The sequence below is a fragment of the Pedobacter sp. 01N310 genome (genome assembly GCF_056399805.1).
The window spans coordinates 230,687-288,357 of sequence record NZ_JBFTSB010000003.1; the positions used below are offsets into that span (position 1 = coordinate 230,687).

General features: G+C 39.7%; 39 protein-coding genes (2 of these 39 running past the window's edge). 13 read left to right on the forward strand and 26 right to left on the reverse strand.

All coding sequences use genetic code 11. The features are described from left to right. From AC1DNH_RS09100 to AC1DNH_RS09120, 5 genes are all read left to right on the forward strand, one after another. On the forward strand, nt 1-145 hold the end of the coding sequence (locus AC1DNH_RS09100) for a hypothetical protein (RefSeq protein ID WP_477607430.1). 383 nt of this gene lie to the left of the window's left edge; only the last 145 of its 528 coding nucleotides appear in the window; its start codon lies off the left edge, out of view; the stop codon is at nt 143-145. Nucleotides 146-182: 37 nt separating this feature from the next. Then, complete coding sequence (locus AC1DNH_RS09105) at nt 183-749, forward strand: hypothetical protein (RefSeq protein ID WP_477607428.1); 567 nt, start codon at nt 183-185, stop codon at nt 747-749. Nucleotides 750-768: 19 nt separating this feature from the next. Beyond that, nucleotides 769-1,068, forward strand: coding sequence for a hypothetical protein (locus AC1DNH_RS09110; protein WP_477607426.1), 300 nt, complete (start codon nt 769-771; stop codon nt 1,066-1,068). Nucleotides 1,069-1,226: 158 nt separating this feature from the next. Continuing rightward, on the forward strand, nt 1,227-2,216 hold the full coding sequence (locus AC1DNH_RS09115) for a hypothetical protein (RefSeq protein ID WP_477581606.1): 990 nt from the start codon (nt 1,227-1,229) through the stop codon (nt 2,214-2,216). A gap of 80 nt (nt 2,217-2,296) precedes the next feature. Beyond that, nucleotides 2,297-3,097 carry a hypothetical protein gene (locus AC1DNH_RS09120; protein ID WP_477581605.1) on the forward strand — a complete coding sequence of 267 codons (801 nt, stop codon included), beginning with the start codon at nt 2,297-2,299 and terminating at the stop codon, nt 3,095-3,097. Nucleotides 3,098-3,280: 183 nt separating this feature from the next. Here AC1DNH_RS09120 and AC1DNH_RS09125 read toward each other — a convergent pair whose 3' ends face one another. Both AC1DNH_RS09125 and AC1DNH_RS09130 read right to left on the reverse strand, forming a co-directional pair. Next, nucleotides 3,281-4,786, reverse strand: coding sequence for a S41 family peptidase (locus tag AC1DNH_RS09125; protein WP_477607424.1), 1,506 nt, complete (start codon nt 4,784-4,786; stop codon nt 3,281-3,283). Between the two features lie 280 nt (nt 4,787-5,066). Beyond that, on the reverse strand, nt 5,067-5,750 hold the full coding sequence (locus tag AC1DNH_RS09130) for an arylesterase (protein WP_477581601.1): 684 nt from the start codon (nt 5,748-5,750) through the stop codon (nt 5,067-5,069). 104 nt (nt 5,751-5,854) lie between these two features. On the opposite strand from AC1DNH_RS09130, the gene AC1DNH_RS09135 reads away from it, so the two are divergent. The 4 genes from AC1DNH_RS09135 to AC1DNH_RS09150 all read left to right on the forward strand — a co-directional run bounded on the left by AC1DNH_RS09135 (nt 5,855) and on the right by AC1DNH_RS09150 (nt 11,171). Next, nucleotides 5,855-6,544 carry an ABC transporter ATP-binding protein gene (locus AC1DNH_RS09135; protein WP_477581599.1) on the forward strand — a complete coding sequence of 230 codons (690 nt, stop codon included), beginning with the start codon at nt 5,855-5,857 and terminating at the stop codon, nt 6,542-6,544. After that, nucleotides 6,537-9,071: an ABC transporter permease gene (locus AC1DNH_RS09140; protein WP_477581598.1), complete on the forward strand. Its 2,535-nt coding sequence runs from the start codon at nt 6,537-6,539 to the stop codon at nt 9,069-9,071. Before AC1DNH_RS09135 ends, AC1DNH_RS09140 begins: the two co-directional genes overlap by 8 nt. 414 nt (nt 9,072-9,485) lie before the next feature. Next, nucleotides 9,486-9,761, forward strand: a complete 276-nt coding sequence (locus AC1DNH_RS09145) for a hypothetical protein (protein ID WP_477581597.1) — start codon at nt 9,486-9,488, stop codon at nt 9,759-9,761. Between the two features lie 117 nt (nt 9,762-9,878). Further along, entirely contained in the window at nt 9,879-11,171 is a 1,293-nt protein-coding gene (locus AC1DNH_RS09150; RefSeq protein WP_477607422.1) for a gluconate:H+ symporter, read from the forward strand. Nucleotides 11,172-11,176: 5 nt separating this feature from the next. Here AC1DNH_RS09150 and AC1DNH_RS09155 read toward each other — a convergent pair whose 3' ends face one another. The 6 genes from AC1DNH_RS09155 to AC1DNH_RS09180 form a co-directional block, all read right to left on the reverse strand. Next, a complete protein-coding gene (locus tag AC1DNH_RS09155; RefSeq protein ID WP_477607421.1) occupies nt 11,177-12,565 on the reverse strand; it encodes a sulfatase in 1,389 nt (462 codons plus the stop codon). 390 nt (nt 12,566-12,955) lie between these two features. Beyond that, nucleotides 12,956-15,403 carry an outer membrane beta-barrel protein gene (locus AC1DNH_RS09160; protein WP_477583110.1) on the reverse strand — a complete coding sequence of 816 codons (2,448 nt, stop codon included), beginning with the start codon at nt 15,401-15,403 and terminating at the stop codon, nt 12,956-12,958. A 29-nt stretch (nt 15,404-15,432) separates the two neighbouring features. Further along, nucleotides 15,433-17,367, reverse strand: a complete 1,935-nt coding sequence (locus AC1DNH_RS09165) for a M56 family metallopeptidase (protein WP_477625328.1) — start codon at nt 17,365-17,367, stop codon at nt 15,433-15,435. A 32-nt stretch (nt 17,368-17,399) separates the two neighbouring features. Then, on the reverse strand, nt 17,400-17,789 hold the full coding sequence (locus AC1DNH_RS09170) for a BlaI/MecI/CopY family transcriptional regulator (RefSeq protein ID WP_029275844.1): 390 nt from the start codon (nt 17,787-17,789) through the stop codon (nt 17,400-17,402). 509 nt (nt 17,790-18,298) lie between these two features. Continuing rightward, nucleotides 18,299-20,542 carry a hypothetical protein gene (locus tag AC1DNH_RS09175; RefSeq protein WP_477607418.1) on the reverse strand — a complete coding sequence of 748 codons (2,244 nt, stop codon included), beginning with the start codon at nt 20,540-20,542 and terminating at the stop codon, nt 18,299-18,301. A 209-nt stretch (nt 20,543-20,751) separates the two neighbouring features. Continuing rightward, entirely contained in the window at nt 20,752-21,624 is an 873-nt protein-coding gene (locus AC1DNH_RS09180) for an NAD(P)-dependent oxidoreductase (protein WP_477584125.1), read from the reverse strand. Between the two features lie 173 nt (nt 21,625-21,797). Here AC1DNH_RS09180 and AC1DNH_RS09185 point away from each other — a divergent pair, with 173 nt between their 5' ends. Further along, nucleotides 21,798-22,901 carry a DNA alkylation repair protein gene (locus AC1DNH_RS09185; RefSeq protein WP_477607414.1) on the forward strand — a complete coding sequence of 368 codons (1,104 nt, stop codon included), beginning with the start codon at nt 21,798-21,800 and terminating at the stop codon, nt 22,899-22,901. Here AC1DNH_RS09185 and AC1DNH_RS09190 read toward each other — a convergent pair. Then, nucleotides 22,890-23,348, reverse strand: coding sequence for an NUDIX hydrolase (locus tag AC1DNH_RS09190; RefSeq protein WP_477584999.1), 459 nt, complete (start codon nt 23,346-23,348; stop codon nt 22,890-22,892). The two genes, AC1DNH_RS09185 and AC1DNH_RS09190, sit on opposite strands and share 12 nt — an antisense overlap. A gap of 111 nt (nt 23,349-23,459) precedes the next feature. Between AC1DNH_RS09190 and AC1DNH_RS09195 the strand changes: the two genes are divergently transcribed. Further along, nucleotides 23,460-24,119: a transposase gene (locus AC1DNH_RS09195; protein ID WP_477585000.1), complete on the forward strand. Its 660-nt coding sequence runs from the start codon at nt 23,460-23,462 to the stop codon at nt 24,117-24,119. A 140-nt stretch (nt 24,120-24,259) separates the two neighbouring features. On the opposite strand, the gene AC1DNH_RS09200 is transcribed toward AC1DNH_RS09195, so the two are convergent. The 6 genes from AC1DNH_RS09200 to AC1DNH_RS09225 form a co-directional block, all read right to left on the reverse strand. Next, nucleotides 24,260-24,451, reverse strand: coding sequence for a hypothetical protein (locus AC1DNH_RS09200; protein WP_477585001.1), 192 nt, complete (start codon nt 24,449-24,451; stop codon nt 24,260-24,262). A 71-nt stretch (nt 24,452-24,522) separates the two neighbouring features. Then, nucleotides 24,523-26,607 (reverse strand): glycoside hydrolase domain-containing protein, encoded by a 2,085-nt coding sequence (locus AC1DNH_RS09205; protein ID WP_477625329.1) that lies wholly within the window; start codon nt 26,605-26,607, stop codon nt 24,523-24,525. 688 nt (nt 26,608-27,295) lie between these two features. Further along, nucleotides 27,296-27,814, reverse strand: a complete 519-nt coding sequence (locus AC1DNH_RS09210) for a DUF2911 domain-containing protein (RefSeq protein ID WP_086544840.1) — start codon at nt 27,812-27,814, stop codon at nt 27,296-27,298. A 145-nt stretch (nt 27,815-27,959) separates the two neighbouring features. Further along, a complete protein-coding gene (locus AC1DNH_RS09215) occupies nt 27,960-28,583 on the reverse strand; it encodes a class I SAM-dependent methyltransferase (protein WP_477610708.1) in 624 nt (207 codons plus the stop codon). Between the two features lie 91 nt (nt 28,584-28,674). Continuing rightward, entirely contained in the window at nt 28,675-30,369 is a 1,695-nt protein-coding gene (locus AC1DNH_RS09220; protein ID WP_477582007.1) for a sodium:solute symporter family protein, read from the reverse strand. A 100-nt stretch (nt 30,370-30,469) separates the two neighbouring features. Next, the gene (locus AC1DNH_RS09225) at nt 30,470-32,938 is read right to left on the reverse strand and encodes a PIG-L family deacetylase (RefSeq protein WP_477625330.1); all 2,469 of its coding nucleotides are present in this window, start codon (nt 32,936-32,938) and stop codon (nt 30,470-30,472) included. Between the two features lie 415 nt (nt 32,939-33,353). On the opposite strand from AC1DNH_RS09225, the gene AC1DNH_RS09230 reads away from it, so the two are divergent. Next, entirely contained in the window at nt 33,354-34,691 is a 1,338-nt protein-coding gene (locus AC1DNH_RS09230) for a sigma-54-dependent transcriptional regulator (protein WP_477582010.1), read from the forward strand. 259 nt (nt 34,692-34,950) lie between these two features. Here AC1DNH_RS09230 and AC1DNH_RS09235 read toward each other — a convergent pair whose 3' ends face one another. Then, entirely contained in the window at nt 34,951-35,403 is a 453-nt protein-coding gene (locus AC1DNH_RS09235; RefSeq protein ID WP_029275832.1) for a substrate-binding domain-containing protein, read from the reverse strand. Between the two features lie 46 nt (nt 35,404-35,449). Between AC1DNH_RS09235 and AC1DNH_RS09240 the strand changes: the two genes are divergently transcribed. After that, a complete protein-coding gene (locus tag AC1DNH_RS09240) occupies nt 35,450-37,084 on the forward strand; it encodes an ABC transporter substrate-binding protein (protein WP_477625331.1) in 1,635 nt (544 codons plus the stop codon). Between the two features lie 42 nt (nt 37,085-37,126). On the opposite strand, the gene AC1DNH_RS09245 is transcribed toward AC1DNH_RS09240, so the two are convergent. From AC1DNH_RS09245 to AC1DNH_RS09290, 10 genes are all read right to left on the reverse strand, one after another. Then, nucleotides 37,127-39,211, reverse strand: a complete 2,085-nt coding sequence (locus AC1DNH_RS09245; RefSeq protein WP_477582715.1) for a S9 family peptidase — start codon at nt 39,209-39,211, stop codon at nt 37,127-37,129. Between the two features lie 85 nt (nt 39,212-39,296). Then, nucleotides 39,297-40,733 (reverse strand): SusD/RagB family nutrient-binding outer membrane lipoprotein, encoded by a 1,437-nt coding sequence (locus AC1DNH_RS09250; protein WP_477582713.1) that lies wholly within the window; start codon nt 40,731-40,733, stop codon nt 39,297-39,299. Between the two features lie 11 nt (nt 40,734-40,744). Then, complete coding sequence (locus AC1DNH_RS09255; protein WP_477625332.1) at nt 40,745-43,879, reverse strand: SusC/RagA family TonB-linked outer membrane protein; 3,135 nt, start codon at nt 43,877-43,879, stop codon at nt 40,745-40,747. 320 nt (nt 43,880-44,199) lie between these two features. Next, complete coding sequence (locus AC1DNH_RS09260) at nt 44,200-46,632, reverse strand: TonB-dependent receptor (RefSeq protein ID WP_477625333.1); 2,433 nt, start codon at nt 46,630-46,632, stop codon at nt 44,200-44,202. A 385-nt stretch (nt 46,633-47,017) separates the two neighbouring features. Beyond that, entirely contained in the window at nt 47,018-47,746 is a 729-nt protein-coding gene (locus AC1DNH_RS09265; RefSeq protein ID WP_215131673.1) for an acyl-CoA desaturase, read from the reverse strand. 140 nt (nt 47,747-47,886) lie between these two features. Next, complete coding sequence (locus tag AC1DNH_RS09270) at nt 47,887-48,384, reverse strand: cupin domain-containing protein (protein ID WP_025142534.1); 498 nt, start codon at nt 48,382-48,384, stop codon at nt 47,887-47,889. Nucleotides 48,385-48,759: 375 nt separating this feature from the next. After that, nucleotides 48,760-50,316 carry a RagB/SusD family nutrient uptake outer membrane protein gene (locus AC1DNH_RS09275; RefSeq protein ID WP_477582705.1) on the reverse strand — a complete coding sequence of 519 codons (1,557 nt, stop codon included), beginning with the start codon at nt 50,314-50,316 and terminating at the stop codon, nt 48,760-48,762. A gap of 25 nt (nt 50,317-50,341) precedes the next feature. Continuing rightward, nucleotides 50,342-53,542, reverse strand: coding sequence for a SusC/RagA family TonB-linked outer membrane protein (locus tag AC1DNH_RS09280; protein ID WP_477608896.1), 3,201 nt, complete (start codon nt 53,540-53,542; stop codon nt 50,342-50,344). 861 nt (nt 53,543-54,403) lie between these two features. Continuing rightward, nucleotides 54,404-56,674: a catalase/peroxidase HPI gene (gene katG / locus AC1DNH_RS09285; protein WP_477584737.1), complete on the reverse strand. Its 2,271-nt coding sequence runs from the start codon at nt 56,672-56,674 to the stop codon at nt 54,404-54,406. Nucleotides 56,675-56,930: 256 nt separating this feature from the next. Then, a protein-coding gene (locus AC1DNH_RS09290; protein ID WP_477584312.1) for a serine/threonine protein kinase crosses the window boundary here: on the reverse strand, nt 56,931-57,671 show its 3' portion. 648 nt of this gene lie beyond the right edge of the window; only the last 741 of its 1,389 coding nucleotides appear in the window; its start codon lies off the right edge, out of view; it ends in the stop codon at nt 56,931-56,933.

Consider the following 57,671-nt stretch of genomic DNA (forward strand, 5'->3'; position numbering starts at 1 on the left):
GCCCGAGGAAAACATCAACAAGGCCTTAACTGAACTCGATACCAAACCCTATGACTCATTTATTGAGAAATACAATAAGCTATGGAAACTTGCAGATGCATATGCTAAGGACAATAACATTGCAGTAGAAAAGATGCCTCTTTAGCAATTCATCCATTCTGTGACTTAATCATTTAAATACAATGCTAAACATAATAGAATTTAAAGAAAATTTAGGCCTAGCCGAGGTCCCGAGCGAGTTGGAAAAACTGATTTATTTCCAAAATAATATCTCTTCCTTCGAAAATTATGCTCAAGGCTTTGGTGTTTTAATCGATGATAAATCGGGCTTAAAAAGCTGGAGTGAAGATGAAAATTTTTTAAACCAGTTACTGCCCTTTGCACAGGCAAACGGTTCGGGTTCGTTTTATGCGATTTGGAACGATGGAACTAATAAAGGTTTAAACCAAATGCCTGTTGTGGTTTTTGGAGACGAAGGAGGAGTTCATATTGTTGCAGAAAATATTCAACAGTTTTTACATTTACTCACCTATGATACCGAAATCTGGGTTGATTCTGAGGAAACCTATTTCTATAAAGATGAGAAAAGCTATGAAGAAAGTGAAGATCTGGGTGAATATTTAAAGTGGATGAAAGGCGATTACAACCTGGATCGGATTGAGGCGCCCAATGAGTTGATTAACACCGCCCAGCAAAAACACAAAGAAAACTTTGATCAATGGTTTGGAGGGTATTTTAAGGAAGAATAAATTACGCAATAAAGTAACAATGTGGAGCGATAAATACAACTATTATAACATTAAAAGCGATCGGGAGCATGCTGTAAAAATAGAAGCCGATAGCGTAATGAATGTGCTGTTACAAACGGGGAATTTCGTTCGAAAAAATCATCAAACCTTAAGCAATGCAGATCATTTTCCTTGGGTCGACATTATTTTGGCAGAAGCAAAAGATGGAAATTTTGCTTCTTCAATAAAGAAAACAGGCTTTATTAATTTGATTGCCATTGTTTGTGCCAAAGGAAAGACCCTTGATCAGGAGCTATACATTAAAACATTTTTAAATTAGCCGAAAAATTAAACTGGAGGCTATATCTGGAAGCAGATGATCAGGGAAATGAAAATATAGAAATTGGCCACATTCTTTAATTTCCGTTACAATAAAAACAAAATACAGCGCAATTAAGGAAAAATCATCATTTTGTAATCCATCTAACCTAAACAATTATGGGAAAAGGACTTTCGATATTCTGGATACTTTACATGTTGTTTTTTGCCATTCCCTTCCCGATGTTGTTATATTACAACATTAAGAGCGACAACATGCCGAACTTGATGGAACGCGACCCATGGCTATCGTTAAGTTTGGTAGCGGTTGCTGTGTTATTATGGATTATTCTTTTAATAGGCTATTACCGTAAATGGGTAATCCGTACTTTTTCGATAAAGCACAATATAGAAAAACTCAAAAATACCGGTGAGCCACGTGAAGCCAAAATTATAGAGGCTGTAAAAGTGTCAAAACCTAAAGTGGCTTATGATGCCTATGAACTCACACTCCAGTTTAAAAATCTGGCGGGTAGTGAAATCAGGCAAAAAACCACAATAAACGATTCAAAACCTTACGAACGCCGCTATGAGGTTGGTAAAACCGTGGGCATACTGTTGGATAAGGAAGCAAACAAAGTCCCTTATCTCATTATCGCCAGTACAGAAGTGAGCATAAACAAAACCATAGTAGCGCTGGTTAACTTGGGTTGGCTCACTTTTACCTGTATCGTTGCTGGCTATTTTGTTTATTCCTATTCCTCAGAAAGCGAAGGCATGGGCTGGCGTTTTATGAGCATAGGTCATCCGTTATTGGTTTGCCCCGCAGTACTTCTTTTTTACCGGTTTTTAGGTACTATTATCCAAAGCAAATTTTGGGGTAAGCCAAATGAATTGTTCCCAATCAAATTTAAAGGTATCCGGACAACTGCCAGGTTGATTAAGGCCAGCCAGACCGGAACCTTTATTAACGAACAGCCAATGATTAACTTTGAACTGGAATTTACCGATCAACATAACCAAAAATATAAGGCAAACCTAAAAAAGATTGTTGACCTGCTCGATCTGGATATAACCAAACAGGAACATGTATCCATTTTTTACCTCAAAGAAAATCCACAGAAAATTGCCCTTGAAAAAGACCTGAACGAAATTAAAGGAGAATTCTGATGAAAAACTTAAACAACATCTCCAGCCTGATCATATTGTCTTGCCTCCTGTGTTTGAGCTGCAAACAGGTCACAAAAAGTGTGGACGAAACCTTTCATCCAAACGATTCTTTGGCTAAAAAATACAATAAAGAAAACCGTATCGGATCAGAAGGCGAATATACCAGAACCACTAAAACGACAACTTCTACACATCATCATCAGGAGAAATTTGTGGTGATAAACGGTGATACGGTTAAAACGCCAGAACTTCAGGACAAGGCAAAAGAACTTTTTCATGATCTGGAACTATTAAAACAAAAGCAAACACCAGCAGATAGCAAGGAAATCCAAAAAAGGGTAAATGAATTTTTAAAGGATATGAACCTGCCTCAGCCAGGGGCAAAAAACAGCAATACAGAAAAACCAACAGCAAAAGTCAGGAAAGGAATGTTAAGTGCTTCACAATTAGCACAGGCTGAAGAGAAACTAAGGCGGCTGCCACAATACCGTGATAGAGAAATTGTGATATATGAATCTGTACACTTTTATGAGGATGGCTCCATTAAACTGGCCTTACAGCATCCGGAAAACCCTAAATATGTAGATGCATACCAATACAAAGATGGTTATTGGTCTGATCCAAAACCTGTACAGGCCAGGAATATCGAGCGCAGGACATTTCCTTTAAGTAAAATAAATTTTGCAGATGCACACAAGGTAATGCAAATTTATAATGATAAAGCCGCTCAGGTTGAAGGTGCAAAACCCACCACTACGGCCTACATTTCAATTTGGGATGATGGTATGCGTTGGTTTCCTTCCACAATAAATGGCAGCCGCGAGCGCTACGACCTGCAATTCAATAACGATGGTACCCTAAAGCGTTTTAGGCAGGAGTGAAAAATAAGAATGGGAAAAGCTTATTCCTTTTGTACAACAGAAAATTGATGCTCAAGTTTTCCCGATTTTCAGGTTCAGATCTGCCGTCGTTACCATAAAGTTGCTGACCACGTAGTAGCTACAAGACAATTGAAAATACTACTTCTACTTGTAAAACAAGTTCAGCAGGACAAAATCTCGAATCTATTTAACCAAACTCAATGCTTTTCTTAAATCTACATCGTTATTGCGCACCACATCTTCGGGTTTGTAGTTTACAACATAATCGGGAACAATACCTCTCCCTTTAACTGGATTTTTAGCCATCGAAACTACCCTCATCCAAGGAAAATCGACTGCAATTTTGGTATTGGGCAAGGTTAGTTTCTGAAGGGTTACCCCATTACAGCCCTCTTCAGTGCCTGCGGTTTCCCTTCCTATAAATTTAACATTCTTCCGTTGTGCTTTTAAAGCAGCCGTAAGCAATGCGCCCGACGAAAAGGTAGCACCATCAATTAAAACAATTAGGTTCCCGTTAAAATGATCCTTTTCTGCCAGTTGAAAAGGCCCATAAATCCGGCCAAATGCAGGGGTTGCATTAATATGATACCAATTACCTTCTTTACCGCCAGTTTTAAAGCCCAGCACAAATCCTTGCGTTACGGTTGTATCAAAATATTTTGAAAAACGGTTCTGTGCCAGATCGGCAACTCTTGATTTCACATCCTTAACAATGTTAAAAGAGGAATCGGCGAGGTAAGATAACAATTGTGTAGCTACCCTGATGTCACCACCTGTATTGTGCCTTAAATCTAACACCAGGTTTTTGATTCCTTTTTCTCGGATCGATGCAAAAGCATTTTTATACACAACAGTATCTGCGTATGCAAAAGGAGGTGCCGAAAACCATGCGGTGGCTGTTTTTTTTAAAAACCTCAGCCGACGATCAGGAATATCCTTGACAACAACCCAGTTTGCAAAATTATCGACTGGTTTTAACTTCGGATCTTCTGCTATTGCCCCATCTTCTGCCGCTTTCACATTTATGTTTTTTATTGCACCATTAGCGGTACGAAGTTTAATCTGATATGGGCCTGGCCAATGGTAACATTTATTACAGGCATCTTCAAAACCGTCATATTCGCTCAGAAATAGTTCTTTAAATGTTTCAGCATAACCATCTCCGCAATACAAACCATATCCATGTTCAATTATTGCCGAAACCGCTATTCCGTTAATATCGATAATTTCATCTCCTGTGTTCACCTCGGTTGTTTGATGCATCGTTATCCATACACGGTGGTTCCTTACCAGTACTTTAAAAGGGAGGTGGGGAACCTTTTCATTGGCCGATGGCTTAAATAATGCTGAATGTTTTAACTGCGTATGCCCGCACCTCAACCCGCAAATAAAAGGATAAATCTGATCGATAAACTGGCTTTCGGTAAGTGGCGATTTTATTGAGGTATAAGTTTTATCATAGGCCTTTTGCAGATCTGCAGGTGAGGTATAAAACCCATAGCCAGGATGCAATTCTTTAACTACCGACCACAAAACAGATAGATCATCATGCATGCTTTTTACGTTAAGCATATTTTTACCAAGTGTTTCAGTAACTACGCTCCTTCTTTTATTTGAAGTATTGCCTCCACAACCGAAGGCAATGACCATTAGAAAGAAAACAAAGATTTTCACAAGATGCGTTTTCATTGCAGGATGATTATTTACATGCAATATACTGGAAGTTAAATGGGAACTAAAATTTCAATCATCCACTGCTAGATTATTAACCAACATTTGTGATTTTATTTTTATTTCAAAATAATAGCAGATCTTAAACCCCAAGGCAATAAGATTCCCCACTGCATGGGAATGACGATCGACTTCGACCTCATAACAACTCTGTACCCTCTGCGCCTTTCTCTTTGTGGCCTCTGCGGTTAAAAAATGGAATTAATTCTGAAGATTAACTGCGGTTAAAACTGTTTAACTACAACAAATCCTTCAACACTACCCATACGTTTTCGGCAAGAATCTTATCTCCTTCAGCAGTTGGGTGTATACCATCGGCCTGGTTTAATGTCGGAACACCACCCACCTTATCCAATAAAAAGGGGATCAGTGCCATTTGGTTTTTCTTTGCCAGATCAGGAAACATGTTTTTAAAGTCGGCAGCATATTTGGCACCCATATTAGGCGGAACCTGCATACCGGCCAACACCATTTTAGCATCAGGGTATTTAGCTTTTACACGATCAATAATCGCTTGAAGGTTTTTAACCGTTTGTGATACAGGCAACCCGCGCAATCCATCATTTGCGCCAAGTTCGAGCACGAAAATATCCACTCGCTGCTTAAGTAACCAATCTATCCGCCCTTTTCCGCCAGCAGAAGTTTCGCCACTTAAACCACCATTAATTACTTTGTAAGGCATTTGTAAAGAATCGATCCGATTTTGGATCAACGCCGGGTAAGCTTCCGTTGGATCGAGTCCATAACCTGCAGTCAAGCTGGTCCCAAAAAAGAGGATATTCTTCTGCTCAGTAGCCACGGAAGCCGTTTTTTGGTCAGTCGAATCTAAAGTTTTATCGGCATTGCTTTTATTTTCGCGGTTTCCGCAGCTCAGCAGTACAAGGCTCAAAACAAATAGCCCCATTAATCGTTTTCGTAACATATCTAATTAATCTATATCTAATTATTGTTTAAACCATTACCTTAACAGGCAGTGCCTCGTTATGTTTGGCCACAATCTATACGCAAACCCTAAAAATTCAGCTATTGGAAAGCATATTGAACATCCGAAATGTAAGCAAAATTTACCAAAGTGCCGGACGGAAACTGACCGTTTTGGATAACATTAATTTTTCGATAGCAGCTGGCTCAACTGTGGCCATAACGGGTCCTTCGGGAAGCGGAAAAACAACCTTACTTGGTTTATGTGCCGGATTAGATAGGGCCAGCAGCGGAACGGTTGAACTGAATGGTATTGCCTTAGAGAAACTGAATGAGGATGAAAGGGCGGCAATCAGAAATCAATATGTAGGTTTCATTTTTCAGAACTTTCAACTGTTGCCCACTTTAACGGCACTCGAAAATGTAATGGTACCTTTAGAATTAAGGGGGGCAAAAAACATCCGCTCACATGCATTGGAACTGCTGGATAAAGTTGGCCTTGCCGACCGTTCGCATCACTATCCCGTACAGCTATCAGGTGGTGAGCAACAGCGTGTTTCGCTGGCAAGGGCATTTTCGAATCAACCGGCTATTCTTTTTGCAGATGAACCTACCGGAAACCTTGATGCGGAAACCAGTGAAAAAGTGATCAAATTGCTTTTTGATTTAAATAAAGATGCGGGAACCACATTAATTATCGTAACACACGATCTTGAACTGGCTGCCAGAACGGCAAGGAGCATTAAAATTAAAGGCGGCGTAATCATTTCAGACGAAAACCCTACTTATGCCTAATAGCCTCCCAAAACAATCTATTAAGTTTTCGTGGCTATTTAAAATGGCCTGGCGCGATAGCAGGAAAAACCGTGCACGTTTATTACTCTTTATCTCCTCTATTGTTTTGGGCATTGCAGCCCTCGTTGCGGTTTATTCGTTTAAAGATAACCTGCAAAAGGATATTGATGCACAGGCAAAAGAACTTACAGGAGCCGATCTGGTTTTAGATAGCCGGAAGGGCGTAAGCAAAGCGATGCAAAAAATGCTCGATACACTTGGTGATGAACGATCGCAGGAGAAAACATTTGCTTCGATGATCTATTTCCAGAAAGGCGGAGGCAGCCGCTTGGTACAGATGAAAGCCCTGGAGGGGAATTACCCTTATTATGGCACAATAGAAACCATTCCCCTAGCCGCTGCAAAACATTTTCAATCGGGAAGAAATGCATTGGTAGATCAAACGCTAATGCTGCAGTTTAATGCAAAAGTTGGCGATTCGGTAAAAATAGGCGATCTCAATTTCAATATACTGGGCACTTTAACCAAAGCTCCGGGCCAAACCGGTATTGGTGCAAGTATTGCGCCTACCGTTTATATTCCATTACAAATCCTCGATAAAACCAATCTGATTAAAACCGGAAGCCGGATCAACAATAAATTTTATTTCAGGTATAACGATCCATCCAAAATAGATGAATGGGTTAAAAAGCAGGACAGCAAATTAGAAAAAGAAGGTTTCGATGCCGATACGGTTGAATCGAGGAAAGAACAGACCGGAAGATCGTTTAAAGATGTAAACCGTTTTCTGGCTTTATCTGGTTTTATCGCTTTGCTGCTGGGTTGTGTTGGTGTAGGTAGCGCTATCCATGTGTACATTCAGGAAAAACTAAGTGCAATTGCCACACTGAGGTGCTTAGGATTAAAATCACGTCATGCATTTTTAATCTACCTTATCCAGGTCTTTTTCATTGGCTTAATTGCCTCTGTTTTAGGGGCAGCTTTAGGCACAGGGATACAGTTTTTGCTTCCACTGGTATTAAAAGATTTTCTACCGATCGAGATTACCATGCAGGTTTCCTGGCTGGCAGTTGGTCAGGGTATTTTATTGGGGCTGATCATCTCGATCCTCTTTGCACTTCCCTCACTCCTATCCGTAAGAAGGATTTCGCCATTAAATGCCATCCGGATTTCTTTCGAAAAAGCAACTGGAAAAAGAGATCCGCTAACCTGGTTGGTATACCTGTTTATGGCGGTCTTTATTACGGCCTTTACGCACTTGCAGATGAAAACATGGATACAAACGCTGGCTTTTACCGCAAGTATTGCCATCGCTTTTGTGCTGTTGATTATCCTGTCTAAAATATTGATGTTTCTGGTGAGAAAACTCTTACCCAATTCATCCAGTTATTTATGGCGACAGGGCTTTGCCAACCTTTACCGGCCGAATAACCAAACCTTGATGCTTACCGTTTCTATAGGTTTATCAACCGCATTTATCTGCACCCTATTTTTTGTTCAGGGGATCTTAATGAGTCGCGTTACACTTTCATCAGGTGCTAACCAACCTAACATGGTGATGTTCGACATCCAGAATACGCAAAAAGAAGGATTGGACAGTTTAACCAAAGCTTTCAAATTGCCGCTAATGAACCAGGTGCCTGTAATTACCATGCGCATTGAAGAAATTAACGGAAAGAAAGCCAGTGCAGATACCAATAACAGAAGGGCTTATCGCAACGAAATCAGGGCTACCTACCAGGATACTTTAACCGCAGCAGAGAAAATTACATCAGGCAAATGGACTGGAAAAATAAAATCTAATGAAACGGTTTATATTTCACTGGATCAGCGTTATGCCCAGCAGATTCATGTTGAGCTGAATGATAAAATTCTTTTTAATGTGCAGGGTATGATGATACCAACAGTTGTTGGAAGTTTGAGGGAAGTGAACTGGAGCAGGATGCAGACCAATTTTAGGGTTGTTTTTCCAGCAGGGGTATTAGAAGAAGCACCACAATTTCATGTGTTGATGACCAGGGTACCATCGGGCGAAGTTTCAGCCCGTTTTCAGGGAGAAGTGGTGCAAAAATTTCCAAACGTTTCAGTCATCGATTTAGATCTGGTATTAAAACTCTTAGATGAGCTGTTAAGCAAAATCGGTTTTGTAATTCAGTTTATGGCTGGCTTTAGCATGGTTACCGGTTGGATTGTTTTAATCTCTTCGGTATTAACCAGTAAAAACCAGCGGATAAAAGAAAGTATTTTGTTGCGGACAATGGGTGCCAGTAGAAAGCAGATTTTAGCAATAAATGCGATTGAATATTTCTTTTTAGGTGCTTTTGCCGCAGGCGCCGGATTAATTTTAGCCATCAGTGGAAGCTGGGCATTAGCTAAATTCACTTTCGATGCAGCCTTTGTGCCTCCATTGGTACCAACCTTATTGTTGTTTGGCTCAATTGTATCGCTCGTGGTAATTACTGGTATTTTAAGTACAAGAAGCATCCTAAACCAACCGCCGTTAAAGATTTTAAGGACGGAGAGTTAAGCGGTGAGCGAGAGGTATTAACCACCGAGCAAACAGAGAAAACAGAGCAGGATATTGATTCTGATTCAATGGTTCGTGTCCTCACGAACCATCACGTTGCATCATTACCAGCTTCTCTTTGATGATCGCCGCTCCGTGTCAGTCTGAGCGTAGTCGAAGACCTTTTTTAATAAACGTCCATAATAAACCGTATAAGGCTTACATATCCCTTTGATCCGTGGTTCGTGTCCCCACAAACAAAGATAATCGTAATGCCATAAGCTTTAAGATTAGCTTCGCTGAGCACTTCGTGGTTCCCGCCTGCGCGGGAATGACGACCGTTCTTTGGAATCGAACCACTACTTTGCATCATTACCAGCCTTCTCTTTGATGATTGTAGCCACAAAACAGGCTAATCTTTAAACGTGACACCAAATGTTAGGTTTACTTTATTCCATTGCTGTTCAAGCTCAACAACGGATTAAAACAATCCTACAAGTTTTACTAATAATTGATACTTTTACGATTATGATCAGATTAAACAATGATACGCCCAACGATATTCTCCAAGATGTAAAAATCGGCGATATGGTAACCGATACTTTTAGCAAAACCGGCCTCGTAGAAAACATAGAGATTAGCGATGATGGCCTGTACCGCGTTTACGAGTTTCATCTCGTTACCGGCAGAACCATTACTGTTAAAAAGTAAAAAGCGTTAAAAAAAATGAAATAAAAGGATAGACACAGATAATATTAAAATCAGTGTTTATCTGTGTGCATCCGTGTTAAAAGCTACATTTAATCACATTACCTAAGCCCTAACCAAATGTCATTACTTATCCTACTCTTCGGCATCCTGTTGCTTTTCGTGCTGATCTTGAAAAAGATCAACCCAATGATTGCCCTAATTGCTGTGGCAATTATTACTGGTCTTTTATTGGGAATGCCTGCCACAAAGGTAATGAGCTCTATCAGCAATGGTATAGGCAGCACGCTGGGCAGCATGGTAATGGTTTTGGCGCTTGGAGCGATGATGGGTAAATTGATTGAAGACAGCGGATCGGCAAAAAAGATCGTTTTCATATTGATCGGGGCCTTTGGCAAAAAGAACATTCAATGGGCTGTGCTGTTAACCGGTTTATTGGTGGGGATTCCTTTGTTTTATAATGCAGGTTTTGTGGTGTTAATCCCTTTGGTTTTTGCCATTTCTGCCACAACAGGACTATCAAAATTATACATCGGCATACCAATGGCCACAGCCCTTTCGGTAACACATGGTTTTTTACCGCCCCACCCTGGCCCGATAGCTTTAGCTGGTATTTTCCATGCCGATATTGGTAAAACATTGATTTACGGTTTAACTTTAAGCGTACCAATTGCAGTTATTGCCGGAATTTATTTTCCGCGATTGATTCTCAAACGCGATCAATCGGTAACTGTTCAGCGTTTCAGTATCAATGAAGAAGAAAACCTTCCTTCCGCTTCAAGGAGTTTCATTACCGCATTATTGCCAGTATTTTTAATTATTGCGGGAACGATAGGGAGTAGTTTTAAATTCGATTATATCAGTAAACCGCTGTTTATATTTTTAGCCGATCCTACCGCTGCCTTATTAATTTCGGTTATTATTGCTTTAGCGATTCAAAAAACTTCCATTACAAAAGCAATGGAATCGTGCGCTGAAGGTGTTAAAAGTATTGCCATGATTATCTTAATTATTGCAGCAGGCGGTGCCTTTAAACAGATTTTGATTGATAGTGGTATGGGTGAAACAGTAAAACAACTTACCGGTGGGCTGAATTTATCGCCATTATTACTCGCATGGTTAATTACCGCATCACTTAGGGTAACCCTGGGTTCGGCAACAGTGGCCGCACTAACCGCATCGGGTATGGTACTCCCTTTAATTGGCCCCGGAACACCTCCAGAGTTAATGGTTTTATCGGTTGGTGCGGGGAGTCTGATGTTCTCACACGTAAATGATACTGGTTTCTGGATGTTTAAAGAATACTTTAACCTAAGCCTGAAAGAAACTTTCAGCACCTGGACCATGATGGAAAGCCTGGTTTCTGTTTTAGGTCTTATTGGGGTGCTCCTGCTTAATCAATTTGTCAATTAAAATGGCTACTGCTTAACCGGAGCAATATAATCCTTGTTTAATTCAGCTACTTTTGGTGCTTTAACATCTATGTTCCACTTTTGTAACAAGCCAAGAAGTTCTTCTGCTTTTTTAGGGTTTTTATCTGCCAGATTATTTTTCTCACCTATATCATCTTTTAAGTTATAGAGCTGAGTTGAACCATCTTCGAAATAATAGTGCAGTTTCCAATCGCCTTTACGGATAGTTTGTCCGGGCCTTGTCCTAAAAATCGGATCGTTGGTCTCTTTATTTCCGCCTTCTAAATAAATCGGAAAATACCAATATAATGGCCGTTCTGCGAGGTTCTTATTATCTTTTTGAGTGAGCAGATAGTTATAAATGCTATTGCCATCGAGTGGTGGGTATTTCTTTATCCCTGCCAGTTCCATCAGCGTCGGATAAAAGTCTAAATTGCTTACCGGCAAATCAGATTTTGATGCGGGTTTTATCTTTCCTTTCCAGATAAAAGCCAAGGGCACACGGGTACCACCTTCAAAATAACTACCTTTGCCAGCTCTTAAAGGATGCTGAAAGGTAACTTGATTAAACCCGCCATTATCCGAAGTAAAAATGATAAAGGTATTATCAAGAACGCCTTGATCTTTTAACGCTTTTAATAAGATTCCGATATTTCGATCTTCGTTATTCACCATTGTAGCATAGGCTTTATTGGTCTGTTCATCATCGCTCTTATTGGCAAATTTGTACAACAAACTGTCAACCTTCTGGATCGGGCTATGTACAGCATACGTGGCATAGTACAAAAAGAAAGGTTTGGTCCGATCTAATTTTTTAAGGTAATCAACAGTCTTATCTACAATTAAATCGGTTAGGTATTTATCATTTGGGCCATCAAGTTCTATATTTTTGTAAGGTGGATAATAACTTGCTGGCGCACCCACATGTGAGCCACCAATATTGTAATCGAAGCCATAAGGTAATGGATTATCGCTCATGTGCCATTTACCCGCAATGCAAGTGCTATAGCCGTTTTCTTTTAATACTTGGGGAAGAATTTTAAACCTGGGATCAAGGGTCTCTTTGTTTTTAACGGGAATTAACTTCCTGTCTTTACTTTGACCGCGTTCTGATGTGCCAACTGTATAAATACCATGTCGGCTTTGCCATAAACCAGTTAACATGCTTGCCCGGCTTGGTGCACAGTTAGATGCCGAAGCATAACCATTGGTAAATATTAATCCTTCTTTTACTAATGCATCTATTACCGGCGTTTGATAAAATTTAGACCCCATAAATCCGGTATCTTTCCAGCCCATGTCATCAATATTGATAATCAGTATATTGGGTTTTTGCTGGGCAATTGAATAAAAGGAGAAAATTGATAATGCCAGGAGTAAAAGACCTTTTTTCATTAATTATGATTTTGAACATTAAAAATCAAATCTATATTTTTAGTAGGGTATTATCAAAGAAATACTCAAATAATGAGAACCAGCTATAAAAGCATTTAAATAAACAAATTGTAGATAGTTAAACCTATTATTTTATAAAGCAACTGCTACAGCTTCTAAGTAATAGCAACGGGATCTCATTTCGAAACCTYAATTCCTGCTTTTATCCAGGGTAAATTAAACCCGACCAATAGCGTTATCCCTCCCGGTTTTACATCGGGATTCAAAGGAATTAAGCAAAGGGCGGCACTAGTGGAACCGAAGCACTACAGGCACTGCTTTTCAAAAAATGATCAATTCTATAGATCCCTCCATTTCGCTGTGCACCAGTCGGGATGACGAATTGTTCCATTAATTCTTCACCCTGTTCTTTTCTGCATCGGCACCAGAAGACTCGTGTTTAGCTGGCGAAGAAAAAGCTTTACCAAAACGGTAACTATAACTCACCAGAACCGACCTCGAATCCTGACGGTTAACCCAGTTTGCTTCTGTGTTTGCCAGATTATTGATTATACCATTATAAATACGGGTTCTGAAAATGTCGTTAGCGGTTAATTTCAACGTACTTTTTGCTGAAAGTTTTTTCTGCACCGCTGCACCGAACTCATGTACTTCACCCAATAAAAACTGTACATTAGATAGTTTACTTTGGTAACGCATATTTACCTCTGCATTCCAGGTCGGACTGATTTTGAACAGCAAATTCGGATTTGCTCTTAAATAACTTCCATTGGTAACCAAAAAACCTGTGTAGAAATCTGTTTTTGAAACTATTTTTGCATACTCAACATAAGCATTCAGCTTAACCCATTTGGTGAGGTCGATCTCTGCATTTACCGAAACATTGGCCACTCTTGTTTTGCCCACATTTGCTGGTCTGCTGTAATAGGTGCCATTTAAAATTTCTATGGTTTCGTTAACCTCGTCCCGCACCCAGCTGTAACCAAAAGTTGTGGTAATCTTACTTTTATATGTATGCGACAGTTCGATACTTTGCGTAAAAGAAGGCTTTAAAAAAGGATTACCAACATAATAGGTAAACTTATCCAGAGGAGAAAAGAATGGATTAAGGTCCTGATAATAGGGACGATCGATCCTTCTTCCATAATTCAGTCCCAGTTGATTGTTTCCTGCAGTATCGAGTTTATAGGAGAAATAAAGCGTTGGAAATAAACTGTTATAGGTTCTTTTAAAACTCGAATCGGGTTTGATCAGATTGCCCAATTGATGTCCGTTAGAAACCGTGTTTTCATACCTCAAGCCAGCCTGAAGCGAAAACCGCTTTCCTTCCCGGCTCATGTTCAGGTAAACCGCATTGATGTTTTCTTCATATAAAAAGTGATTGCTCTTTTCATAATCGGCATTGGTTTTCCCGTTTGCCGTATTAAAGTAATCCGCAATATTATCGGTTTTGGTATAAGCGGTTTTAACACCCGCATCAAGCTTCCATTTATTTTCCAGTGGATGTGAATAATCAGCTTTAGCGGTATAGATATCAATATTTGAAGGCAGGTTACCTGTTAAAATATCCTGGTATTTTAAGGCTCCACTGGGCAGATAACTGAAGTTGTAGTAAGTTTGATCGGTTTGATTCCGGTAAAGCAGATAATCAGCATCAAAAGTCAATTCTCGTCCTGCCTGCTTAAATTTGTGCCTGTAATTTAAATTTACACCCGCATTCTGGTATTTGATCTGATCGATATTTTCAGCCCTGATGACCGAATCCAATTGCATAGAAGCATTGGATAAATTACTCGTATTGTTGTTTACCTGTTTCGAAATCCGGTTCATTCCGGTAAGTACCACGCCCCAGGTTGTGCGGTCTGATGCATAATAATCAAGTCCTGTTTTCAAATTAAAGGTATTGCCATGCCTGCGGAAATAAGAATTTTGATTGAAGTAGGATTTGGCACTACCATCATCATTTTTATATTTCCTGTTCAGATCAAGATCGGTAAAACTGTTATTTAAATTATAACTCAGGTTACCAAAAACGTTGATCTTATCCTTACGGTAATTAAAGTTGAAACTGTTGTTCGAGCGACTTAATTCGCCTTGATTTAAGCTCAGGTTAATCCCTCCATTAAACCCAGCGATTTTGGTTTTCTTGGTTTTGATATTAATTACACCTCCATTGCCAGCAGCATCGTACTTGGCAGGTGGATTGGTCATCAGCTCAATCTGATCAAGCGAAGAGGAAGGCAGCGAACGCAGGTAATTATCCAGATCGGCACCCGATAAATAGGTTGGTTTATCATCAATAAAAATAGCCACCCCACTCTTGCCTTTGAGCGAGATTACCCCATTCTGATCTACATTTACCCCTGGCGATTTGCTTAGCACATCCAGTGCGGTTGTGCCTGCATTGGAGATCAAAGCATCAACATTGACAACAGTACGATCTATTTTCCGCTCTACAAAAGCTTTCTGAACCGAAATATTCACCTCTTTTAAATTGGTTGCTCCAGCTCTGATCTTGATGTCGGCCAAATTGATCACAGCGCGATTGGCAGTTAAAATCAAGGTATCGGTTTGATAAATAGGTGAACCTACAACCGATACCTTGATGAGGTATTTTCCATAGCTAAGTTTATCAAAGCTAAACAGTCCATCCTTTTCAGTGAAGGTTGTTTTAACCAACACCGAATCTTTAAGCAGTGCAGCTGTGGCAAATTCTATATTTTTCCCATCGGCATCCAATACACGACCGTAAATTCTGGATTGAAGAGTTTGGGCTTGAGCAAAGGTAAGGGCAATATTCATCCATACGGCTAAAAAAGCCATGAGCTTAAATTTCATGATGTGAATTGGGTTAGCGCTTTTAGAACTTAGTTTTTATTGTTTTCGATCAGGAAATTATACATCAGCGAATGATTTTCATTTTTCAAAAATCTTTGCTTGTATTTTTTCTGCACATCAGCATTTTGTTTTACGCCATTTACAATTAAATCGTCTTTATTGAGTTTGTACGACAATTTATTGGTACTGGTAATAATGCCGTCTTTCATCAATTGCTGATTGATTTCGTTGGTATAATCGTGACCATCTCCGTTGGCTACAGTTTTCGAAGTAACCGTTCGCTGTACGCCTGTTCTCGTACTTGTTTTTGGGTTATATACAGGGGGCGTTGGAGGCGTAGGTGGAACTGGTGGATTGGTTGGAGCTGACGGAACCGAAGGCAACGGTGGTGCCGGCGGTACAGCATACGCAGCGCGGGGTGCCCTTGGTGCTCTAGGTGGGCGTGGTGGACGTGGCGATCTTGGTGCACGGTTTCCTCTACTCTCTTTATCATCCTGGGTCCATTTAGCGTCTTCCTTTGCCCATTTATCAACCTCTTTTGTCCAATTGGCATCTTCTTTTGCCCATTTGGCGTCTTCCTTGGCTAATTTAGCATCTTCTTTTGCAAGTTTCTCGTCTGCGATACGGAGTTTTTCATCGGCTATTCTTGCTTTAGCATCTTCATTCCGCATTCGCTCATCCGCTATTGCCTTTCCAGCATCGTCTTTTCTGGCTTGCTGATCGGCAATTCTTGCCTTTACATCTTCATCCGTTTCGCTGTTTTTGCGTTTTTCGTTTAACTGTTTCAATTGACGATCCATTTTCGAATTGATTTCCTTTTCTAATTGATCGGCAGATTTCCCTTCAACAGGTTTAGATTTTTTCGCTGTATCCTGTAAAACCTGTATTGAAGTGGATATTTTTTTTCTGGTAACTGTTTTTGCATTGCCCACGCTCTTGAACGCAGCACTGCAAATCACAACCGATACCAGGGCGATGGTTAATATTGTCTTTTCCATTTTGTTTAAAGTTGAATTGGTGTTGAATAACATCCTGCTTGCTCTATGCAGCAGGCTACCTTTCTTACCCGTTATCGCCATGGCATAAGCAGGTGCACGCTGCTTAAACTCCTGGCAGAATATGAGGGCCTGAACGTAGTTTTTGCGATCGCTTACACAGGCAATGGCCAAATCATCACAGCAATGTTCGCGTTCTGTTTTTATTAATTGTGATACCCAAAGTACCGCTGGGTTAAAGAAGAAAACAATTTCGATAAAACTTTGCAATAGGTTTACCAGGTAATCTTTACGTTTAATGTGGGCCAGTTCGTGAGAAAGAATAGCCTCAACTTCTGCATTTGACAGGCCGGTAAGCAAACCTAATGGGATCAGAATTAAGGGTTTAAAATGCCCCACAACCATTGGCGCCTGCGCAATACCTGATTGCATGATTTTAACCGGTTGACTTAAACCTAATTTTTCGGCCAACATAGCTAACTTTTCATCCCACTGTTTACCTGCAGCATAGGTTTTATGTTTACGCAAATGATATACACCATTTAAACCTACCACTAACTGAACACTTTTTCCGCATATAATTAAAAACCAGATCAGTACAATCTGATATGCATAGGCGTTCCATAGAGAAAGAATTTTGTTCAGTCCCGAATACATATCATGCTGAACGTTTGCAATTACAGGTTGATCGGTAGCCCCACTTGGGAGATTAATCGCCACCTGGCTGGCTATAGAACCTATAGGCTTTTGCAGTTCTTTGTAAAAGGTGAAGAATATAGCCACAACAAACAAGGCCAAACATATGGTGAGGAGGTTATAACGCATTGCCGCGCTAGCTTTTCGGGTAGTAAACATCACCAAACCAGCAAGCAAGGCCAATATTACCCCAAGCCATAGTGAGTGGAATAAAGTAGCACCAAGGGCATGAAGCCAGTTTTCGGGTAAAAGGTTAATTAACTTAAATTCCATCATTGTGGTTCTTTAGAATCTGTTATTATTAATTATTCCATGCTATCCAATAGCCGCTTTATCTCTTCTATTTCCTGTTTAGAGGTTTTTTCGTTACCCAGAAGCTGCATCATTAACTGCGAAGCGGATCCTTTATATAAGGTATTTACAAAACGGTCTAACAACTGAACCTTGGTTTTCTCCTCAGCCTCAACAGGAATATAAATGTGTTTCATTTGGCTTTCATCACGTTTTAATATTCCCTTTTCGGTTAAGATCTGCATCTGCTTTAAAGTTGAGGTATAATTCACCTCTCGCTGCTCGTTCAATTTATCGTTTACAAACCGAACTGTAGATGGCCCGAATTCCCATAATACCTGAAGAATTTCTAATTCAGCTTTAGTGGGTTCAGGCAGATTATTTTCAGTTTGATTACTTTTCATACCCTAAAGGTACGATGTTTTTCGTACGATTCAAATATTATGTTACTTATTTTTATAAAAAATGTTCAATCAGCTCATTTTAAGCAATTTAATAAGAAAGTATGCAAGGTTTCCTTTTTAAGGAAAAACAGGTTTATTATATGGAGCGCAAGTTCTGTGTAAAATAATGAGCTTCTTCCCGTTTTACGCTTTTACGCTTCGCTGCCTCGTACCTCGTTGCTGCAGGGTAGCGCTGCAACCGGGGCTAGGTGGCCACAGCATTATTTCATTTGTTGGGTTGCAGGGTGCACAAGCCCTGGTTTCTAAACCCGATCCGATAGCTATCGGATGGAGCGGAATAGCCTGGAGCGCAGCGAGGACTATAAGTGAAAGCGGGACTGGCGGTCTCCAAGAACCACAAGCCATCCATTTCCTAATTCTAATAGCGGGTAAATAGTTTTTTACCTGTACACATCAAACGATCTATTTCGGTCGGTGAGACACCAACCGATAGGATAAAATCAATCCCGTTATTTATTGATCAGTGCGATATCATCCACAATAATATCTCCGGAAGGTGTTTTATTAAAGATAAATCTAATTTTTTTAAGATCATTAACCTTAAATAGGCTATTGCCGCCTAAAATTTTCTCTATATCGAAATAGAAAAAATCTGGTACCGCTTCTGAGTTTGGATAATCGTTAAATAAGTCAAACTTACTCAGGTTTTTTGCCATTTGAGGCTGAAGAAGACTACAGCTGCTCAAAGGAAAAGAAAAACGGTGTTTTTTAACGTCTTCCACCTCAATAGTGAAATCGATTGGCTTATTATTTCCTGAAGCATTTTCCTTCCCTGCAGCCAATGAAAAACTTAACATCTTACCCGACAGAGAGAGCGGGGAAGATAAAGCCACCGAAAAGAAACTAGCCTGATGTTTGGGTTTTAACGAATCCCAACCAAGGTAAACGGCCTTGGAAATTTGCATGCTCCATAAAAACTTATTCTGCTGTTCCTTCCACTCTCGAAGGCCGCTTGAGGTAATTTTGCCTCCTGGAATAGATGTTGTACCAACATTTACATCCTCTTCAAAATCGGCCAATAAGGTTTTTTGTGCAGGCTCGAACTGGTTCATGTATAGCTTTTTAGGCAACCAATTTCTACCAGATCTTGCATCCATAAAAAGCGGTTTATAACCCGCCTGATTGTTTAGTGTTGTTTCCAGAAAACCATTAATGTACACACTCAATATTTTTTGCTGTTCCTGCTCATCCATCAACTGTTTTAGATTAAACCTATTGATGCCTGGCCCTGCCCCATCTTTTCGACCCCAAACTGAATTAAATTGCCCGTGATTGGCTGCACTTAAATAAAGACCGGCTTTAAAACCATTAAAGTTGGGAGAAAACTGGATCCTTTTCATGGTAGCAAGTCCACCATAGGTCTGCATATCCATATCAAGAGCCCCCTGGATCACAAAATAATTGATATCCTTTGCAACTGTTAAGGTTCCGCCAGGTTTGTACTGGCCATCAACAGGTGCTATGGCAATAACGGCTCCAATATTGAAATTAAATTTAAACACCTCCCTTGCATCATCGGGATAATGGCTAAGCCGATTAAACACCGCCGCATGGGTTACGGCCTCTCCTCCCCTCGAATGACCAATAATGGCAATCTTATCCATATCAATTCTTTTATAAAAGCTATTTCCGGGTGTATTGTTCCAATTGCGCAAAAGTTCAAGGTGTTTTAACAGTAACCATGCCCTCGCTGCATTCTCATTCTTTAATCCACCGCCAAATACATCCAGATCAGTTAACGAAAGGTTAAGAAAATTCTCATCTACCGATACCACCATATATCCGCGACTGGCCAATAACTCGCCCAAAAAAGTATAGCCTGGATCGGAAGCATGCTGGGCAAGATGATTGCCATGAACGATTACCACTAACGGCAACTTTTCTTTTTTATCACGTGGATACCAAACCAGTCCATTCAGCGGAAGCGACTTCTGATCAAACCCAAAATATATGGTTCTCAGCTTTCCCGAAAGCCCGATCCAGGAGGAGAGCAAACGAGAACCATTAACGCTTGTTGTTTTTATCTTCACACCATCACCAAATTCTTTCCGCCACTTATCCTTTCCACTGCCATAACTGAGCACATAAGATTTGTATGGCCCTTTACGCGATGGATCTGGCAGATCAATTGCCTCAGGAAGCTTACCATTCAGTTTATAATTTACAACAGCTATCGGCTTAGTTCCTTGCCCCAAGAAAATACACAGACCTAAAATGAAAGCAACAGAAGAAAGTACCACTACCAGAAACCAAAAAATATTTTTCAAATTTTTCAATGGAAACAGGCTGCCTTTTTTCCATTGATAAAAACCAGTCAATATCAATACTGGCAATACAATTATTCCTGCAATCAGCACCCAGCCATAAGTGGCAGGAAGATAAAAAAAATAAAAAACAGCCAGGTAACAAAAAATAATGGCAACCTGATAAGCGGCGGGAATGCGCGGCAATAATTTTAATAAACGCATTATCAAAACTGAAATGACAATACCACAACCCACATAAAACAACAGATAGCCTACAAGATATAAGATTGGTATATGCTGATAAAAGTAAAGCACATGCATTACAGATAGAAACAGTACCACAAAGGCAACAATAAGCTTACCTGCCCTGCCTGGTATTTTTTCTGCCGGGGAAAGAAATTCGACGGTGCGTTTAAAAAAGGATTTGATTTTAGCAATTATAATCATAGTCTTAATCGTATTTAAGTAATACAAGATTTCAATACCAGCTGATTTTCAGCAGGCACGGGATAATGTGCCTATTGAGCAAATTAATAAAAATCGATAATTAGTTAAAAAATTGTTGACCTTGCTTTGGAAAAGGATAAACGCTATGTTGTGATTACATTAATTGTACCGCCATTTATATTGTGAAGTACATTTGGCGCACTTAAAGATTAATTTATCTTGCTTAAATTATCCTTTACCTGCTTAATCACGGCAATAATATCTTCTTCTCCATATTTTGCAGCCGCATCTCCGAAAGTATTTAGTGCTGTTTTAGCCAATGGTGATGAAATCCCTTCGGCTTTGGCCAGGTTCAGATCTTTTACAATATGTTTAAGTGCAAAAGCAGCTTGGTAATGATCAGCAACAATGGCATCACCTTTAATTTTGGTAAAAATATTGCCAATGGCTGCATTATTGATCAATTCTAATAAGTCTTCTGTTTTAATCCCTTGTTCATTCGCAAACAAAACGGTTTCAGCCAGGCCCTGTGCATATAGGGCCAAAAGCGAATTGATGGCCAGCTTTGCACTGTTGCCCGCACCATTTTCGCCAACAAGTTTGGCAAGTTTGCCCATTTTTTCCAGAATCGGTTTTACCTGATTAAAAGCAGCTTCTTCACCGCCAACCATGATAACCAACTGACCGGTTTCTGCCTGCTTCACACTGCCTGAAACTGGCGCATCTAAATAAAAGTTTCCTTTTGCTTTACACTGCTTAGCCATTTCTTTTGAAATAGAAGGAGAAACCGTGCTCATATTGATGATGATCTTATCCGAAGTTTCTCCACTAAAAAGACCTTCTTCTCCCTTAAAAATCTGTTCTATAGCGGCATCATCAGAAACCATAACAATTACCACATCAGTAGTTACAATCAGCGCTTTAGGTGTTTCGGCTATTGATGCGCCCAGTTCTTTCAGTGCAGCTTCTTTATCCTTGTTCCTGTTATAGACAGTAACTGTGTAATCTGCTTTTATCAATTGCTCTGCCATCGGGATACCCATATTACCTAACCCGATCCAGCCTATTTTTGTAGTATTCATTTCGTTATTTTTATAATAAACAAATGTGCCAAAGAAAAAGCTGAAATTCTTAAACGTTACGTAAAAATGATACGATGAAGTAATTATTTGTATAAGCCGCTTTAACATACTAATATTTTTAGTAAATTAGCGCTGCATTAAAATAATCTCCCACTTTGTAATTACCATACCATATGGCCAGCCCGCTTAAAGATTTATATTCTCCAGCCTTTTACGATAGATTAGCCCATGCATTAACGGCTACTGTTCCAGGTTTCGACGAAGGAAAATTTATTAAAAAGGTTTTCACTGCTGACTTCGAATCAAAAGAACTAAAAGAGCGGATGAAACATACCTCGAAGGTATTACATGATTTTTTACCCGAAGATTATCCTCAAACGATAGCGTTGATTAAAAAAACTATCGCACAATTAAGGCTGCAGGGTATTGGAGAAGATAGCCTGGCTTATATGTTTTTACCTGATTATATCGAAACCTATGGTATAGATGATTTCGAAGGTTCAGTTGAGGCACTCGAATTTGTTACGCAGTTTGTAAGCTGCGAATTTGCTGTTCGTCCTTTCATTTTAAAATACGGAAATGAGATGATTTTAAAGATGCAAAAATGGTCGCTGCACGAAAGCCATAAAGTAAGAAGGCTCGCCAGTGAAGGAAGCCGTCCGCGCCTACCCTGGGCCATGGGTATCCCCTTTCTGAAAAAAGACCCGACATCCATTTTACCCATACTGGAAAACCTTAAAAAAGATCCATCAGAATATGTAAGGCGGAGCGTTGCCAATAGCTTAAATGATATTGCAAAAGATCATCCTCAGGTTGTTTTAAATGTGGCTAAAAACTGGTCGGGTTTGGGTGCCGAAACCGATGCCATTATTAAACATGGCAGCCGTACATTACTTAAACAAGGCCATGTGGATATCCTTAAACATTATGGCTTAGATGATACAGGGATTTTATTAAAAGATTTCAAAATCTTAACGCCTCAGGTCAAAATTGGCGAAAGTCTGGAGTTTTCATTTTCTATTCTGAACGAAAATCCGACTGAACAAAAAGTGAGGTTGGAATACGCCATTTACTATAAAAAGCAAAACGGCCAGAACACTAAAAAAGTGTATAAAGTTTCGGAGCGGATTTATCCTGCGGGTGCAGCAGTAAACATTACACGCAAGCAAAAATTCGTGCTGATTACCACGCGTAAATTTCATCTGGGCGATCACCAGGTTTCGATGATCATTAACGGTGCTGAGAAGGAAATTTCACACTTTGAATTAACGGCTTAGTTTGGATTTTAATTCATCGAGCAAAGCGACCTGCTTTTCGTTAATGTGTTTAATGGCATTATTGTAGGCAAACCATTCGGCTTTGTCTATTTCAGCAAAACTTTGCTTTTTACCCGATCGCGGCGGCCATTCTATTTCGAAAGTATTACTAACAATTGTAGAAGGATCAAGATCTCCTTCCACAGCCCAACACAATACTTTTTTACCCCCCTTTTGCACAATGGGAGTTAATTCAATAAAGTCGCCGGTTAAGCTTTGACCTGTTTCCTCTTTAAATTCGCGGACTGCAGCTGTTAAAGCTTCTTCACCTTCATTTAGTTCCCCTTTGGGCACTGTCCAAAAGCCAATATCTTTTTTTGCAAAGAATGGCCCACCCGGATGAACCAGAAAAAATTCTACCTGCTGATCTTTTCTTCTGAAGAGCAATATTCCAGCACTCTGTTTCATAAGGGCAAGGTAGGGATTGTATCTAAAGAAGTCAAGTTTTAAAAACTTGACTTCTTTTAAATCTAATTATTAAAAATTTGCCTCTCTAAAGAAATTTCAATAAATTCATTTATGCCAATTAATGAAAAACACATTGAAGATTTTATTGAAAATGAATTCATGCATATTATCTGCAAATCCGTTAGTGGCTCAAAATTATTTAAAGACGATGGTAACAGGATATATTTTCTTCTAAAATATGCACAGTATTCTGCAGGTTATGTAAATACCTATGCTTACATCTTATTGGATAATCACACCCATTTCTTGATAAAAAACACAAGTTCAGATGAACTTAAATCGCATTTAAAATCTTTGAGTAAAGATTCCTTAAAAACACATCAGAAAAAATACTTGGCCAATGAAATTTGCTACAGCGAAGCTGTAGAATTTCAGATGAAAGACTTTTTCATTGCTTATGCAATGGCATTTAATAAGAAAAATGATAGGTCTGGATCTTTATTTGTCAACCCTTTTCGAAGGGTGAGAATTATCGATGAAGTACATTTACATCAATTGATTATTTATATCCATGCAAATGTATTAAAGCATGGTATCTGTACTGAATTTAAAAATTACAAATGGTCGTCTTATCAAACGATTCTGTCGGAGAAGAAGACAATTTTGAAAAGAAAAGAGGTATTAGATTTTTTTGGTGGTAAAAATAGTTTTGTGAAACAGCATCAAATTCAAAGCGAGCACTTCTACATCTGTAATCATCAAATCGAATAGTTCCTATAGAATTCAATATGTCCAAAGAAGTCAAGTTTTAAAAACTTGACTTCTTTCAAATTCATTAAAAAAGCAGCCAGGTTTTTTAAGTCCTGGCTGCTTTATATAATCTGGTATGATGAGATTTTATTGGAGGCGTTTTACAACAACCCGTACAAACCATGGGCGTAATTCCTTAATGAAGATGATACCGTCTTCATCTTTTCGGGAGATGGGCCTTTTACTTTATAGGCTTCTGGATGAAGTTCTAAAGGTTGTTCGTTAATGTGTTCTAATGTGTTTCTATTGCTTAATGTAGCATGTTGTTCTTCGCTTAATTTTAAAGGTGCCATGATCTTGAAATTTATACTAGAACAACAGGATTATCTGGAATAAGTTTGCGGCTTTTTGTAATTTTTTAAGATTATTTTCCAAGACCCGAAATCCAGTTTTCGGTATCCGAAATTTTAACCGGCACGGCCGAAGCAATGATTTTCAGCACCCCTCCTGCATTGATATCTTCTTGCGTGATAAAGTTCTTTTTGAAAGGCTTTCCGTTAAGAAAAACGGCCTTGATATATTTGTTTTTCAAGCTAAAATTTTCAGTTTCGATGGTAAATGTTTTTCCTTTTGGCAGGTTATAGCTTAGCGATGGAAATAAAGGCACATTTAAATAATAAATTGGCCACCCTACACATGCCGGAGAAAAACCACTTGCCGCAAACACATACCAGGCACTCATTGCACCGGCATCATCGTCCATAGTACGCAGATAGGCATGTGGCTGGTTTCTATAAATTTTACCGATATAACTACCGATTCCGCGGCTGTTATCGTTAAAATAATTTTGGATTACGGTATCAGCTGCCAATTGATGCATCCAATATTGCGATTTATAACCAGACTTGGTAACATTATACATCAATGGTACCTGCAAATCTGGTTCATTGGCATGGTTGTATAAATCACGCGCAAAAAATTCGTCGAGTTTTGCCAGATAAGATTCCTCTCCCCCGTCCAGTTCAATCAACCCTTTAAAATCATAAGGCACAAACCATCGATATTGCCAGATGGTACCCTGGTATAAACCACGGGCCTGCATACGGTCGACATCATTTTTGCTCATATCTTTAAAATCCTTGTTCCAATATTTCTTGTATTCAAGCGCTTTATTGAGATAAAAATCAGATTTTTCTTTATTCTTTAAAATCTTAAAGATTTCTGCCAATGCCCAGTTATCGTAACTCGATTCCAGTGCTTTATCTGGAGATTTGTAATCCAGGCCATTTACCTCTTTCACTAACGAATCGGCAATCTTGTTAAAATCTACCGGATAACCCTTGCGGTAGGCATCAAGCAAAACCACAATGGCATGTTCAGAACGCACGGTATTTGATGGCTCATTTTGCCCGGCATAATCTTTTTTGCCCGAGTTATACAGATCAGCAATAGAACTGACCATTCCAGCATACCTATCTTGTTCAATTAGCGAAAGCAAAGGCAACTGCGTACGGTAATTGTCCCAAATGGCCCAGCCGTTGTAGCGGATTTCTTTATCTTTCTGAATTTCGCCTTTTGTATTGCGATATGTTCCATCAGTTTCTGAAATTACATAAGGCGATTGCATGGTGCGATATAAAAGCGAATAAAATAGTTTTGCACTTTCTAGATCGCCATTTACGGCAATTTTGGAAAGATCGGTATTCCAATCGGCTTTGCTTTGTTCTTTTACGGTATTGAAAGGATTTTTATTGACAGAAGCTTTTGCAGCTTCAACACTTACCGAAGAAAGTGCAATATCGATTCCCACTGAGGTTAATTCTCCTTTAAGCGTGGCAATCATTTTATGATCGTCTATTACTTTCCATGATACATTATCGCCGATTTCCATATAATAGAACAATTTGTATTTACCTGCACCACAGGTTGTTTTTGAGGTAATCCATCCACTTACGCTATTACCGTTTATCTCGTGCGATTCGGCTACAAAAGCACCGTTAAAAGCATAACCCAAATCGAGGTAAAAACCTTTGGCCCCTTTCGGAAATTGGTAGACATGCTTCCCGGCTTTGCCCAATACGGTAAAACTGGCTTTAATTTTATTTTCAAAACCTACTTCATAGTAACCTGGACTTGCTTTTTCAGAAACCTTAATCAGTTCTGACTTCGCCGGATCACTGCCTAAAAATGGTTTGATGAAAATATTACCACCCGAGCCCTGACAGCCAACTCCTTCGAAACGGTTGTGGGTAAAGCCTTCGAATTTCTTGGCCAGGTATTCGTAACCGGTATGTGTTTTAGGATAAGTTTGAGGACCAATACTCAACATGCCAAAAGGGGCCGATGCAGCTGGCGACATCTGCCCATGATCTGCTGAAGATCCTAAAAAAACGTTCACCTGATCGACAGGCTTTGCTGTTTTAATAGAAAAAAGCTGTGTTTTTTGTTGAGCTAAAACGTTTAATGAAAGAAGCGGTAATATTGCCAGTAGTTTAATAGGAAGCTTCATTATTTGTGTTTATTTTTAAATTGTCCTAAAATAGTATTTTAACATGAAGTAGCTATTATGTTTTAGGTTCTTTACAGAAGTTGTTGGTCTGGATTTGTAATCCGGACCCCTAGTGTTCTAGTTCTACAAGTTTTAACTGTTTGTCAGGATTATAAATCCTAAGCTCTTAAGACTCGATTGCAAATCCCGACTATCATTAGAAAAAGCTTTAACAAAATATGTTTTTTATTTTGAAGCGCAAGCCCTGTATAGAACAAGAAGTTTCTTCCCGTTTTTTGCTTTTACGCTTTCCCGAAACTTCGGGATACCTCGTTGCTGCAGGGTAACGCTTCAACCGGGGCTAAGTGGCTACAGCAGCATTTCATTTGTTGGGTTGCAGGATGCACAAACCCTTGTCCTTAAACCCGACAGCAGCGGCAGCTCCCGATTCTTCATCGGGACTATAGCGAATGGCGGGACTGCAAGCATCCAAGAACCGCAAGCCTCTCATTTCCTCTAATAAGAATATCTTTTATTTCGGTCGGTGAGACACCAACCGATAGGATAATGAATCGCGACGTTAAGTCGGGAGTAATGGAAAACGGGACTGCAAACCGCCAAGAATTACAACCCAGCCATTTTCAAAAAAACGGCATAAAAAAAGCCGTCCTAATGTAAATCAGGACGGCTGTGAAATAATTTTATCTTATTATTTAATGTTAACCGGAACAGAAATTTTATCCCATTCTAAAGCGAATCCGCTTTTGGTAATTTTATAAACCAAACGTTCTTGTGTAGCTTTTAAGGCTTTGGTTTTAACATCAACACGCAAAGCATCCTTAGCTTCTTCGTATTTATAAGCACCCCACTGTTTTGGTTCTTTGTTAAAAATAGCTGTCCAGGTTCCGCTTTCTTTAGGGATTAAAAAGAAGCTGTATTTTCCTGCTGCCAAAGCTTTACCTTCAACTACGATATCTTTATCGGTTTCGAAAGTAGTAGCCTCGTTTGCACCTGCGCGCCATACTTTATCAAAGGCTTCTAAACCGCCCCAGATTTTACGTCCTTTTACGGCAGGGCTGCTGTAGTTGATGGTAATGGTTGCACCTTTAACTTTTCCTGTCGCTGTAGCAGCAGGACTTGGTTTAGGCTGAGCATCTTGTGCCATTGCACTTACAGAAATAGTAATTGCTGTAAATAGCAACGCGATTGATTTAATCATCGTTTTCATAGTATTATATTTATCTGTTTTTGTTGTTTTTGATTTTACGAATTTATGGCTTTAGGTTGATAAAAACTATAATCCTAGTGTCTAAAAAATTGTGCAAAACTTTACTGTTTTTTAAATTCATTTCTCAACTATAGACTAAACTGCTTTATTTCCTTCTTCCAACAAATCTGATTACCGAGCCCTGGCCGTTATGAAACAAACCCTCATTCAGTTCAATTTCTTTTTCTTCTAATACAAGAATCTCATAATTTTCGAAATCAGCTCTTATTTCCTCGATCGAAAATAGCATGTCGATTTCTTTTGGTCCGCCAACTTTTTCGTTTTTGGCAAGATAATCAAGATGTTTCTTGCTAAAAGCTTCGAAAATAAGCAAACCGCCTTTGCGTAAATAATTGCTCAGTGTTTTATGGTAAGTTGATTTAATCGCCGATGGAAAGTGTGCATAAATTAAGGCAATGGCATCAAACTGTTCAGCTTTATAGTCCAGCTCCTGAAGTTCGCCAACCTGGTAATCAATGCTAACGTTATTGTTTTCTGCGAATTGAAGTGCTTTATTCTTTCCTTCAACACTGATATCAAAGGCCGAAACCTTCCAACCGAGTTTAGCTGCAAAAACGGCATTTCGGCCTTCGCCTTCTGCCGGAAAAAGTATTGTTCCGGGCTCGAGCTGCATCAACTGCTCTTTTAAATAGTTATTCGGCTGTTCGCCATAAGCAAATTCATCGGTACTGTATCGGTCATTCCACCTATCAATCCAAGCGTCGTTCATATTTAGCGTTATCTATTTTGTCGAAAATAAAGGTATTAAAATTTAGGCATGCGCCCGGGGAGCAAATATCTGCTGCACGTAAAAATTAGGTTTATTTGTCGACTAAAGTTTTTGGATTTGAAAATAACAGACCAATTACCGAGAACATAATTACCGCTGCTGCACCGATTACATTGAGCCAAAGGAATGAAACAATATCGAACTCATACACTGTTACAACAGTAATTTCGGATAAGATGGCAGCAATAAATACGATAGGTCCGTTTATCTTTTTAAAATAAAATGCCACCAGGAAAATACCCAGGATTGGTCCATAGAAAAGTGAACCTAATACGTTAACAGCTTCTATTAAGGAGCCCATTTGTGTAGCAAACATGGCAACAGCTATCGAAAAAATGCCCCAGGCCAAAGTATGCAAACGGCTATATTTCAGTTCAGTCTCGTCGTCTACTTCTTTTTTGCCAAAAATGAGGTGTACATCTTTTAACGAACAGGCGGCTAAAGAATTCAGCGCTGCAGAAATAGACCCCCAGCTCGCCAAAAAGATGACTGCGAAAAGCAGGCCGATCATCCCAACGGGAAGGGTGTTCTTTACAAAGTATAAAAAGATATAATTGGTATCGGTTTTCTCTGCATTGTAATTCGACTTGTTAATGGCCTCTTCTACCCTACCGTGCAGTTCTTTTACCTGCTTTTGGGTTGATTTAAAGTTTTCTATCGAAGAATTTAACGATGGTAGTTGCTTTTCCTTTTCTACCAGGATATTTTTTGATTGCTGGTTAAATTTCTGCGCTAAAGCATTGTGTTCTTTTTCGAAAGCTGCTGCTTGTTGAGGCTGAGTTTCTTTTAAATACTGATAGGAACGTTCATTGAAATAAATCGGTGCCGGCTTTAATGAGAAGAAAGCAAACAATAATGCGCCGATTAACAGGATAGCGAACTGCATCGGGATTTTAACCAATCCATTTAACAGTAAGCCCATTTTTGCATTGGTATTGTCTTTCGCGGTAATGTATCTTCCAACCTGGCTCTGATCTGTGCCGAAGTAAGAAAGCGCGAGAAAAAAACCTCCGATTAAACCACTCCAGATATTATATTTATCCTTCCAGTCGAATTCGGTGGTAATTACATTTAATTTACCCGATTTGCCGGCCAGGTAAAGTGCATCTTTAAACCCGATTCCATTAGGCATATGCTGCACCAAAAGATATCCGGCAAAGGCCATTGTCCCTAAAATGATTAAAAATTGCAGTTTCTGTGTGTGTGCAATTGCTTTTGCACCACCAACATAGGTATAAATCAACAAAATCCCGCCGGTAAGGATATTGGTTAAATAAATATTCCAGTTTAAAACACTGGAGAGGATAATACTTGGTGCATAAATACTGATCCCTGTTGATAATCCCCGCGAAAACAGAAACAGCAACGAAGTTAAAACCCTTGTTTTTTTATCGAAACGGTTTTCCAGGTATTCGTAGGCGGTATATACATTCAACCTTTGAAAAATCGGGATGAAAGTAATGCAAATAACAATCATTGCCAACGGCAGACCAAAATAATACTGCACGAAGCGCATGCCATCGGTATAAGCCTGTCCTGGTGCTGATAAAAAAGTAATAGCACTGGCCTGCGTAGCCATAATACCCAATAGCACAATATACCAGGGCATTTTATTACCGGCCTTTAAATAGGAAGCATTGCTTTTTTGCCCACGACCAATAAAAACACCATAGGTTACCACAGCAAGCAAAGTAAATATCAGTACTGCCCAATCGATATTACTCATGCCCAGAATTTAGTAAACAGGTAATAAAATACAATCTGAAATACCAGCGCCAAAGCGAGTAAAATATACCAGGTATTCCAGTTTTTGAATTGATTTTTCATCACTTCCCAGCCGATAAAAAGTTAAAGAACAATCTGGCTGCGCCAACATTTCCGGCAGGCAATTGCCTGAAAAATGCTAATGGTGTATAAATAAAATTCCCTTTGCCATATTTTGCATACAGGGTCGATCCTTGAAGCGGTTCTTCATCGGTATCGTGCATCTCGAAAAGCGGTTCGTACTTAGCATCCCATTTATCAGGGAAATAAGCACCGCGCTCCTGCACCCATCCTTTAAAATCGTCAGCAGTAATTTTATTTGGGTAGTTTAACAGTTTATGTTCAGGTTTTAAAAATTTAACTTCTGCATTTTCTTCGGTCACCCTTTTACCACTGATGCTAAACGGATAAACACCAAAATCCTGTAGCGCCATATCTTGGGTGGTATTGTACTGCATCACAATGGTTCCACCGTTTTCTACGTAACCGCGCAAAGCAGTTTGCCAGTTTTTAATTCTTTTTTCGGTATTGATTACCCTTACTCCTGTTACCACGGCATCGTAACTTGCCAGTTTTGCTGAGTTCAGGATATCTGCTTCTGTTAATACATCAACCTGCAAACCTGCCTGTCTTAAAAACTCAGGGATCAGATCTCCAGCCCCTTCAATATACCCAACTTTTTTCGCCAGCACCTTTGTATCTCCTTTAATCAACCAGGTTGTGGCCGGAACAAAATACTGTAGTGTTGGCAAATGAGGATACTGAATTAATACCTGTCCTTTTGAATATTCATTCGCTTCTGATGAAAAAACAGCTTCTAATTTATTCTGGCTGGTTTTAATTTTGGCTAAATCTTCAACCGGAAGAAGAAAATTCATCGTATTGATGGTATTCTCTGCCAGGTTAATCCCCTGGAAGGTTTTCACTACCTGGTTGCCGATCTTGAAACTTATCTTACCATAATTGATGTTCTTATTGGCCTTCAAACGAAGGCTAACATTTAAAGCTTCTTTTTCTTTAGCGAAATAAACTGGCTCGCTAAAACTTAAATCGAGAGCGGGAATGATCCTCAGTGCTTCTACAACATCACCTTTAACAGGATCTAATTTTTTATACGATAAAGGCAATCTGATTTTAAATTTTTCCGCCTCTATTTTCAGCGACAACAGCACATTAACAGGCGATTGCATTTCTGGAAGCCCGATTAAAGTATCGTTAGCTACGCTGAATGTTGCCGCATCTTTTGCAGGCTTGGCTAACCAATAAGGTTCAGTAAGTGCCGCGTCTGCCGGAATCTGGATTTTACGTTCAATGGTAATCAGCGAGTCGTTAGCAAGCTTTCTATTTAAATTATCTGTCTGGTTTAACCAGTTCACACCTTCAATAATAACAGGGGTGGCCGATCTTGAAATTAAGTTTAAACGAAAATTATAACTATTGCCGGCAATTGCTTCGGGTTGATTGGTTACCACCTCACCCATAAAACCTATACTGCTTAAAATGATGTTATCGATAGCCGCAAGCTTATCTTTTCTCAAGGCTGCATCCTGCAATTCGGCAATTTTCTTTCTCAGCATCAACAATCCGTGCAGGCTCTTATCGGGTTGGTTATAATTGAAAGATAACAGGATAATATCGATTAGTTCATCAATATCGCCTATACCTTTGTCTGACCAGTTAAGGCTTAAGCCATCGAACAAAGTTCTTTTAGCAGGATCGCCTAAAACATTTGTAAAATAATCGGAACGTACACCGGCCACCGATTGTGTTCCTGCTCCCTGGCTTTTGTGTAAACTTCGGCTTAATCCTGCCAGCTCACCATAACCCATTCCCAATTGTGCGTCGTATTGCCCAACAGTTGCCTTTAATTGATTTTCGGCTGTGGTATTTACTGAACCAAACCTAAAAGTGTTCCACAATAGTCTTTTTGGTTGCCAAACAGATACATATTTAAGCTGGTTTGGAAACATATTTTTATCAGCAGCAGCCTTAAATGCTTTTTCCGCCACAACCGCCGAAGCAGCATGCTGACCGTGACCCGCAGCAGCAGTTGGCGGGAAACGACAGATAATTACATCCGGCCTAAATTTTCTGATCACCCAAACCACATCGGCGGTAATGCTATCGGCATCCCACTGTTTAAAAGTATCGTTGGTATTTTTAGAGAATCCGAAATCGATTGCCCTGGTGAAAAATTGTTGCGCACCGTCCAATCTACGGGCTTCCAAAAGTTCGTGTGTTCTGATCAGGCCTAAGGCTGCACCTTGTTCGGTGCCCAAAAGGTTTTGTCCGCCGTCTCCCCTGGTAAGCGACAAATAAGCTGTTTCTACGTTTTGATCGTTGATTAACCAAGATAATAAACCAGTATTCTCATCATCGGGGTGAGCAGCCAGATATAAAACTTTCGGAAGGTGTTTTAACGTTTTTATCTCTCTATAAATTTCAGAAGATCTGGCTGGGCGTACTTGTTGGGCAGCACAAAAAACTGCTGGAAAGCAAAATATGAATATTGCGGTTAGTCTCTTAAACATAGAATTTGTTTTGCAAAAACCAAATATGCTCAAAAAGCTTTTACTTTAATGCTTCGGAAACGAAAAAGGTACAAAATAAGTCCGGAGTTGGAAGTCTGGAGTCGGGAGACCAAAGCTTAAAGACCAAAGATAACCATACATTTGTCAGTCTGAGCGTAGTCGAAGACCTTACTCGGTTTTACGAAAAATCATTTAATCTCAACCAGTGGTCTATGTCTCCACAGGTCACTCCTTTCTTTTCTAAATCCAATTTAGCAATATTTATCCTTTCGTTCTGTGAGGACACAGACCGAGGAAAAAGGAGTTGGGAGTCTGGAGTCGGAAGCCTGAAGTTTAAAAACCAAAGTTGTTTATTTTATCCACCTCATCATCTTTCGATATTTTTATACTTAATATTGCAGCATAAATTTTACCTATGAATGGCATGGTGCTCATCATCGATGATGAAAAGAAAATCTGCAGTTTACTTTCCAGGATTATAGAATTAGAAGGATTTAAGACCTTACAAGCCAATACTGGAAAAGAAGGCCTTAAATTGCTTAAAAATAACGATGTCAGCATTGTAATCAGCGATGTTAAACTACCTGATGTTAATGGAGTAGCGCTGGTTAAAGATGTCAAAGCCATAAAATCTTATGTCGAAATTATAAATCTTACTGCTTACGGCACCATTGCCGATGGCGTTTTGGCAATTAAAAACGGGGCATTCGATTATCTGGTAAAAGGCGATGATAACGACAAGATTATTCCGCTTTTGTACAAGGCGATGGATAAATCAAATCTGCAGCGCAGGGTTTCCGATCTGGAAAACAAAATTGCTAAAAAACACAGCTTCGAAACCATAATCGGTCAATCAAAAGCTTTAAAGGAAGCGATTGATCTGGCCAAGAAAGTAAGTGCAACCGATACAACTGTTTTGTTATTGGGCGAAACTGGAACTGGAAAGGAAGTTTTCGCTCAATCTATCCATTACGAAAGCCCTAGGGCAGCAAAACCATTTGTGGCCTTAAATTGCAGTGGCTTTAGCCCTGATTTACTGGAAAGCGAACTCTTCGGATACAAAGCCGGGGCTTTTACTGGGGCCAATAAAGACAAGAAAGGCCTGTTGGAAGAAGCTAATGGTGGCACATTATTACTGGATGAAATCGGCGAGATGAACCTCGATTTACAGGCAAAGCTATTGCGTGTACTCGAAAGTCAGACTTTTATCAAAGTAGGCGATACCCAAACGCAACAGGTAAATGTTCGGATATTAGCCGCCACAAATAAAAATTTAAAAGCCGATGCAACTTCTGGAAAATTCCGCTCCGATCTTTATTATCGGCTTTCGGTTTTCACCATTACCTTACCACCGTTACGCGATCGGAAAGCCGACATCCCTGCATTGGCAAAACACTACTTAAAAGAATTTGCAGATAAAGTAAACCGATCAGCACCAAAAATGGATGATAAAATTTTATCAATATTGAGCGATCATAGCTGGAAAGGAAATATCCGGGAACTTAAAAATGTGATCGAACGTTTGGTAATCCTGTCGGATGGAGATACCTTAAGCGCTACCGCCTTACCTCCCGAATTTTTTGAATTTGCACCAATAGAAAATGATTATAATCTACAACAGATAGAAAAGCAACACATTCAAAAAGTACTCATCCATACCAAAGGGAATAAAACAGAAACCTCGCGATTACTGGGGATTGGTTTAACCACACTTTACCGTAAAATAGAAGAATACCAGATTAAGGAAATTTAAAGGCTGGAAGGTGGAGGGCCGGAAGGTAAAAGTTGGAAAGTTAAAAGGTTGCAAGTCTAATCATCGCAATAAGATTAGGCCAACAAGCGTTGAATTGCCTATCGTCTCAAACGATTAAATCGTATTACTATTTATGCACTCGTTTGGAAACGAGCGCAAGCATTGAAAAAGTTAGAGAGTTGAAAGGTTTTAAGTGCAACGGCCAGTCTCCCATCAACCGTCTCACATCTCATATCTAGTCTCTCAAATCTCACATTCCCTATGCGCCAAATCTGATCCATTTATCACCTTCGTGACCAAAGATAAAAGAACCCGGGTGTAACATTTCGGCGATATCTTCTATTAGCGAGACGGCATTTTCAGCAGTTCTTTCGCGGTTAACATCGTCATTTAATAAAATGATTCTGTTGTTTTGTACCGCTTGCCAATCGGTATTTAATGCCGCAGGTACTTCTCTCATTAAATCGGTTAAAGTTTTACCCGGCTGATAGTAAATAATAAAAACAGCGCTTAGTATGTCAGTCGCTATCATTCCACCTGCCAGCGAAATTTCTTCCGATAAAAAATATTCCGGATTGTTGCTCGTATCTAAGCAGGCTACAGGCATTTTATCCATAAACTTAATCTTGTGCTCCACTAAATCTAAACGTTCCTGTAATTCTTCTTGGTGAGCAGCATCGAGGCCGATAAATAAATCGTTTAAAAAAGACATCTGCATTAAATTTATTAATTTGTGCAAAAATAACATTCCTGATCGCATGCGAGGCTCATTTAATTATATATTTTGGTTTTTTTGTGTAAGCTTATTCTTTTCTTGTAAGGAAAATGCTGATCATCAGGACAAAAAAGTCTTCAATATTAATCTCGATCAGGGTTTAACCTCTATTGATCCGGCCTTTGCGCGCAACCAGAATGCCATCTGGATGACCAACCAGATTTTTAATGGTTTGGTACAGATCGATTCATCCTTGCAAACACTGCCCTGCATAGCCAAAAGCTGGCAGGTTTCGGAAGATGCTTTAACTTACACTTTTAACCTGCGTAAGGATGTTTACTTTCATGATGATCCTATTTTTAAAAATGGCAAAGGCCGAAAAGTAACCGCAAGTGATTTTGTATATAGTTTTTATCGTTTAATCGATCCAAAGGTCGCCTCATCGGGCGGGTGGATTTTTAGTGATAAAGTGAAGGATAAGCATAATTTTATCGCGTTAAATGATTCTACTTTCCAGATCAAACTGGTGCGTCCTTTCCCACCCTTTATGAGTTTACTTACTACACAATACTGCTCTGTTGTACCCAAAGAAGTTGTAGAACATTATGGTAAGGATTTCAGAAGTCATCCTGTTGGCACCGGCCCTTTTAAATTTAAATACTGGAAAGAAGGTGAAATATTAGTGCTTTTAAAAAACGAGCATTATTTTGAAAAAGACGCCAAAGGAATGGCATTACCCTACCTTGATGCTGTAAAAGCCAGCTTCATCACCGATAAACAAAGTGGTTTCATGAGTTTCCTGAAAAAGGACCTGGATTTCTACTATAATGTTGACGGCAGTTACCGCGACGATATCCTGACCAAAAGCGGAAAAATGACCTCGAAGTACAAAGGAAAATTTACCTTAACCAAAAGCCCATACTTATGTACCGAGTATGTAGGTATATTGGTTGATACCAATCTTTCAATTGTGAAGAAATCGCCATTGCGCTTAAAAAAAATCAGGCAGGCCATTAATTATTCAATCGATCGCGACAGATTGATTAAATACCTAAGAAATGGCATTGGCATAGCGGCAACATCTGGTTTCATTCCTAAAGGCATGCCTGGTTTTGATAGCCTCGCTGTAAAGGGATATGCCTATAACCCAAAACTTGCTGCTAAACTTTTAGAGGAAGCTGGTTTCCCAGAAGGTAAAGGTATGGGAGAAGTAACCCTAAATACAACGACAACCTACAAAGACCTGATCGAATTTATTCAGGGCGAGCTTACTGCCGTAGGTATTAAAGTTAAAATTGATGTAAGCCCAAGTGCCAGCTTAAGGGATTTAATGTCGAAAAACAGCGTAAACTTTTTCCGTGGCTCCTGGCTGGCCGATTATGGCGATGGAGAGAATTTCCTTTCTATGTTTTATTCAAAAAATAAAGTCCCTTATGGACCAAATTACACTGCTTTTTACAATAAAGAATTCGATCAGCTGTTTGAGAAAAGCTATTATGAAACCGATAACGAAAAACGCTTTGAGCTGTATCGCAAAATGGATCAGATGGTAATGGATTATGCTCCTGTTGTTCCGCTTTTCTACGATCAATCTGTAGTGATGCTTCAGAACAACATTTCAGGTTATTCCTTTAATCCACAGAGTTTAATGATTTTGAAACGGATAAAAAAGAAATAGAAAAATCGTCAACTAAACGTTGTCTTCAACAAGCAACCATTGCTACTTCTTATCCATTAACTTCCTTTTAAGAAAATCGGCCGTTGCTTCACTCACCTTTAACCCGTTAGAAAATTTCATCCAATGATGGGTATCATCAGGAATGGCCAGAAATTCAAAATCAAACTTCTTATCTTCAAAACGCTTGGCAAGGTCAACACTCTGAGTAAAAGCAACATTCCTATCATCATCAGCATGTATAATCAATGTTGGCGATGTCCACGTGTTGATATAACTCACCGGAGATGATGATGTGGCTATCCTGGCGGCCAGTGCAGCATCTGGGGCAGGCTCCTTTCCTTCGGTTCCTGGATTACTAAACCTATAATTTACGCCATGGATATCTACCCCAGCTGCAAACAATTTAGAATCTTTTCCAAGTGCCAGCGCAGTTAAGTAGCCACCATATGAACCTCCATAAATGCCGATTTTATTTTTATTGATATCCTTCTGATTCGCTAACCATTCGCCTGCAGCCTTTATATCCTGATATTCTGCTGCTCCTTGTGGCCCGGCATTTAAAGGTTTATGAAAATCAAAACCATAACCAGTACCCAAACGGTAATTTACAGATAAAACCGTAAACCCCATATTTACCAGGTACTGGTTTAAAGCATAATCAATTGAATAATAATCCATCGGGTTCCAACCCAAAAACATTTGCCGTTGAGGGCCACCATGAACATATACGATTGCTGACTTGTTTTTATCTGCTTTTTTTGGAGAAAACAATTGTCCATATACAGTATGGCCATCGGGTGCCTTAAAATTTACATGTTTTGGAATTACCATTTCTTTGATGGGAAAATCGTTAGGAATAAGTGATTCGCCGATGAGTTTAACTGCCTTTTTATCATTTAACACAGCTGGTAAAAGCGGCCGTTCTGCTGTAGAACTTAAACAGAAAAAAGTACGGTTATCTCCCGAAATTACAGGATAGGCTTCAATACCTTTGCCAAAACTCAATGCCTCCACGTTTGCCTTATTTACTGCTACTTTGTAAATATGCCTCCTATCTAAATCATCTGCTTCGTTACCTGTGTTTGCTGCAAAAACCAATGTCTTTTTATCGTTGCTCAGTTTAACGTTTTCAACAGCAAAATTACCCGGGGTAAGCAATAAACGGCCTGATCCATCAGGATTAATAGTATACAAGTGCGGCCAACCGTCCTCATATGAAGTGAATATTATCTTACCATCGGCCCATTGCAAATTGGCACCACCATCAATTGAAGGATAAGAACCCCTGATCGTTTCGGGAGCTTTCCAGATCTGTTTTCCTTCTCCAGAATTTACGTTAACCGTCCAGATAGCCCAGGGCTGATGTTTTCGCGTTAAAACCGAATCCGTTTCTATACCTGTTCCTGCTGTGCGGATAAAAGCAATCGCATTGCCGTCTGGTGACCAAACCGGTGCATTATCTTTAGAAAAAGATTGTGATAACCACTGTATCGCCGTTTGCTGATCGGTATAAATACCTATAAAAGAATGATCTGTGCGGTTGGAAACAAACACAATCTTCTTCCCATCCGGCGACCATTTGTAACCTGAGTTGATGCCTTTTGCGTAAAACAGGTTTTTTGCCGGAAACGATCCATCAATCGGGGCAACCATCACCTGACCTGCTTTGCTAAACAGCACCTGTTCACTGTTTGGTGAAATAATGGGATTATCGCCTTCACCTATTGCAATAACTTTTCCACCGCCAAAAGGCACAGCAAACACCTGTATTTTTGGTGCAATTGGAGATGAATTTGCGTTAACCGGTCCGCCATCTCTTCCACCATGATCGCCGCCACGTACAAATACAATCCATTTGCCATTTGCAGAAATAGATAAACTGGTTAATTCTTGCCCATCATCATCATTATAATCTGTATTTTTTATTGCTTTATAATCAGGCGCTTCAGCAGTATAAATGTTTCTTTTTCCCTGTTCATTTGCGGCCCAAGCTATTTTAGAGCCAACGGGCGAGGCTACCAATTGTGTGGGGAAAGGATAACTTAAAACTGATTTCAGTGTAAAGTTCTGTGCAAAAATTTTAGCGGCAGATATTAGTATGAGCAGTATAAGCAGCGATTTTTTCATTACTTGATATTGAGCGGATAAATTATAAAAAAAAGCCCTAACCGATGTGCAGTTAGGACTCTGATTATTGTTTTTTATAAGAATGTTACTGATCCCACCACAGTTTGGTTGTTCTTGCCACATCTGCCGGAACATTTGCCCCGTTTTTACTGCGTTCGCCCTGTGGATAATCCAAACGACGGATAAAGGTTGGAAGCGCAGCGTTGGCCGGCATACCGAAATCCTTGTACTTGTAATCGAAACGGCGGGCGTCATTCCAGGCCTCAGGATTTAAATAGGTTGCAATGTATTTCTCTTTAAAAATAAGATCTTTTGTTAAAGCCGCAGCACCAACATTAACAACAGGATTGGCCAGATAAGCATCTCTTGCAGTTGTCGAAACCAAAAGTTTATCCATATTAGCACTAATACCAGCCAAATAAGCTGCATAGGCTTTCGTTTTATCGGTATCAAAATAAGCTTCAGCTTCGATAAATTTCAGCTCAGCATAAGTAACAATAAGTATTGGAGCAGTATTGCTGGTCCATGGAGAGTTACTAGAAATATAACACTCATCTTTTGTGGTGTTTGCACCAGGCAATCTGTTACCTGCCCCATTTACGGTTCCGATGTAAGTATTATTCACCGTTTTATCAGTTATCTTTTCCAAGCGCGGATCTACCACACCTGGAAAAGTTGTACCTTTTAGCGCATCGATCAACTGTTCAGAAAGCCATCCACCAAGCGATTGTTGCGAATTGGATAGTGCCACATTGGCCCATGGGTTACGTTCTTTAAAAGTAGCCATTCCGGCATCATCCGCATTTGCCGTAAAGGAATTACTCAGTGCTTCCAATACTGCTGTAGGATTATAAGAACTTGTTTTACTTATTTTGTTCAATAATCTGGCTTTTAAACCATAAGCCATTTTCAACCAGTTTGCCCTTTCAGTGGCAGGAGTTTTCCCATAAATTAAATCGCTTGTAGGGGCCAGTTTAACTGTTGCATTGGTTTTGGCAAGTTCAACAATGGCTTCATCCAATAGTACTATGGCTTGGTTATATACCTCCTGTTGTTTATCATATTTTGGCTTAAGGTTGTTAATGTCGAAAGCTTGCGAAAACGGAGCATCTCCCCATAAATCATTTACCAAGGTAAGGTTATAGGCAATAATCACATCGGCTACACCTTTATACTCGCTGGAGCTTTGTGCAACTGCCAGTTTTTTCATTTCGTTAGCATCGGCCATGGCAAAATAAAGCGCATCCCAGGTGGTAGTAAAATCAATTGCCTGGTAGGTATCTCCGGCCGCATTGGCTGAAGGATTGGCGGTATATTGCACATAGGGGGCAACAATGCTTCCGACAAGGAAATTGTTATTTCCGATTTTGTAAGTTGACGTTGCCAACAATGCATTGAGTGTTGGCGTTGGAACCTGATTAGGATTATCAGACAATTTATCAAAATAATCGTCTTTACAACTCTGCAAACCTAGTGTTGCAATTAAAGCTGCGCACCATGTATATTTTATAATCTTTTGCATCGTAATTCTATTTAAAAACCAACATTAAGTGTAAACATAATTGTACGGGCAGATGGATACGTAAATCCGGCAGAGCCATCATTATTACTACCCGAATCGAAAGAACTCGATTCTGGATCTACACCATAATATTTCGTCCATAACCATAAATTATTTCCGGTAACGGATAGTGAAGCATTTTTGATTGATTTTGCAGGCAACCAGTTCTCCGGTAAATTATACGTTAAACTTGCAGAACGTAAACGTACCCATGAGGCATCGCTTACAAAAGGCTCAGAAACGTTTCGGTAGTAAATGCGGTAATACCCTTCGCCATAATCAACCCCGTCCGGTCCGATCCGCTGCCCCATGTAAACAGGCTTGGCGTTTGGTTGTCCATTGGCCAAAAGGCCGTCAAACACCCGTACTGTTCTTCTATCTGCTGTATAATCAGGCAATCCAAAGGCCGAATAAAAATCTTCTAACCAGTTGTATTTCTCAAATCCTAAACGCGCATCAAACAATACATTTAAACTGAAATTTTTGTATTTGAAAGTATTGCCCATACCAATGATATAGTTTGGCTGCGAATTACCCAGTAATTTTTGCTTGCCGCCTGAAATGCTCGGGAATCCGTTTGCTCCAATCAGCAATGGAAGATCTTTATCCAGTACAATCGGATCTTCTGGCGTACTTCCATAATAACGGTTAAAATAGCTGCCATAAATATTGCCATATGGCTGTCCCTGGATCAGTTTCATCGTTACTCCCGCATTGCCATAACCTCTTGCCGCACCGTAAACAATTTCCGATATTCCGTTAGGCATACTCAATACCATATTTCTGTTGGCCGAAAAATTAACATTTACATCCCACCTGAAATCTTTTGATACAATTGGTTTACCATTCAATACCAACTCAACTCCCCTGTTCCTGATATCGCCTGCATTGATTGATTTGGTTACATAACCTACTGCCGAAGAAATCTGCGTTTGAATGATCTGATCTTTGCTTAATGAATAATAGTAAGTAAAATCGAATCCTAAACGGTTTTTAAAGAACGACATCTCTAAACCAGCCTCGTAGGTATTGGTAAATTCGGGACGAATATCGGGATTACCAAGGTTTGGAGCAATGGTTAAACCACCTGTTCCGGTTGGCAGCGAAGTATAAGGCGAATATCCGGTAAAGGTAGAATACTCAGATGCATCCTTTCCGATCCTTGCATAAGACAAACGCAACTTGGCCTGATTAATGACGGCAGGCAACTTAAATTGATCAGAAAACACATAACTTAAACTTGCTGAAGGATAGAAAAACGACCTGTTTGCTTTTGGCAGCGTAGAAGTGATGTCATTTCTTCCGGTTACGGTTAAGAAAAGGTAATTTTTGTAATCAAAAGTCGCTTCTCCAAAATAACCGATCAGTCTTTTTTGTCGCAGGGTTTGTGTTGGGGTAAGTACACCTGCATTAGCCAGATTAAAGAAATTGTACACACCGAGGATACTGCCCAAAGTACCGATCTCCTTCGATTTACGGTCGTAAAGCTCTTGCCCAAGCCTTAAAGTCCCGGTAATATCATCTGTTAGTTTAGAGGTAAGTGTGGCAACGATAGTGCTGTTAATGGTTCTAAACTTGGTATTGTATTCACCATAATAACCCTGAGCATTATCGTACATGGCTTCAGTAGCATACATCGGTCCGCGGGCAGTTCGCACACGGTTGTCATTATATGTATCTACACCTAAACGGTAAGAAAAATTAAGCCACTTTGCGGGATCATAACTTAGGCTTGCCCCACCGATAAACCGGTTAACATCACCTTTAAGCCTGTTGTTTGCTGTACCCCAGATTGGATTATTGGTACCGAAGTATTTTTGCGAACCATCTGCATTCTGATAATCTGCCACATCATAACGCGGCGACCAATAGGCCAAACTTTCGCCAAAACGGTCTGCACTATAACTATATCCGCCAGAATTGGTGAAATTCATATTTACAGCGGCCTTAAATTTTGGACTGATGGTAAAGTCTGTATTTAAACGTCCCGAGAAGTTTTTGTTATCGGTATTTGGCATCATTCCTTTTTGGTACAACTGCGAAACAGAAGAGAAAAATTTAATCGCTTCACTTCCTCCGGTAACCGAAATCGAATTTTTAACCTGCTGACCTTTACCAAAAGCACGGTCGTAGTTATTAAACAATTGATCAGGGTGAGTCGGATCGATCAGTTTCGCTTCGGCAATGGTTGGCCCCCATGCCGGTCCAATTCCGCCCGGAGGGTTGGTATAAACGCCCAACACGCCTTGGGTATATTCTGTTTGTACATCCGGCGATTTCAACACTTCATCATAGCCGTAACTACTGTTGAAATTAACGCTAACGCCATTTTGCTTACCTCTTTTAGTGGTAATTACCACAACACCATTTGCACCTCTTAATCCATAAAGCGCGGTAGCGGCACCTCCCTTTAAAATATTGATGGTTTCAATATCCTCTGGATTGATATCTGAAGCCCTATTGGTTACCCCTCTTGAACCATATGCGGTTCCATCGGGATTAGCCCCGACTGTAGAGGTAGAGTTATCAATCTGCACTCCATCTATTACATATAAAGGATCGCCAGAAATGTTAGGGTCAATAGAGTTAACTCCCCTGATCCGGATACTTGCTCCCTGGCCCGGGCCACCGCCAGTGCTTGAAATTGTTGCACCTGCAACCTTACCTTGTAATGCATTAAGCAAGTTAGGCTGGTGATTATAATTCAGGTCTTCGGATTTTACAGATTGTGCAGCATAACCTAAAGATTTAGCCTGTCGGGTAATTCCCAGTGCGGTTGAAATGGTTACTTCCTGTAGTTCCTGTGCATCCGCAGCCAGCCCTATATTAACTGTGGTTTTACTGCCAACAGTAATTTCCTGTGTTTTATACCCAATAAGACTGATTACCAGTACAGCGTTAGTTGATGGCACCTGAATGGTAAAGCTACCATTGGTATCGGTGGAAGTACCTGTTGTACTGCCCTTGATTTTTACACTTGCTCCGGGTAATGGACCTCCATCATCAACAGCGGTTATTTTTCCTGTTATTGTTTTTACCTGTGCCATTGTGGATAGGCCAATCAGTAAAATAAAAAGAAAAAAAAGTGAGGTAAAGATTTTTCTCATATCACAATTGTTTAGTTTAGGGGATTTTAGTTATATGCAATATAACATTTTTAGCACCAAAAACACGCACAAAACATGATCAATAAGGCTGTATTTCGTGCAAAATTTTACACAAACACCCTTCATCCTGCAAAATATCGCAAAAAACATCAACAAAAAACGCATAAACCGACTTATAAGCTAATTATGCAAGAATATTACTACTTAAAAATTGGTTAGCGTAGCTTTAACGCTTTTACAGAAAAGAAATGGAGACATGAAAGAAAAAAAGCCCTTCCGAAAGAAATCGAAAAGGCTTAAAATGTATGTTAAATTGGGTTTTACTGCTGAACGCCACCGCCCATGCCACCTCCTTGTTGCTGATCTTGCTTTACATCGTCGTTTTTGATTTTTTTMTTTTCTGTAAATTTAAGTTTACCGAAAGAATAACTAAAGTTAACACCAAAAGAACGCAGCGGATAGTAGATATTTTGGCTCTGAAAAACTGTTCCAGTAGGTGTAATAGAGTTATTTACAGTTTGGATGTGAAGATCTTTTGTGAAAGGGTTCAAAGTATTTACACCAATTGACCCTTTTTTGTTTAAGATATCTTTCTTGAATGATGCACCATAAAAGATCATCGCATCTGTTTTACCCTGATACGTTCTTCTTGGAGAATTTACTACACCGAATAATTCAAAATTATAACCTTTACCAAAACCATATGCAGAACGGGCAAAAATATTATAGTTTACAAAAGTACCCGTATTAAAATTGGCTACCTTGTTATCCACTTCATAAGTATTTAATCCAAAGTTACTCATCAAAGTCCATTTTGGTTTAGGGTTGTATGAGCCAAAGACATTGAAACCGTAAGTTTGGCCAGTACCCACATTAATGTAAGTGGTTAATGGTGTATTGGCAGCAGTTGTAGTAAGTGAACTTTCGATTATCCCTCCTGTACGGCGGTAAAACACTGATGCATTAATTACCGATCCTTTTATAAAGGTACTGTAGCCCAACTCTAAGTTATCACTTAATTCAGGATTTAAATATGGATTTCCCTGCTGTAAGTTAATTGGGTTACTATCGTTAAGGAAAGGATTTAAATAGTTTTGACCAGGTCTTTGTAAACGACGGTTATAACTCAGTTTTAATGTTGCATTTCCTTTTAAGGTTTGAGATATGATTGCACTAGGGAATAAATTCAAATAATCATTCTTCTGAATTCCGTTAGCCTTAGTGTTAAAACTTATTGTAGTATATTCCGTTCTTAAACCACCTTTAAACTTTAATTTTTTGGTTAAGTTGAAGCTAATTACACCATAAGCTGCGGCAACATCTTGATTATAATCAAAGTCTTGTGACGAAAAATCGAACTGGCTTCTAATTTTACGAAAAATACCTTTTGCGCCAACTTCTAAGGTTGTTGATTTAGAAAATGGATACGTATAATCAGTTTGAACAGTGTACTCATTATTTTTACTGGTATTATTTCTTTCAGTAGTTACTCCTGTTAAAGAATCCTGAGGAATAAGCGTATTACTAAACCTTTGCGGCGTACGGCCGGTAGATAGCTGCGCAGAAATAGAAAACTCTTCACCTTCTTTTTTAGAGGTCTTTTTATAATCGACATTCCAATCCATATTACTGAATGTCATATCCATATCGCTGATATTTCTTTGACGAATACTATTATAAATAAAATCCGATTCACCTGGACCTCCATTTGAAAAACGGTTAAACTTTACATTAGAGCTAATGTTGTTATATGCATTAAAATCATAATCAACACCTAAACTACCATTTAAGCCATCTCTGCTCCATTTTGAGAAACCGTCTTGTGATAAATTGTTAACACCCCCATTATTTAGTTTGGTGTTGTTAACGATGACAACCCTCGAATTCTGAGCGTATGCAAAATTTCCTCCTAATGAAGTATTAACACTTAAACGGCCCGTTTTTGCAGTTAAGTTAAATGCACCGTTGTTCTGACGTGTACCTGCAGAAGCATTTACCGAACCACTTACGCCTTGTGCATTAGATTTTTTAGTAATAATATTGATGATACCTCCAGAACCTTCTGCATCATATTTAGCTGATGGACTGGTAATTACCTCCACACTTTTAATCTGCTCTGCAGGGATCATTTTTAAAGCATCAGCAACGCTGCTGGCCATAGTACCGGAAGGCTTGCCATTAATTAAAACGCGTACCGCGCCACCACGCAACTGCACGTTGCCATTAATATCAACCGATAACATCGGCACCTTACGCATTACATCAGTTGCATCACCGCCAGCGTTTGTACCATCTGCTTCTGCGTTATAAACCATTCTATCGATTTTATTTTCGATAACCGCTTTTGTTCCCTGAACCTGCACATCTGCCAGCGTATTTTCGCTTGATGAAATATAAATTGTACCTATATTATTATCGGGTTTGGATGGCGTGGTGGTAACCAAAACAGATTTTGTTTTGTAGCCCATAAAACCGATCATTAGCTTATAAGAATCAGGCGATACATTTTGTAAGCTTAATTTCCCCTTTCCATCGGTTACACCACCGTTTACAGATTTGTTATCTTTTGCAGTAACCAACGATACCGTTGCGTAGTCAATTGGTTTTTTAGTTAGTGAATCGAGTATAATTGCGGTAATACGTCCGGTAACGGTAGATTTTTTTGGTCCTCCACCCAAGCCGCCGCCAGTAAACTGGGCATGCGCGGTAAAAAATAATCCAAGGATGAAGGTAAGTAGTAGAAGTTTTTTCATGTTAAGAGTTAGTCTTTTGTAATTAGTCTACGCAAATTGCATTTTGTTACAATTATAAGCTATACTTTTTACACTAACTCTATCAATTTGTCGGCAAACACTACGCTTTTATCGGTAAAAGGAATTATGGATGACAGTAAGCCCCTTATTGCTCTTTGATTACACTCAAAACCATGAAATGAAACTTCTGACAGTCCTCCAACAGGATAACAAGTTGTAAAGATTAATTCCGTGATTCCAGTGTTTCCGTGGCGGAAAAAAGCTATGGCTGGTTTAGTGAACCAAACGGAAAAAACAAATGGTCTGTGAGGACACAGACCATGGAATAAATCCCGAACATTCGGAATAGTATGACGAGCACTTAGCTTTGAGCTTTAGTCTTCCCTTAAACCTTTCTAATTTTTATAATACGCATCCAGTGCAATACCTTCATTACCGGATAGGTTGGATCAAATTCCCACCATTTGGTAGCAAAGTTAGGACTGTTTGGTTTTTTGTGGTGGTTGTTCTGAAAAAGTTCGCCCATTAATAAGAAATCCCAAGGTAATGAGTTTTTGCTATGATCATCATTATCATGGTTAGAATAGCCATATTTATGACCACACCAGTTTACAATTGCCCCATGTAAAGGGCCCATCAAAAAGTGGATCGGCAATAAAATAAACAGCCACCAGTGGTTGGCAAAAGCAACATAAAAACCAATGTAAAATAGGCCGCATGCAATTCTCCAGGCCCATGAATTTCCAATCTTATCCACAATTGGCCATTCAGGATAATTTCCCTGGAAAGCTGGCTCTGGCTGTATTTTAAATTGCAGATAATTCATGTACATATTCTTCGTTGCAACCATCATCCCGAAAACATCTTTAAAAAAATGTGGTGAGTGTGGATCTTTCTCTGTGTCGCTATAAGCATGGTGCATCCGGTGCAGAATGGCATAAGCCCTGGGGTTTAAAAATGATGAGCCTTGCGAGATCAGCAATATCAGATAGAAAAACCGCTCCCAAAAAAGCTCCATTTTAAACATCTTGTGCGACGAGTAACGGTGAAGGAAAAAGGTTTGGCTAAACAGGGATAAAAACCAATGGCAAAGAAAAAAAATGAAGATAATCATGTAAGGATGTATATGCTTTATAAACGTATTTTGAGGGCGTTTAGTTTTTAATCGTGTAGAAAAAACGCTTTAAATTAAGCGTTTAGACAAAAAGAATCCTGTTCCAATGCATAGAACAGGATTCTTTTTTAAATTATTTATTATCTACCGAAATCGTCTTGAACACGTACGATATCGCTTTCATCTGATGGATTTGAAGCATCGGTATGTTGCCATATTTCTGCTACAACACCCCAATCTTCTAAACCGATTAAGCGGTGGCGTTCACCTTGTTGTAATTTGATCTGGTCTTTTGGAGCATATTTTTTCACTTCACCTTCTTCATCAGTTTGGCTGGTTTTAATACCAACAGTACCGGTTACCACTTGCCAGATTTCGGCTCTGCGGTGGTGATATTGCCACGAAAGACGTGTATTTGGTGCAACGATTAAAATTTTCGGACTTAATTTACCGCCAATTTTAAGGTCTTCAACATTTAATCCATCAAAATAAGTATCGGCAAATTGTTGCGCCTGTGCTTCATCTATTACAAAAAAACCACCCCAAGGGCGTGTTTCATCGCGGTTTACTACATTAAAACCTTCAATTTTTAAACGTTGTGCTACGCTTTCGAATATTTCTTTTTTGTCGTTTGTCATTGATAAAATATTAGTTTTCTAATAATTGTCGAGGTTCACAGGCATCAATTAATCTCCCTGTGTGGTTCTATAATTTGCCGCAAAAATAAGTCTAATAAATTAAAAAAGCCCCTTCACTCCTTTTATTTTTTTAAACTCAATTTATGAATTACCGTAAAATCTGCCCATACAATAGTTAAAGACTATAAAATTGCTGATAAACACCTCCATTGCTTTAGTATGCTCGCGAGCGGCGGCGAGGGATCTCTATTCGGTTGTGCTTCAGCCGAAACGACGATGAAAACGGATGCCTCGTATCGGGCACCCGTTTTTTTGTTAAAACATTATTTATGGTCGGTGTGACACCAACCATTAGAAATAATAAAATACTGTTGTTTAATAACCTGGATTTGGAGTCAGGTTAGGATTGTTTTTGATTTCTGAAGTAGGAATCGGGAACAATAAATGTTTGGTTTGCAAAGGTTGGTTTACACTTTTATTAATGTGGCCAACAAAATTATCAAAACCATTGGTGCTTTCATTGTACACTTTACGTAACCGCACCATATCAAACCAGGTAACGCCCTCGTAGCACAGTTCGTGCCAGCGTTCTCTCCAAACGGCTTCTTCAAACTGTGTTTGGCTCAAACCTGCAAGATCGGCCAATTGCGCTCTTTTTCGTACTGCATTTATAGCAGTATAGGCTGCAACATTCGGACTACCATCTGCCCTGTTCTGTGCTTCGGCATAAATTAATAAGGTTTCGGCATAACGGATCTGTGGAATATTCAGATCGCTCCTGCTGGTACCTTCTACACCTAGTGTTCCATTTGCAATCAGATCGAAGTGTTTAAAAACATAAGGCTTACCGCGGTTAATCAACGGCATTTTAAATCCATCGGTATAATAATCGGTAAAGAAATAACCTTCTCTGTTTTTAGCCCTTAAATCTCCCGCCTCATACGAACCATAAAAATCTGCGGTTGGAATAGCCGTTCCAATGCCATCAATTTTAGAAACCAATGGCTGGTGCAAAGGTAAATAAGATGATTGCAAGGGGTTACCAGATCCGGCAGCATCATTGTATTGGATTCCGAATAAATGCTCTATTTTATTGTCATTCTTCGCATCGTGAAGGGCTCCATAACCAGGGAACAAGCCAAGTGATGCTGGATTCCCGGTTGAATAATCGATTACCTCTTTGGCCTTATCTGCAGCTAATTTATAATACGCTGCTCCTTTGTTAAGTGGCTGTCCGGCCATGGTTAAATATACTTTTGCCAGTTCAGATTTAATTGCTGCTGTAGAAACACGTCCACTCGCATCCATAAAAGGCAGACCTGCCGCTTCTGCAGCAACCAGATCATCAACAATGAGTTTGTATACCTGCTCTTGTGGTGTACGGGAAGGAGAAAAATTGGGATCGTTAGGACTGGTAATCGGTTTAGTGATTAAAGGCACATCGCCCCATAAACGTACCAGGTAAAAATATGCCCAGGCCCTGATGAAAGCAGCCTCTCCTAAAATCCTTTTTTTCTGTGCATTGTCCATCGGGTTAATGCCCGGAACTTTATCCAACACCAGGTTAGCTTGTGCAATCACTTTGTAAAAGCCGTTCCAGTTTTGGTTAACATGCAGGTTTGTTCCATCATAAATTAATGAATACAAATTGTTCAGATCGGAGTTTTGTGCTGTTTCGGTAGATTGTATGCCGGTTGGTGCATCAAGCATCTGCCAGTTGTTGGAATAAATACCGGCACCGTTTCCAATAAACCGAATCTCTGCATAAACAGCAGCAATACCTGCTTCCGCATGTTCTGGTAAAGTATAAAAACTATTGGGCGAAAGATTGGTGGGATCTGTTTCATCTAAAAACTTCTTACATCCCGAGTTTGCGATTATAGCGCCGCTTAGCAACAACAAAGCAGCGATATTTTTTATGTTCATTTTCATGTTGATATCCTTTCTTTAGTTAATGTTATAATCCAATGTTTAAACCTACCATGAATGTAGTTGGCTTTGGATAATCGAAAAATGTTTGACCCTGTGCAAATGCATTTCCATAGGTAGTTACCTCAGGGTCGTTACCTGTATACTTGGTTGCCAGGAAGAAATTTTGAACAGATGCATAAACACGAAGTTTGCTTAAGCGTAATTTTTCGACAAGTGTTTTATCAAAAGTATAACCTAGTAAAAGGTTTTTTCCACGGATGAAAGAACCGTCTTCTAACCAATGGGTATCCACGTTGGTAACATATCCGGCAGATTGATCCCTGATTGCGGCGATCGGTGTATTTTGATTCTGAGGAGTCCAGGCATTCAATACGCTGGCAAAGCTATTGGCCTGTACCTGTCTGTCTTCACCCGAGTGATGGGTCATATTCAACACATCATTCCCATAAGAATATTGAAGTTCTACAATCAGCTCTAAGTTTTTATAGCGGAATGAGTTACCAAACGACCCCCAGCCTTTCGGCGTTCCGTTACCAATAATCTGACGGTCGGCATCTGTAATGGCATGATCGCCGTTTACATCTAAATATTTAATATCGCCAGGAAGCAAAGTTTTACCACCCCGGTAACTTACATATTGGGCTGCTTCTGCCCTTTCGGCCTCGCTCCAGGTTCCTAAACGTACAAGCCCCCAGAATGAACCCACAGGCTCACCTACCCTGATAATACCAGTTTGATTGGTGAAATTTGGGTTACCCACACCAAAAATATCATCAGGAGTAGCCAAAGAAAGTACCTTGTTACGGTTAAGGGAGATATTGAAGCTGGTTTTCCAGGTAAAATTGTCGGTTTGTACATTTACCGTATTAATCCCTAAATCTAAACCTTTGTTCTGCATAGACCCGATATTTTTTCTGATCACCGAATATCCTGTGGTACGTGGAACCGGGGCATCCAATAACATATCGGTTGTTTTTCTATAATAAAGATCGGCCTCTAAATTAATGCGGTTGTTAAACAAACCTAATTCTAAACCCGCATCAACCTGTGCTGTTTTTTCCCAAACCAGATCCGGATTGGCCAACCTGCCGATACCAATACCGGTTACCTTACTATCATTAATAATAGCTGAGTTATTAACCAATGTGGCGAGCGATTGATACGCAGGGAGCTCTGAGTTACCACTTAAACCATAACTGGTTCTTAGTTTTAAGTTAGAGATAGTTTTGTTTCCTTTAAGAAAATCTTCGTCTGAAGCTTTCCAGGCCAGTGCTGCCGAAGGGAAAAAGGCAAACTTATGGTTCTCTCCGAATTTGGATGAGCCATCTACCCTACCTGTAAAAGTAACCAGGTATTTATCTTTAAAAGCATAGTTTAATCTTCCAAAATAAGAGTTAAAAGCCGATCTGTTCCGGCTAGAGCCCACTGTAATCGATTTACTTCCAGAGCCCATGTTATTGTTTCCGTAAAAATCGGTTACAAAATTCTCCGCATGGCTGGTATTGCTAAAGAAGCTGGTGGCCTGCCAGGAGATACCCAATAACGCATTAATGGCATGCGATTCGGCAAAACGTTTGTTATAGGTTAAATAGTTTTCCAGTGACCAGAAGGTTTCCCGATCATCGGTTACATTGGCCGTTCCATTCTGGCCATCAGAGATACCGTATAATTGTTTGGCATTGTACTCATTAATGTTACGGCTCACAATATTGGCCCCTAACTGGGTACGGAACTCTAAATCTTTGCTAAAGCTGATGGTAGAGTAAATACTTCCCAAAGCAGTTTGGGTAACCATTCCATATTTTTGATCAGTTAAGATGTGCACCGGATTAGAGCCTCCTTCTGCCCATGGAATCAGTTTATTATCGCCCCACTTGCCATCTGCCAGTTTAATCGGTAGAAAAGGAAATGCTTCTGTAATCATACGGACCGAATTTAAGCCGCCAGTTCCCTGATCAACAATGTTTTCATTCTGGTTATTGTAGCTCAAATTACCGCCTACCTTTAACCATGGTTTAATTTTACTATCGAAATTAAACCTGCCCGAATATCGTTTTAAATAAGAGTTCAGTAAAAGTCCCTGGTCATCGCGGTAGCCTGCAAAAACACCGTAAGTACTATTTTCGTTTCCACCTGTAAAACCCAGCTGGTGATTTTGCGAAAGTTTGTTCTGTGTAGATTCTTTTAACCAATCGGTATTATATAATGGATTTCCATTGCCATCGAAAAATTGAGGTAAGGCAATTCTGGCTGCTTTTGGAACGGGTTTGGATGCGTAACTTCCTGCTGCCCAACCTACCGGATCGTAAACTTTAATATTCTCATAAGCCAGATCCTGCACTTTAACGTATTCGAAGGCATCAAGCATCTTAACATGATGTGCCGCCAATGTATTTATACCAAAATCTGCATCATAGGTAATGCGTTGGGCATTTGCTGTTCCTTTTTTAGTGGTGATTAAAATTACCCCATTTGCACCCCTTGCACCGTATATGGCCGTTGAAGAAGCATCCTTTAACACCTCTACTGAAGCGATATCGCTTGGGTTAATGTAATCGATAGCGTTACTGTTCTGTGTTTGCGATCCCACTGGCAAAGCCACACCATCTACTACATAAAGTGGATTGTTGCTTGTATTGATTGAACTAAATCCACGGATTTTGATATTAGTCTGCCCGCCGGGCCTACCCGAGTTGGTGTTTACTTGTACACCAGAAATACGGCCAGCTAGTGCCTGGTTTAGCGATGAAGACGGACGTTCCTGAAGTTCGCTGGCTTTGACCACACCAACAGAACCCGTAAGATCTGTTTTTTTCACCGATCCATAACCAATTACCACTACTTCATCTAACTTATTGGCTTCGGCAGGTGCCATTTTAACGCTAATGTTAGCTTCATTGCCTACTGTTATATCTTTATTTTGATAGCCCACATAAGAAAAACGGATCACATCGTTTGTGTTGGCCTCAATGCTGAATTTACCAGCTTCGTCGGTTACAGCAGTTTTACCTGACGAAATGTTTTTGATGCCAACTCCAGGAATAGGCATGTTTTTTTCGTCTAATACGGTCCCTGTAATTACTTTTCGGTTTTGGATATGCACTAAAGGCATATTTAGCTCAGAAAATCCATCGGATTTTTCAGCAACCGGATTCATCGAAAAAGCAGGACTATTGAGCAAAAAAAGCACAGAAAGCCCTGAAATCTTTAGTAGATTGATTTTCATTGGTTTAGGTTTAGTAAATGGTTAGTTAATAATATATAATTCAACTGCTAGCAGCTAAAACGTTTTATCAATTATTCAATAAAAAATAATTGACTGCAAATCATCATCTTTAATCAGAAGGCTTTGAGTTAAAAGCAATTGTGTGATGGGAGATCGTATTTTTAAACGGGTTAAAAACTACACACAAATAAACTACACAGACATATACTGCACCACAGGTAGCAAATATTCCTAAGCTCATCATCATATTCGGTTATTGATAAATCGATTTATCAATTCAATATTAAATATTTTATCACAAAATCAAGAATATTATTTTGATCAGTAGAAGTACACTATCGTATAAATCCGATTACAGTATGATTACTTTTACAGGCGCAAAAATTTTTGAATAAGTATTTCAGGCAAATCAAAAAATGGCTCACTCTAAATTCACTATGCCTCACCTACTTAAGTGTATTTTTAAGAATTTGATAAAAAAATTAAGTTTTTTTTCAAGAGAAAGCACATCAGGTTTCTTATCAGTAACATTGATCAGCATTGTATCGCGAATGTTGTGTTTGGGCCTTGCCGTATATAAACAAGAAAGCCCCATATTGCTATGAGGCCAATTATTTTGTCTTATTCGCATCCACCAATAAAACTAAACCAAACAAACTAATGAAATTAAAAGACAAATAAGTTTGAGAATTGTTTTAATAAATAAAATCTTTTAATATTTTTTTTATTAGGTTATAAGGAATAAAATAGATGCTGCAAAAAAAATGCAATTGAGATCGATATCAGACCATGATAAAAAACGATAGTACAAAAAAGGCACCGAAATTTCCGATGCCTTTAAATGTTGCGCTGTATTTCTGATTAATTTAAATCAAAACGATCTAAATTCATTACTTTATTCCAGATGGCCACAAAGTCTTTTACAAATTTACCTTGTGCATCTGTGCTTGCGTATACCTCTGCAATAGCCCTAAGCTCGGCATTAGAACCAAATACAAGATCTGCACGGGTTGCGGTCCATTTTGGCTGACCAGTTGAACGGCTGCTTCCAATATAGAGTTCTTTATCTTCTGCAACAGCTTTCCATGCGGTTTCCATATCCAAAAGGTTTACAAAAAAGTCGTTAGTTAACTGGCCGGGTTTTTCTGTTAAGACACCATTTTTCGAGCCATCAAAATTTGTATCCAACGCACGTAAACCACCTACCAACACCGTCAGTTCAGGTGCTGTTAAAGTAAGCAACTGGGCTTTATCAATCAGGAATTCTTCTGTAGGAACAGGAGATTTTGAATTACGGTAGTTACGGAAACCATCAGCAGCTGGCTCTAAATAACCAAAAGATTCTACGTCGGTTTGTTCTTGCGAAGCATCCATTCGGCCTGGTGCAAAAGGCACTGTAACTGAATGGCCCGCAGCAGCTTTTTCTACCGCAGCAGCACCTGCCAATACAATTAAATCGGCCAGTGAAACTTTTTTGCCTTCAGCTTGTGCACCATTAAATTCTTTTTGGATTCCTTCCAATACGCCCAATACTTTCTGCAATTGTGGAGGATTGTTAACTGCCCAATCTTTTTGAGGAGCCAAACGGATCCGTGCACCATTGGCACCGCCACGTTTATCAGAACCGCGGAAAGTAGAAGCCGAAGCCCATGCAGTAGAAACCAGTTCGGCCACACTCAATCCTGAAGCCAATACTTTTGCTTTTAATGTTGCGATATCACTTTCATTGATCAATGCATGGTTAACAGCTGGTATCGGATCTTGCCAGAGCAATTCTTCTTGTGGTACATCTGGCCCTAAGTAACGTGCCAAAGGCCCCATATCGCGATGGGTTAATTTAAACCATGCCCTAGCAAATGCATCAGCAAACTGATCTGGGTTTTCTAAGAAACGTCTTGATATTTTTTCATAAGCCGGATCGAACCTTAAAGAAAGGTCGGTGGTAAGCATCGTTGGCAGGTGTTTTTTCGATCCGTCAAATGCATCAGGAATAATGGCGGCTGCATTTATAGCTTTCCATTGATGAGCACCGGCAGGGCTTTTCGATAATTCCCATTCAAATCCAAAAAGGTTTTCAAAAAAATTATTGCTCCACTGCGTTGGTGTTGTGGTCCAGATTACTTCCAATCCACTCGTAATGGCATCAGCACCTTTGCCAGAAGCATAACTGCTGTTCCATCCTAAACCTTGACTTTCGATACCGGCGGCTTCAGGCTCTTTGCCCACGTGATCTGCTGAAGCAGCACCATGGGTTTTACCAAAGGTATGCCCGCCAGCAATTAATGCTACCGTTTCTTCATCATCCATTGCCATGCGGCCAAAAGTATCCCGGATATCTTTCGCAGCAAGAATTGGGTCAGGGTTTCCATCAGGGCCTTCAGGGTTTACATATATTAATCCCATTTGCACGGCAGCAAGTGGTTTTTCTAAGTTACGTGAGTGAACATCTCCATCGGCATTGTCATCCGTAACCACAACACCGTGTGCTTTATGCGCACCGTCAGAACCGTGTGCATAACGGAGATCGCCACCCAGCCAGGTTGTTTCCGAACCCCAATATACCGATTCATCAGCCTCCCAAACGTCCTCACGCCCACCGGCAAATCCAAAGGTTTTGAAGCCCATCGATTCTAAGGCAATATTACCGGTTAAGATCATTAAATCTGCCCATGAAATTTTGCGCCCGTATTTTTGTTTAATCGGCCAAAGTAATCTGCGGGCTTTATCAAGGCTCACATTATCCGGCCAGCTGTTCAGCGGTGCAAAACGTTGTAATCCGGCACCAGCACCACCACGGCCATCGCCCACTCTGTAGGTCCCGGCACTGTGCCATGCCATGCGGATAAATAAACCTCCATAGTGACCAAAATCTGCCGGCCACCAATCTTGCGAATCCGTCATCAGTGCATGAAGGTCTGCCTTTAATGCGGCTAAGTCTAAACTTTTAAAAGCTTCGGCATAACTAAATTCGCCGTCCATTGGGTTGGATAAGTTAGAATGCTGACGCAAAATACCCAACTTTAACTGCTTTGGCCACCAGTCGCCATTTCGGGTACCGCCACCACCTACATTACTTTTCATGCTGCCATTATGAAACGGGCACTTGCTAATATCGTTCGATTCTTTTTCCATATATTTTTTGTTAGTATAATCTAATTCCTTATTAAAGCTTAACCGGAATATTATAAATTTAGAGAATTGAAAGAACTAATCACAATCATTTAATTCTATAATGGAATAGTTAGAATCTATTACTATGCTATATCAGCAATTTAGGAGGATGCCAGGGCTTAGATCATTAAAATTTAACCTTATGTTAATCCTTCCTTAAAATAAAAAGGCCACATTAAGTATTTAAATTTCGGAAGGTATGATGTAGCTGGCTTTCTCAGAATATACCCAGAAATTTCTTCTTCTTTTTACCGTTCTGTTTCCTGGCTTTTTCGGTTGCTTTTACTTGCTGGGGCCATTGCATTTTTGCTTTCCGGATGCTGTCTTCTCTCGCTGTTTGCAGCGCTTGCCTGTATTGCTGATTTGCGATTTCAAATGGCGACCGGTATGGGGTTGTCGGCGAGGCCGTAATATTATTGTTTTCTGTCTTAACTAAGCTGTAAACTACAAAGGCAACAACTAAGGTGCAGGCAGCAGCGTAGCCTAAAAAAGCCTTTCTTGACGCATGGATGTAATTTTCCTGGTGATATTCACCAGTCGAACTATTGTATTTTATTCCAGCCTTGAAAGCAAGGGGTTTTAATGTTGCCAGCTCTTTTTCAAGCTTTTGGTTCTTTTTCTGTGTATCAACATATAAACCGGCATAATGTAAGGCTTCGTTGGGTATAGTATTTTCTCTGTGCCTGATGTCTTGTGGTACCGACAATATTCCCGCATTAACTGCCTTCTGCAGTTCCATTCCATTGGCATACCGTTCATCTGGATTTTTTTGCAGGCATCGCCCGATCAGCTCAATCAACCAGTGGGGTACCTGCATCTCCGCATGCAGAATATCGTCCTGAAACGTATTTTCCAGATTGCTTTTACGCAGTGACATGCCATCCGGGATTTCCTTTTCAAGATGTGATATCATGACCGTATTGCGGGCGGTATCACCTCCTCCTTCGAGTGGAAAAGG

Excerpts from the sequence above, each read along its gene's own strand:
- AC1DNH_RS09105 (WP_477607428.1), top strand. The coding sequence starts at position 183 with ATGCTAAACATAATAGAATTTAAAGAAAATTTAGGCCTAGCCGAGGTC.
- AC1DNH_RS09110 (WP_477607426.1), top strand. The coding sequence starts at position 769 with ATGTGGAGCGATAAATACAACTATTATAACATTAAAAGCGATCGGGAG.
- AC1DNH_RS09115 (WP_477581606.1), top strand. The coding sequence starts at position 1,227 with ATGGGAAAAGGACTTTCGATATTCTGGATACTTTACATGTTGTTTTTT.
- AC1DNH_RS09125 (WP_477607424.1), bottom strand. The coding sequence starts at position 4,786 with ATGAAAACGCATCTTGTGAAAATCTTTGTTTTCTTTCTAATGGTCATT.
- AC1DNH_RS09130 (WP_477581601.1), bottom strand. The coding sequence starts at position 5,750 with ATGTTACGAAAACGATTAATGGGGCTATTTGTTTTGAGCCTTGTACTG.
- AC1DNH_RS09140 (WP_477581598.1), top strand. The coding sequence starts at position 6,537 with ATGCCTAATAGCCTCCCAAAACAATCTATTAAGTTTTCGTGGCTATTT.
- AC1DNH_RS09145 (WP_477581597.1), top strand. The coding sequence starts at position 9,486 with ATGTTAGGTTTACTTTATTCCATTGCTGTTCAAGCTCAACAACGGATT.
- AC1DNH_RS09150 (WP_477607422.1), top strand. The coding sequence starts at position 9,879 with ATGTCATTACTTATCCTACTCTTCGGCATCCTGTTGCTTTTCGTGCTG.
- AC1DNH_RS09155 (WP_477607421.1), bottom strand. The coding sequence starts at position 12,565 with ATGAAAAAAGGTCTTTTACTCCTGGCATTATCAATTTTCTCCTTTTAT.
- AC1DNH_RS09160 (WP_477583110.1), bottom strand. The coding sequence starts at position 15,403 with ATGAAATTTAAGCTCATGGCTTTTTTAGCCGTATGGATGAATATTGCC.
- AC1DNH_RS09165 (WP_477625328.1), bottom strand. The coding sequence starts at position 17,367 with ATGGAATTTAAGTTAATTAACCTTTTACCCGAAAACTGGCTTCATGCC.
- AC1DNH_RS09170 (WP_029275844.1), bottom strand. The coding sequence starts at position 17,789 with ATGAAAAGTAATCAAACTGAAAATAATCTGCCTGAACCCACTAAAGCT.
- AC1DNH_RS09175 (WP_477607418.1), bottom strand. The coding sequence starts at position 20,542 with ATGATTATAATTGCTAAAATCAAATCCTTTTTTAAACGCACCGTCGAA.
- AC1DNH_RS09180 (WP_477584125.1), bottom strand. The coding sequence starts at position 21,624 with ATGAATACTACAAAAATAGGCTGGATCGGGTTAGGTAATATGGGTATC.
- AC1DNH_RS09185 (WP_477607414.1), top strand. The coding sequence starts at position 21,798 with ATGGCCAGCCCGCTTAAAGATTTATATTCTCCAGCCTTTTACGATAGA.
- AC1DNH_RS09190 (WP_477584999.1), bottom strand. The coding sequence starts at position 23,348 with ATGAAACAGAGTGCTGGAATATTGCTCTTCAGAAGAAAAGATCAGCAG.
- AC1DNH_RS09195 (WP_477585000.1), top strand. The coding sequence starts at position 23,460 with ATGCCAATTAATGAAAAACACATTGAAGATTTTATTGAAAATGAATTC.
- AC1DNH_RS09200 (WP_477585001.1), bottom strand. The coding sequence starts at position 24,451 with ATGGCACCTTTAAAATTAAGCGAAGAACAACATGCTACATTAAGCAAT.
- AC1DNH_RS09205 (WP_477625329.1), bottom strand. The coding sequence starts at position 26,607 with ATGAAGCTTCCTATTAAACTACTGGCAATATTACCGCTTCTTTCATTA.
- AC1DNH_RS09210 (WP_086544840.1), bottom strand. The coding sequence starts at position 27,814 with ATGAAAACGATGATTAAATCAATCGCGTTGCTATTTACAGCAATTACT.
- AC1DNH_RS09215 (WP_477610708.1), bottom strand. The coding sequence starts at position 28,583 with ATGAACGACGCTTGGATTGATAGGTGGAATGACCGATACAGTACCGAT.
- AC1DNH_RS09220 (WP_477582007.1), bottom strand. The coding sequence starts at position 30,369 with ATGAGTAATATCGATTGGGCAGTACTGATATTTACTTTGCTTGCTGTG.
- AC1DNH_RS09225 (WP_477625330.1), bottom strand. The coding sequence starts at position 32,938 with ATGTTTAAGAGACTAACCGCAATATTCATATTTTGCTTTCCAGCAGTT.
- AC1DNH_RS09230 (WP_477582010.1), top strand. The coding sequence starts at position 33,354 with ATGAATGGCATGGTGCTCATCATCGATGATGAAAAGAAAATCTGCAGT.
- AC1DNH_RS09235 (WP_029275832.1), bottom strand. The coding sequence starts at position 35,403 with ATGTCTTTTTTAAACGATTTATTTATCGGCCTCGATGCTGCTCACCAA.
- AC1DNH_RS09240 (WP_477625331.1), top strand. The coding sequence starts at position 35,450 with ATGCGAGGCTCATTTAATTATATATTTTGGTTTTTTTGTGTAAGCTTA.
- AC1DNH_RS09245 (WP_477582715.1), bottom strand. The coding sequence starts at position 39,211 with ATGAAAAAATCGCTGCTTATACTGCTCATACTAATATCTGCCGCTAAA.
- AC1DNH_RS09250 (WP_477582713.1), bottom strand. The coding sequence starts at position 40,733 with ATGCAAAAGATTATAAAATATACATGGTGCGCAGCTTTAATTGCAACA.
- AC1DNH_RS09255 (WP_477625332.1), bottom strand. The coding sequence starts at position 43,879 with ATGAGAAAAATCTTTACCTCACTTTTTTTTCTTTTTATTTTACTGATT.
- AC1DNH_RS09265 (WP_215131673.1), bottom strand. The coding sequence starts at position 47,746 with ATGATTATCTTCATTTTTTTTCTTTGCCATTGGTTTTTATCCCTGTTT.
- AC1DNH_RS09270 (WP_025142534.1), bottom strand. The coding sequence starts at position 48,384 with ATGACAAACGACAAAAAAGAAATATTCGAAAGCGTAGCACAACGTTTA.
- AC1DNH_RS09275 (WP_477582705.1), bottom strand. The coding sequence starts at position 50,316 with ATGAAAATGAACATAAAAAATATCGCTGCTTTGTTGTTGCTAAGCGGC.
- AC1DNH_RS09280 (WP_477608896.1), bottom strand. The coding sequence starts at position 53,542 with ATGAAAATCAATCTACTAAAGATTTCAGGGCTTTCTGTGCTTTTTTTG.
- katG (WP_477584737.1), bottom strand. The coding sequence starts at position 56,674 with ATGGAAAAAGAATCGAACGATATTAGCAAGTGCCCGTTTCATAATGGC.